The following is a 41501-nucleotide window of genomic DNA, read 5'->3' on the forward strand; positions in this document are numbered from 1 at the left end:
TTGGTAGAGCAAAGGACTGACATTGTCTATTATTAGTGTCCGCTAAACTTTTTTATATAGAAGCAATATATCATAGTAAAGTATCAGTACGCGAAAAAATCTACCATATCTCCCAGTATTGCCGTAACTTACACATTACGAGCATGTTAAAGACTGGCAGATGTACTTCTGAGAGCTATATCTGCCAGCCTATCTACCAGGCATCTACCATTCTATCCGTTGTCTAATCTGCCACGCCGTTCTCATTAGTCTGCTACCACAACATCATTACCCTGCTGTGGCAACATTGTTGTCCTGCTGCGGCAACATTGTTGTTCTGCTGCGGCAATATTGTTGTTCTGCTGCGGCAATATGTGAAAGGCATGAAGCAATATAAGGGAGTTGAATTGTTTACTGGACAGCAATAAAAAAATCCTGATTTCCAAACGAAACCAGGATTTTTATTTTATGAAGGAGCGCAAAGGCTATTTGAAGCAATATTCTTGTTCAAAAAAAGCGTTCCATCCTTTAAGACGGTTAGCGAACGAAGAGGAGCTCGCGATATTTCGGGAGTGTCCAAAGTTCATCGGCAACGATGAGTTCGAGTTTGTCGATGTGATAGCGTATCTCCTCCATCTTCGGAGCCACGGTGTCGTGGTAGGCGATTGCCTTAAGATGCTCGTCCTCGATGCGGTTGGCAACGCGGCGAGCCTCAACGAGCTCTTCTACTCCATTCTCAATAATTTGTGTGCGCTCGGCTATCTCCTCGATGATTTTCTTGTTGCGCGAGGTGAGTTTCTCGGCAGTCTCGTGTGGGAAGATGTCGAACATGCTCTGCACGTTCTTAGCCAGACGACTCTGATAGTGGGTGCAGACGGGGATGATGTGGTTCATAGAAAGGTCGCCGAAGACGCGTGCCTCAATCTGTATCTTCTTGGTGTAGGTCTCCCATTTCACCTCGTTGCGTGCCTCGAGTTCTTTGCGTGTCATTACGTTCTGACCCTCGAACATGCGTATTGTAGACTCGTCGAGGTAGCGTTCGAAGACCTTCGGACATGATGTTTCACAATCCAAGCCGCGGCGCTTAGCCTCCTCTACCCACTCCTCTGAGTAGCCGTTGCCCTCGAAGCGGATTGGTTCGCAGGTGTGTATGTCCTCGCGAACCACCTCAAGGATAGCACTTATCTTGTCCTCGCCCTTAGCGATGAGGACATCGACACGCTGCTTGAACGACTGAAGAGCCTCAGCCACAGCGGTGTTGATAACAATCATTGCCGAAGCGCAGTTTGCCTCTGAGCCCACGGCGCGGAACTCGAAGCGATTTCCGGTGAAGGCGAATGGTGATGTGCGGTTGCGGTCGGTGTTATCGATGAGCAGTTCAGGAATCTCTGGGATGTCGAGTTTCAAGCCCAACTTGCCTGCAACGTCGAAGAGTTCGTCCTTATCGGAAGTTGCTATATGGTCGAGAATTTCTGTAAGCTGGCGTCCGAGGAACGATGACACGATAGCAGGAGGAGCCTCGTTTCCACCGAGTCGGTGGGCGTTCGTGGCACTCATGATGGAAGCCTTGAGCAGTCCGTTGTGCTTATATACAGCCATGAGTGTCTCTACGATGAAGACGATGAAGCGGAGGTTATCCTCTGGTGTTTTGCCTGGTCCGTGGAGCAGCACGCCGGTGTCGGTAGCGAGACTCCAGTTCTCGTGCTTGCCCGAACCGTTGATGCCTGCGAACGGCTTCTCATGGAGCAACACGCGGAAGCCATGACGGCGTGCCACCTTCTTCATGAGCGACATGAGGAGCATGTTATGGTCGATGGCGATGTTGGTCTCCTCGAAGATTGGCGCCAACTCGAACTGGTTGGGTGCCACCTCGTTGTGACGGGTCTTGCAAGGGATGCCAAGCTCCAGCGCCTGAATCTCAAGATCCTTCATGAACGCCTGCACGCGCTCGGGGATAGCACCGAAGTAGTGGTCGTCCATCTGCTGGTTCTTTGCAGAGTCGTGACCCATGAGTGTGCGGCCGGTGAGCATAAGGTCGGGACGTGCCGAGTAGAGTCCCTCGTCGACGAGGAAGTACTCCTGCTCCCAACCGAGGTTGGAGATGACCTTCTTGACCTCTGGATAGAAGTAGTGACAGACAGCCGTTGCCGCCTCGTTCACAGCGTGAAGCGAGCGCAGGAGCGGTGCTTTATAGTCGAGTGCTTCGCCCGTGTATGAGATGAAGATGGTAGGAATACAGAGCGTGTCGTCGATGATGAACACCGGCGATGTCGGGTCCCAAGCCGAGTAGCCGCGTGCCTCGAAGGTATTGCGGATACCTCCGTTAGGGAACGAGCTGGCATCAGGCTCTTGCTGCACGAGCAGTTTGCCCGAGAACTCCTCGATCATTCCGCCTTTGCCGTCGTGCTCGATGAAGGCATCGTGCTTCTCGGCTGTGCCCTCGGTGAGCGGCTGAAACCAGTGTGTGTAGTGTGTGACGCCATTCTCGTCAGCCCATTGTTTCATGCCTTTAGCCACGGCATCAGCCATGGAACGGTCGAGACGTGCTCCGTTGTCGATAACGTCGATGAGTTTTTCGTACACCTCGCGTGGCAGATACTTATACATCTTCGCACGGTTGAACACGTTCTTGCCGAAGAACTCCGACGGACGTTCTACGGGTGTGATCACTTCAACTGCTTTCTTATTGAAAGCATCGGCTACAACCTCAAATCGTAAATTTGCCATTGTCTGTTGGGTATTTAGTCGTTATATTGTTTTTATTCTTATCTTGTTATATAAATTTAGTGAGTGGAACGTATCCACTCCCCTATCCTGCGCATCGCCTCCTCACAATCTTCACGCTTTCCGAAGGCTGTGAGACGCACATAGCCCTCACCACTTGGTCCGAAGCCCACGCCTGGCGTGCAGACCACACCAACAGCATAGAGCATCTGCTCGAAGAAGCGCCACGAGTCGATGCCGTGCGGTGTCTTCACCCATAGATATGGAGCGTTTCTTCCGCCGAACACCTCGAAGCCCATCTGCGTGAGCGACTCGCGCAGCAGCTCGGCGTTTTGCATATAATAGGCTATCGTGTCACGCACCTGACGCTTGCCCTCGGGCGTATATATTGCGGCAGCGGCGCGTTGCGATATGTAGCTTGTGCCGTTAAACTTGGTCGACTGGCGGCGCTCCCACAGATGGTTGAGCGGCACGCGCTGCTTGCCATCGAGCGTGACGGCGGTGAGTTCCTTCGGTATGACGGTATAACCGCAGCGCACGCCGGTGAAGCCGGCTGTCTTCGAATAGCTGCGAAACTCAATGGCGCATTGCTTTGCGCCGCGTATCTCGTATATAGAGTGCGGTATGTCGGCATCTTGGATGTATGCCTCGTAGGCTGCATCGTAGAGAATGAGTGTGTCGTTAGCCAGCGCATACTTCACCCATTTCTTCAGTTCGGCTTTCGAGAGCACCGTTCCCGTGGGGTTATTCGGATAGCAGAGGTAAATCATATCAACACGATGGTCGGGAATCTGCGGCACGAAGCCGTTCTCAGCCGTGCATGGCAGGTAGTTGACATTGCTCCAACGACCGTTTTCAAGCACTCCGGCGCGTCCGCACATCACGTTCGAGTCGATATACACTGGATATATCGGGTCGGTGACACCGATAGAGTTGTCCCAGCGCACAATCTCGCCGATGTTGCCCGTGTCGCTCTTTGCTCCGTCGTTGACGAACACTTCGCTCGGGTCGAGATGTATGCCACGCGGTGCGAAGTCGTTCTTGATTATCGCCTCGCGCAGGAAGTCATAACCATGCTCCGGTCCGTAGCCATGGAACGTGTCAGCCGATGCCATCTCGTCTACTGCCTTATGCATTGCATCCACTACGGCGGGGCACAACGGCTGCGTTACGTCGCCGATGCCAAGACTGATAACACGCATCTGCGGATGCGACACTTTGAAGGCATTCACCTTCCGAGCTATGTCTGCGAACAGATAGCTGTCCGAGAGTTTCAAGAAATGTTCGTTAACCAAAGCCATACTCTCTAAGTTTTTATATCATGATTGCTAAATGCAGAACATTGTACGCTGAACACAGAACCATGCAATCCTGAATTATGATTTAAATCTCTATTTCTCCATCAAAAACGAAAGCCGCCGGTCCTGTCATATAGACATGTCCGTCGGCTTCATTCCATTCGATATGTAAGGTACCACCATCCATGGCGATGATGCTACGACGCAAGGCTCTACCCGTAACCGCCGCTGCCACAGCTGTTGCACAAGCACCTGTGCCGCACGCCATGGTGATACCACTGCCACGCTCCCACACTCGTGTGCGGATGTTGCCATCTGACTTCAGTTCTGCAAACTCAATGTTGCAACGCTCTGGGAACGCCGTAGCATACTCCATGGCAGAGCCGTAGCGAGCCACATCGAGTGTATCGATATCGTCAACAAAGCATACAAAATGGGGGTTGCCCATCGACACGAACGTGCCGTGGAACGTGCGCGAACCGACGGTGAGCACTCCGCCAACCGTCTCGTCATACTGCTCGGGCACGCGAAACGAAGGTGCAAGCATATCCACCGTTACGCTCTCCACCTTGGTTTCCGGGGTTTCGTTGCCAACAAGATGCAGCTTCAGAATCTTCACGCCCGAGAGTGTCTGCAGACGTATCGTTGTCTTGTCGGTGAGCCGGCGCTCGTAGAGATACTTTCCGATGCAACGCGAAGCATTGCCGCACATCTTCGCTTCCGAACCATCAGCGTTAAAGATGCGCATGGAGAAGTCGGCATCAACACCACCATAAGGTTTGCCGATAAGCACAAGTCCGTCGCTACCGATGCCTGTGTGGCGGTTGCTCCATGCGATGGCAGCCGCAGACGGGTCGGACACGTCGTACTTCTGCGCGTCAACGTAGATGTAGTCGTTGCCTGCTCCATGCATCTTTGTAAATCTTACCGACTTTGTCATTTTGCTTATCCTTTTACCTTAAAGCGGAGCCTTGATAGCCCCATGATTATTACGACTGCAAAATTACAACTATTTACGCAAATACGAATAAATTAGCAAGGCATTTTCGTAATAATTAGCACAAAGTTTCAAATTGAAAGCACTTCTGTCAAAAATGCTTTCAATTTGAGAGAAAAAAGCACCGTACGGGCTTTTCCACTTACAATCTATTACAGCAGCGCTTTGATTTCTGCCTCTATATCCTTTATCTGCGCATCGCGCTTCACGACGTTGCAGTTGCGGTCGAGCAGGAAGAACGTAGGCACCTGCTGCACGTTGTAGAGACGGAGTACTTGTTGCGAATCGTCGTCCATACGTGTGCTCACCCATGGCAGTGCGGAGGTCTGTGTCTTCCAGAAGTGCTCGTCTTCGTCGAGGCTCACCTGATAGATTTCAAATCCCTGAGCATGATACTTGTTATACAGTTCGCGCAACATCATGATACGCTTCATCGACTCGCCAGTGGCAAAGACATGGAAGTCGAGCATCACCACCTTGCCCTTGAGCGACGAGAGGCTGCGCTGTGCACCACGATTGTCGGTGAGCGTGAAGTCGAGCATACCAGAAGTGTTAACCTTCGCTGGGTCGATAGATGCCTCAGCCTTGCTGCGCAACATACGCACCTCTTTCATACCTTCAATAGCTATATTGTGGAGGTTCTTACCACGCTCGGCGTTGGGGTAGAACGCATCCCAGCTGGTAGCCACAGCAGCGAACACACGCACATCCTGCTCCGAGGTGCGCGGGTTGAAGATGAGCACGGGCTGACCGCCTGCATATAGCGTCTGAAAGAGGGCAAAGTAGGAAGATGCCTTCATCGGCTGCTTGAAGATATAGCGTGTCTTCACGTCGGTCTTGTATGCCTCCAGCACCTTCTGTACACTATCCGCAACGGCATCAACACCGAGTTGTGGGTTGCGAGCGATGTTGTTGATGCGCTGCTGAAGCTGCATCTGCATTAGTGCGAGTTCCTTGATGCGCGAGCAGTCGTCCGATCCGCTCACCTCATAGTCGGAAGCCATGGCGGGATACTTCGCCTTTACGGTGATGGTCTCGGTAGAATCGATCGACACGTTTATGATTTGTCCAGCGATACGCAGGCGGTAGAACTCGGGGGCTGTGGCAGCCTTGCCATCGAACGAGAACGCGCCATCGGCAGAGAGTTTCACCGAGTCGACGGTCTGTACACCATTCAGACCCATATTCTCGAAGTAGAGAACGGAGTCGGCAGCATTCTCGATGTTGCCTTCCACGTGGAATTTGCGCTCGTTGCATGATGTGAAGCCGAGCGCAGTAAGTGCTGCAAAAGCAAATGCAGCAACCTTTTTTGTCATAATATTCATCGTTGTATTGCTTGTTTGCTTGTTTTAATATGCAAACTTACGCATTATTTTCGGAAAATAAGCAGAATGACTTCGTTTATTGACAATATTTAGAAGCTTTGTAACCACGCTTTCAGATCGAGCAGCATCTCGATGTGATAGCGGAAGCTGGTGCGCAAGCCGTAGCCATGTCCGCCACCAGGATACACATGTAGCGACGCCGGAACGTCGTGACGATAAAGCTCAGCGTAGTAGTTGACGCCATTCATCGGTTGCACCACATGATCATCGTCGGAGAGGGCGATGAAAGCGCGCGGTGTGAGGCGTGTCACCTGAAGGTCGGTGCAGTATTTCTGCTCATCCTTCTTGCGTGGACGCTCGCCGAGCAGGTTCTTACGCGAGCCTTGATGACAATAGCCATCGAGCATCGTAATCACCGGATAGAAGAGTATCTGGAAGTTGGGCTTAGCTTCGTCCTTAGAGAGTGTGGCTACCGTAGAGGCGAGGTGTCCGCCTGCCGAAAATCCCATCACGCCCACGTTGTCCTTATCAATATGCCATGCCTCGGCATTGGCACGCACCAAACGCAGTGCCTCCTCAGCATCACTAACGGGCACCTTCGGATTGCCTGCAGGCATACGATAGTGAAGCACGATGGCTGCTATGCCTTGATCGTTGAAGAACGGAGCCCAGTCGGTGCCTTCGTGCCCCATCGACAGACTCTCGTAGCCTCCACCAGGGCAGATGACAACTGCGCGCCCCGTAGCACGCTTCTCCTCCGGAAGGAACACTTTCACGTATGCGGTATCGCCCAAGGCGTTGCTGTTTGGTGCTTTCTTCTGCCAAAGTTGCACGTCGAACGCGCGCTGTGCGAGAGCAGGCGCAGCGAGAATAAGGCAAAACACTGAGAGAAGTATGGTCTTGAGCGCAAGCATAGAACCGCGCATCGGGTATGCGAAGTATTTCATTTCTGTTACAAAAGTTGGTTTTTAGAATATTTATTTGCAAAGGTAGCACTTTTTTTGTAATATTGCAGTACATAAAAGTGCTTTTGTAATCATTAATTAATAGTAACAGAAATGCATCCATTAGAGAAGTTCGAGTACTGTCCACGTTGTGGCAGCCATCATTTTGTAGAGAATGGTGTGAGAAGTAAGAAATGTGAGAATTGCGGATTCGAGTATTTTATGAATCCCAGTGCAGCCAACGTAGCAATCATCAAGAACAGCGAGGGCGAAATACTCGTCACTCTGCGCAAGCAGGAGCCTGCAAAGGGTACACTCGATCTCCCTGGCGGATTTACCGAAATTGGTGAGACATCGGAGGAGGGCGTGAAGCGCGAGGTGATGGAGGAGACCGGACTAAATGTCACTGCCGTGCACTACCTCTTCTCGCTGCCCAACGTCTATCGTTATAGTGGCATCGAACTGCCTACGCTCGACATGTTCTACGAGTGTGACATCGAGGATGAGACGGTGCTCACCGCCAACGACGATGCTGCAGAGTGTATGTGGATTAAGCCGGAGGACATTCACACCGAGCAGTTTGGACTGCGCTCTGTGCGTTGGGGACTGGTGAAGTTTCTTGAAAAGAACTTCTAAGCCAACTTAGGAGGGTATGGCATCCCTGCCATACCCACGCCGCAACCTATACTACCACTCTTTATACGGGTGTACGAGCAGTTGTGAGTTGTAATAGCGGCGGTCGCCCGTCACCTCCTCACCGATGAAGCTGGGCTTTGCAAAGGGTTCATCCTCCGAGGCGAGTTCCACCTCTGCAACCACAAGTCCGGCGTTGTCGCCAAAGAACTCGTCTACCTCGAACGTGTGGCGCCCGTCGGGCGACTTCACGAGCCAGCGACACTTGTCTATCACTCCGCCACGACAGAGCTCGAAGAGATGCTCCGCCTCATCGTTCGTTATCTCCTTCTCAAACTCGTAGCGCGAGAGTCCAGCCCTGTCGCTATGGCTTTTTATCGTCAGCCATGAGCGGTCGTCGCGGGTGCGAACGCGCACTGTAGCCGTCTGGCAGGGCATATATCCCTGCTTGATATGGCTATGAGAAAAGGCAGCCGACTTGAAGTCGCTGCCTTTACGTATGAGGAACTTACGTTCAATTTCTAATCCACTCATATTTTGTGTTCTATTATACCTGGGTTAACGACCAAACAATGAACGCTGCGGTAAGCACAACAAGCGTCCAAATGATGCCCTTGATAACCTTCTTTGCTTTCTTCTCTTGCTCTGCCGCATACTTTGCGCGACGAATATTACTTTTCTGGCTCATAGTTATTTTGATTTTTAATTGATTGTTTTTTTTATAGAATATCTAGAACTTCTAGAATATCTAGAGTTTTCTATAATATCTACAGCACACCTCTCTTATTCCTCCTCGCTCACAGGGAACTCCATGAGATACGCCTTGATGAAGCCGTCTATCTTGCCATCCATCACACCATCAACATCAGTGGTTTGGAAGTTGGTGCGGTGGTCCTTCACGCGGCGGTCGTCGAAGACGTAGCTGCGTATCTGACTGCCCCACTCTATCTTCTTCTTGCCTGCCTCTATTTTAGCTTGCGCCTCAAGACGTTTCTTCATGGCGCGGTCGTAGAGCTGCGACTTGAGGAGGCGCATAGCGTTGTTGCGGTTCTCGAGCTGTTTGCGGCTTTCGGTGTTCTCGATGAGGATTTCTTCTTCCTCACCGGTATCGGGGTCGGTGTACTGGTAGCGCAGGCGTACACCCGTCTCTACCTTGTTCACGTTCTGACCGCCTGCACCGCCTGAGCGGAAGAGGTCCCAACTAACCTTCGACGGATCGACATATACTTCTATGGTGTCGTCGACAAGTGGTGACACGAACACCGAAGCGAACGATGTCATGCGCTTGCCCTGCGCGTTGAACGGCGACACACGCACGAGGCGGTGCACTCCGTTCTCGCTCTTGAGGAAACCGTAGGCGTACTCGCCGCCCTCTATCTCCATCGTAACGCTCTTGATACCTGCCTCATCGCCCTCTTGAAGGTTGCTGATTGTCACCTTATGTCCGTGAGCCTCAGCCCAGCGCATATACATACGCATGAGCATCTGCGCCCAATCCTGACTTTCCGTGCCACCTGCACCTGAATTAATCTTCATCACGCAGTCCATAGGGTCTTCCTTCTGGCGCAGCATGTTCATCAGTTCGAGGTCTTCGATGGCAGCGATGGCTTTGGCATAATCGTCGTCTACCTCCTCTTCGGTTACGAGTTCGTCTTTATGGAAGTCGAAGGCGAGCTGCAGCTCATCGGCAAGCTGACGCACGTGAGCGTAGCCTTTTATCCAACGCTCCAGCGTCTTCACCTTCTTCATCTGTTCCTCAGCACGCTTCGGGTCTTCCCAAAAGTCGGGAGCCTGCGTGCGGAGCTGTTCTTCTTCGTATTCTACTTTCTTCTGGTCTATATTAAGATAGTGCTTGAGGGCATCGGTGCGCTCAAGCACATCTTTCAGTTGGTCGGAAGTGATCATTATTCTTCGTACATTTTTTCTATTTCCTGCTTGTAGTTCTTGTACACCACAGGGCGGCGTATCTTTAGCGTATTGGTGAGCTCGCCCGACTCCAACGAGAAGTGGTGCGGGATGAGTGTGATGCGCTTCACCTGCTCGTAGTGTGCGAGCTGCTGCTGCAAGGTCTGTATGCGTGCGAGTATCATCTTGTTGACACGCTCGTTGGCACAGAGGTCTTCGCGTGAGCTAAACTCGATACCGCGCTCCTTTGCCCACTCCTCTACGAGTCGGAATTCTGGCACGATGAGTGCCGATACGAACTTGCGCTCGTTGGCAACCACTGCCACCTGGTCGATATACTTGTCGACGAGTATGAGCGACTCCACGAGTTGTGGTGCTACATACTTGCCGTTGGATGTCTTGAAGAGGTCCTTGATGCGGTCGGTGAGGAAGAGCTCTCCGTCCTTTATGTATCCAGCGTCGCCTGTGCGGAAATAACCGTCCTCGGTGAATGCCTCCTTATTGGCTGCGTCGCGGTGATAGTAACCCTTAGTGATGGTCGGACCCTTGAGGAGCACCTCGTCGTTGTCGCCTATCTTCACGTCGATGCCCGGAATCGGATAGCCTACGCCGCCGATTGTGTATGGCTTGTCGCTGCGGTCGCACGACACGGTGGCAAGACTCTCTGTGAGGCCGTAGCCCACAACCATGTTGATGCCTACGGAGTGAACGAAGCGTTCTACTTCCGGTGCCACACGTGCACCTGCTGTTGGGAATATATTACTGTTCTCCAAGCCGAGCTGCTTGCGAACGAGTCGCAGAATTGTCTTGTCAACGAGTTTGTACTCCATAGCAAGCCATGGCGACGGACACTTGCGGCGGCTCTTGCAGTCGACGTTGTAGCGACGTCCCACCTCAAGCGCATGGCGGAAGAGTTTCTGCTGCAGCGGACCTGCACTTTCTATCTTCTCCAGCACTGCCTGATACACTTTCTCCCAGAAGCGTGGCACTGCCGACATACACGTCGGATGTGTCTCGCGCATCGCCTGCTGTACCTCGTGTGGGTCGGTATTAATGATAATGTGTGCTCCGACCGAGAAGCTGAGGTATGTGAAGCCACGCTCGAAGATGTGCGTGACTGGCAGGAACTGCATTGTGCGGTCTTTATCGCTGATGTCTACCACAGCGGCATTAGCTGTGAGTGCTGCATCGTACTGACCGTATGTGAGCATGACACCCTTTGAATCGCCAGTTGTACCAGATGTGTAGAGGATGTTACAGAGGTCGTCCATCGATGCCTCGTTATACAACTGCTCCACTTCCGACTGGCGCGGCAAGCCTTCGCCGTGCTTCAGGAAGTCGTCGAAGTAGAGTGCTGCGGGGTCGTGTGTAGAGATGCGCACAGAGCGGTCGAAGATGATGATGCGCTCCAGCGTATGGCAGAGTGCGAATATGCGGTGTGCCTTGTCGTACTGCTCCTGCTCGCCGACAAAGATGAAGCGCACCTGCGCATCGTTAATCATATATTGTATCTGCTGCTCAGAGGCTGTTGCATAGAACGGGATAGAGACAAGCTTCACGCCATAGGCACCGAAGTCGGTAATGAGGTACTGCAGACAGTTCTGCGAGAACACAGCAATCTTGTCATGCGGCTTCGCACCAAGGTTGAGCAGAGCGTTGCTCGCTTGCTTTACCAACTGTGAGAAGCGGTTGTAACTGGTCTTCTTCCAAACAGAAGAGCCAAAGCTTTTATAGGTGAACGCGGGACGTTCGCCGTATTTTTCCGCCAACTTGTGGGCGATTACCGAAAGGTGACATCTTGTTTGCATAAGCATTGTATTTAGTAAGACTGCTGCGTGCAGCCTATATGATTATGCAAAAATACGCTAAAAATAGGAAAGAACAAAAAAAACGATAATATATTTTTTCAAAAGGAGACTTAACAATATGGAAATACAGAAGAATGTAGTGGAAGAATAGAAGAACAAGCAAGCAACAAGACTGATTAACAAAAAAGCAAATGCTTAACCAGCGTTTTGCCGGTTAAGCATTTGCTTTATATACAATGTGAACTAAACTTTTTACTTCACAACCTTCTCGCCATTAACGATGTAGAGTCCCTTACCGAGCTTTGACACGTCGTTGCCAAGATAGCGTCCGTCAAGCGAGTAGACACCGCGTACAGCAGGTGTGGTGTTACCACTTGTCACTACACTCTCAATACCGGTCCAGCTACTGTCGCTATCCAACTCAAGCGACTCTATCTCACGGTTTTCATTGATAACCAAGATATAGCTATTATGGTCTACCTCATGGCTACGAATTGGCTGCCATGTCTCTTCTTCGTCGTCCTTAGCAGCAAGGAACACGCGATATTCGCCAGCAGGGAGTGCTGCTACAGAACCAGTAATGTCATCTATCCAGAATCCCTTACTTGTATCCTGGCCATCCAGTCGCTGTCCTTTCTTTAGGAGATAAGCTTTACCTGTTTTGATATTGATAGCTCTAAGCTGAATATAGCCCGAGAATGGATCAATATCGGTATTAATCAAATAACCATCCAAGCTTGCGGTGATAGTCTTCTCATCATAGGTCATATCCAGTTTTCCACTCATGCAAATGAGCGAGCGTACAGAGCCCTGATAACGTGTATCAGTTGCAGTGCGCATCTCTACCATCTGCTGTCCATCGCTAAAACCGTTGAGACCTGCGATATCGAAATATCCATTCTGGTCACCATTCCATCCCCAGTTGACATGCACTTCACCATCCTCATTGTAACCATCAAGAATGAAACAGTGACCACCAGTAGTATTACTCTGACCACCATAAAGCACTGGACACTTGTCGTTGAGCTCGCGATAAACAATATTCATCCACTCTTCTACATTGAAGAACGAACGATTATAGCACTTTATGTGCTTATTAAAGCCGAAATACTTGCGTAGCGCACGGCACGACTCATAGATGAAAGCACCCGAACCGCTGATTGTGTACTGCATACTCACGGCATAACCACAGTGCTTCATGATAGTAGCTACAGCATTAGCCTGCTCTTCGGTATAAGAGCCATCCTTGTATTCGTTGAGCATCTTATCCCACTGATATGTAGTATTGCTAAAGTCAGCCTCAAGAGTCTGTGACGGTTCACCTGAACCAGGTGCAAAGTCGTAACGAACATCGCCCTCACCATGCACCGGATACTTGAAATAGTGCAAAATCATAGACATCGCGGTAGACACACATCCCGTAACATAATGCTTCTTTTTGCCCGTCTTCTTGTCGGTGTAGAGCGGAGTCATATTGTTGTATGGAGTATCCTGTCCCCAACGTGTGGTAAGCAATTCGCCTACGCTTGCTGCGTATTCAGGCGACGGTTTGGCTTCTTCCAGTTTACGTCCCTGCTGCTTTGCACGTTCGAGCGAAGCGTTCAGCGTTGTCATATACCAATCGAAGCCAGGGTTATTGTTTGTTGTAAACTGTGTCTCAGAGTAGCCAAACACGGGTTTAAACTGATCGTCATTAGCAACTATGGCAAAGCCACCATTTTCGTAGCCAACAACTGTGAGTTGGGTGTTCTTTGCAAGTATGCGCAAAGGCTGAGCCGAGCGCACCTTGTGCATTGCAGAAGGCATCTTCGCAAGCGCAGCAGCGGCTGCCTGACGTATCTGAGCCTCCAAGCGCTCTGCAGCCGAAACTTGCAGTGCGGCTGAAGCAAGGAGAGCAATTGCGATAAATTTCTTTGTCATATCTTTGAATTGATTTAAAAAAAACACGAAGCGGATTGACGGAGTCATTAAAACCCCGACAATCCGCCCTATGAGTTTATGTTATGTGTAAATCACAATAACGAGTTTAAGTCTTATTTTCTCTGAAGCTTGAGGTTAACATAGGGAATGGACATGCCCGAAGCAGAGATATAGAGTACATCGTTAGGATTGAATGTTATCTCCTTCGAAACAGCGTTGTTCTCATCAACAGTGAACTTACCCTTAATCTCACCATCAGCCAACTTGTTATTCTTTACTACCTGCCAAGAGAACTCGTAGCCCTGGATTGAGTAAACAGTTTCCTCAGATGTACAGTTGAAATTCAGCTGACCGTTCTTTGTTGCCTCATCATACAAGTAGTTGAAGCTCCATGACAACGGCACTTCACTTCCTGTCAAAGCGAAATTGAACTTAGACGTATAAGCAAGCACCTGCTTACCGCGAAGTGGTGAATCATCATCAGCAATTACAGACAATGTAACGTCTGCCGTGTAATCCTTCACAACCGGAGTTCCGTCTTCATTCATCAACGGATTGCCTTCTTTGTCAAACTGCACCTCAGAGTAGCTCATCAACCAATCACCAGCAATGAGGTCATAAATTGTACGCTCATCGTTCTCGATTTTCACGTCAAGAGTATTCTTAGCACCCAACTTAGCACCTTCAACGCTGAGTGTGAAGCGCACCTTGCGGTCGCTATTCATAATCTTATCATCAATCACCTTCATCTCGAAGTTCATAACCTCACTTGTAATAGTGTCGGTCTTCACAACAAGCGTTTTGGTTGTGATTGAATAGTCGCCCTCAGAGCCATTAACACTCTCCTTAGCTGCTGCTTCGCTGCCACCATCAACGCCCTCTGCCTTGATGGTGAGACGAATCATACCATTACGCTTTCCGGTAATCTTAACAGGGAGCTTAATCAGTCCCTCGTTCTCCATTACTGTCATTGTAGTTTTTTCAAACTCCACGGCAGTAGTTGCATCTGTGTTGTAGGTTTCTTCATCACTACAAGCAGTGAAGAGTATGGCTGCAACCATCAGCATGAACAATTTTATATATTTCATATTTGTTCTGTTTTAAAATGTTACGTATTCGTTTTATGAATTAGTAGCCAGGGTTCTGCTTCAACTTCTTATTTACCTCAACCTCGTCCTTCGGGATTGGCCAAAGCATACGATAGTCTGTTGCAGCAATGTTGAGATCGGTTGTGTTAGAACCAGGGTTGCTACAGAGGTCGCGCTGCTGTGGTACGCCACGCTTTACGCCCATGCCGTAACGCTTGAGATCCTTGAAGCGGAAGCCCTCACCTACGAACTCGCGTGCGCGTTCATCCTTTACATCAGAAAGAAGAGTTGCAGCATCTGTATATGTAACAGCCTTGAAGCCTGAGATACGCTTCTTGCGGAAGTCGTTCAGATACTTGGCAGCCTTTGTCAGGTCATGTGTAGGAGCGAGTGCATAAGCTTCAGCTGCGATGAGATACATCTCAGGCAAGCGGAACACCTTCGGCATGTGAGAGAATTCTGCCGACTCGTCCTTACTTGTCATGAGCCAAAGGATACCCTCCTTGTTAAACTTATTGAGACACTGTACACGACCAGCAGCACCAGTAGATGTAACCACACTAACCTCTGTAAAGAATACAGAACGGCGGTAGTCCTTTGCATCGTAGAGGTTCAACAAATCCTTTGTCGGGATATAGTCCGGTGTCGAGCCAATCTGCTTCGGGAGATAAACACCACCGGTAGCGCTCGGCAGGTCAGATGTTGAAGATGAGACAAGGGTAAAGAGCGACTCCGAAGTACCATTATACTTCTTGTCATACTGGAACTGCATACCATCATAGTACCACTCGTTGACAAGCTGAGATGCAGAAGAACAAAGTGCATACTTTGCAGTAGTGTTCTTGATAACAAGTTCAGCCTCCTTATATGCCGTCACGTAATCCTTCTTATTCAGAGCTACACGTGCACGAAGAGCGTGGATACAGTCGAGAGTTACATACTCAGAGCGGTATATACCAGTTGTTGTAACATACTGCATAGCCTTGTCGAGGTCATCGTTAACCTGCTTGTACGACTCTTCAAGTGTGTTACGTCCAGGATATGATGCAGGGTTAAAGTTCTCGCTAAAATGCAAATTGTATGACGCGCCAAGGTCTGGCTGTGTTGCATTTGTTTCGCTATATGCGGGACTATAGTACTCCAAAAGACCGAAGATAGCATAAGCACGCATGAAGTAAGCATCGCCTAACGCTGCATGTGCAATCTTAAGACCTTCAGTGCCTTTCACGTTGTCACCGTTAGGGAAAAGGTCGGGCTTTTCCTCTGGCTTAGCCTTTGCATAACCATCGATGATGAAGTTAGCCTGCGAAATGAGCCCCTGATAGCCTCCATACACACTTGAGAACGATCCTGTCTGTGTTGTAAAATCCCAACGATACATGTCACCGAGCGTGTTTGAGAAACCAGCCATAGCATTGAACTGGTCAGACTGCACATCGGTAGAGTTGATGAAGCTATTACCGCTTACGCAGCCCTTGAGTGCTGCATAAAGTGTGGCACGCGCAGCGTTGAAGCTGGAAGGAGTCTCAAGTGCCGAATCGGTAGGCAGGTAGCCTACTGGTTCGATGTCGAGCTCGCAAGAAGTAGTCATAAGACCAACTGCAAGTGCCAATGTCAAATATATTTTTTTCATATACTTTATCTCCTTATTATATGTGATATATTAGAATGTTAACTGTGCACCGAATGAGAACTGACGTGTGTTAGGATAGTTACCTACAGACAAGAATCCGTCAACCTCAGGATCGTAGCCACTATAGTTAGTGATGGTGAACAAGTTACGTGAAGCGAAGTAAACAGTAACACCCTTGAGGATGTGTGTAGCGTTCATCCACTGCTGTGGCAACTTGTAAGAGAGCTGCAAGAACTTCAGACGAAGGAAGTTTGCGTTCTCGAGCAAGTGGGTATCCATATGGCGCTGTGCGTTAGCTGCAGCGATTGTTGTAACATCGCCTGGCTTCTGCCACATATCGAACATCTTTGTGCTCTGGTTCCACTGTGTTGCGAAACTTGGGTTCTCGATAAAGTAACGCTCCTGGTTGATCATTGAGCGACCGAACACGCCAGCAAACTGCAACTCGAGTGTCAAGCCCTTCCAAGATGTGGTAGAGTTAAGACCGAACTGCCAAGGTGCGGAAACGTTCTTGCCTGTAAACACGCGGTTGTTCTCATCGTAAACCTTTGTCTCGTTGCCGTACTTGTCGAGCCATACGTTCTGACCGTCAGCTGGGTCTACGTGGCTCCAACGTACCATATAGAACTCACCGTACGGGTGACCTACCTTCAGCTTGGTATAGTCGCTCATAGCGTACTCGTCCTGACCGTTGAAGAGCTTCGTAATCTCGTTCTTTGTGTAGCTTACGTTTGCACTTACGTTCCAGTACAAATCCTTTGTGCTGAAGATATCGCATCCTACTGTAGCCTCGAAACCACGGTTGAAGAGCGAACCTACGTTAGCATAACGAGAGCCGAAACCTGTTGTATAAGATACCGGCACAGCAAGAATCATATCAACAGTCTTCTTGTCGAAGAACTCGAAGTTGTATGTAAATCTCTTGAACATGCGTCCAGAGAGTGCGAGGTTGAGGGTCTTAACCTTCTCCCAAGAGAGCTCTGAGTTGCGCGGATTAACAACGCCAAGACCTGCGACACCATTATAGTTGCCACTAACACCTGCAAGAGCTAATGCGAGGTTTGAAGAGATATTGGCATTACCGGTAACACCGTAAGAAGCCTTAACCTGCAACTCGTCAAGCCACTTCTTTGACGACTGCATAAACTTCTCACCCGTTACGTTCCACATAATGGCAGCAGCACCGAATGTAGCCCACTGATGACCTTCTGCGAAGAGCGAAGAGCCGTCGCGACGACCTGAGAGGTCGAGGAAGTAGCGGTTGCCGTAAGCGTAGTTAGCCATTGCGAACCAAGAGTTGCGAGCCTCTTTTGTCTCAGAGTCGCCAGGAACACTGGCATAAGCCTGCACACCGCGCGACATAAGGAGGAGGCGGTTATCTGTAAGACCTGCCATACCTGCGCTGAATGCGGTAGTCTTGTCATTCATTGACTCCTGACCCAGGAGCACCGTAAAGTCGTGTACACGAGCAACATTAAACTTGTACTCAGCAGTGTTGGTAACCGTCCAACGATAGAAACGTGACATCGACTTGTTCACCTGACCAGTCGGGAAGATGTTATAGTCCTCGCCCTGAGTGCTGAGCTGCTTATAGAATGTGCGGTAGTCGTTGCAGTCGAGACCCAAAGACGAACGGATGTTCAATCCCTTAATCGGGCTGAGGTTAACGAACACGTTCTCGTTGATACGGATACGGTCGTTGTATGAAGGCTGCAACTCCGAGAGCCACTCCGGAGAGTAGACACCACTCATATCATCATACTTGTGGAGTTTCTTACCATAGCCAGAGAATGTACCTTTCTCCATATCCACATCAAGCATTTCGTATGGGCTCTGTGTTGGCAGATACATACGTGCAGCAAAAATCTTGTTGTACAAGCTGGTGCCCTGGCTGCCAAATGCTGTTGTATTGTTCTTTGTATAAGCAAGGTTGGTGTTAGAACCAAGCTTCAACCAATCGTTCACCTTGATTTCTACGTTAGCACGAACAGTCTCACGGCGCAAGCTTGAGTCGTCCATGATACCGTCTGCTTTGTAGTGACCGTATGAGATAAGATAGTTGGCGTTAGATGTACCACCACGTACCGAAGCGTTGATGTTCACAGTAGGAGCTGAGCTACCGAAGAAGTAGTCGCGCCAGTTGGTAGAAACACCTGTCTTCTTGTAGAAGTTCTTCTTTGCAAGGTAACCAGCGTTGGTTGCGAGACTCGGGTTGACAATCTGCTGGAAGTCCAGCCACTGGTTAGCGTCCATCACCTCAGTCTTGTCACCTGCAAGCTGTGACATAGAGTAAGATGCAGAGATTGACACCTCAGGAGCCTGACCATACTTACCCTTCTTTGTTGTGATTACGATAACGCCATTGGCAGCGAGTGAACCGTAAACAGCTGTAGAAGAAGCGTCCTTGAGAACTGTAACATTCTCGATATCGTTAGGGTTAAGTGAGAGATATGTATTCTGAGATACCATTGAGCCATCAAGAATGTAGAGAGGTTCTGTGGCTGCATTGATAGAAGTAATACCACGAATACGCATTGAAGCGGTAGCTGAAGGATCACCCGAAGAGGTCATAACCTGCAAACCTGCCACCTGACCCTGAAGAGCGTCGGCAACGTTAGCAACCGGGCGATTTGAAAGCTTTTCCGAATTAACAGTAGATACTGAACCTGCAATGGTACCAAGCTTACGAGCAGAACCATAACCCATTACAACCACCTCACCAAGCGCCTCGCTATCCGTATAGAGAGTCACCTTCATGCCGTCTTTTGCAGGCATTGTGGCTGTCTGCATACCAATATATGTAATGACGAGCTGTGTGCCCGGCTTTACATCGATTTTGAACTCACCATCGAGGTTGGTGACAGCTCCCTTGTCTGTCTTGTCACCCTTGACCTTAACGGTGGCACCAATCACAGGTTCGCCGTCCTCACTTGAGACTACGAAACCCTTGACTGTGGTCTGTGCCAATGCCATTCCTATACTGAGGAAGAGGCAGGCAAGCATCATTGTCAGTCTTTTTTTCATATTAATTCTCTCTCTTTAAATTAATTAATTATTTATTATTTGATTTTATTCTTATCTGGTACGTCCTCGTATTCGTTAAGATAACATTATTCTACAAATACAAAACACATACAAAACACTATGCGCTTAATGAAATTTTAAAACTCATTTGCAAATTTAATTAATAATTGTTTCCCAACCAAATATTTTAACTCAAAAAGCTATGTTTTAACACAAAAACGCTCCATTTCACATAAAAACGTGATATTTTTCTTAATATTTATAAGTTTTTGCGAACTTAAAAAATCAAAATGACGCAATTATTCCGTTTGCCCAAACAATATTATTATGATGTTTAGTTCGCGCACACACAAAACAATTTGACAATGCAGACACAAACAAGTGTCAAGACGACGTTTGAGTTTTCCGATATTTTGTCAACCGAAATATGGGGTTTTCAAACTCTAATGTGCTGCCCACGTCGTTTGATTGTAATGAGTATGTCATCGGACAGCGGACGGAATCCGATTGGGTGGCGGACGGAATCTGATCGGGCGGCGGACGGAAACCGATTGGGTGGCGGACGGAAACCGATAGAGAAAACGCTGAGTAATAGAAACAATATAGCCGCCGGACATGCGGTTATGTCCAACGGCTACACATTATTATATATAAGGTCTTCAAGGGGGTGCACTTGTCTCAAGTGCACCAACAAAACTGTTAAGGTGCCAATATCCTTTCTGTAGTTAACATTCTTGCTCTGTTGGTGCACTTGAGACAAGTGCACCCCCTTAATTTACTTTACGATCTTCTTGCCTCCAACGACGTAGATACCCTTGCCAAGTGCTGAGGCATCGGTGCCGAGGTAGCGACCGTCGATGCTGTAGATGCGGTTGTCTGCCGTCTTCTTGGCTACAGTAACGCCGTTGATGCCGTCAACGACACCGTTGAATGTGTTGTCGATGACATTGTTGGCATCGCCACCGCAAACCAAGAACGAGATAGAACCCTTCGAACGCTTTATCTGAGTGATAGGAATACCGAGCGCGTAGGAGTTGTCAGAATTCTTGGTGTAGAGCTTTGCAGCCGGTTCCGACTCGTCGGTGAACTCGTCGTTCATCGTCACGCCCTTCACCTCATACGGATAGAGGTCGCCCTGTAGCGAGTATTGAGTGTTCTCGCGCGAGCCGTCGGCGTTTACAACCGTGCAGCACTGTATCTTCTCGGCGCTCGAGTTGACGCTGTTGTTAGCCCAACGCGACGGAACATAGTTGACGTGCACGATGAGCAGACCGTTGCTTCCATAGAGTCCCTTATCCCAACCGGTGTTCTGACGGTTCTCCATGAGGAAGTACTCGTTGGTGTTCTTGTAGTTGTACATGATGAATGGGCGTCCGTAGTCGGATACCGACTTCATGTCCTTCACCGTTGCCGGATCAATAAGCTCTATCGCCTCCACCCAACCGGCGTAGATACGCTCGAAGGCGGTGTAGTTGCAGGGCACGAAGCCGTTGCCGTTGTATGAGCCCTGATCCATCACGTCGAAGACTGACATACCATAACCGCCACCGCCGGTTGTGTCGTACATATCGGCAAAGCCGAGACAGTGGGAGAACTCGTGGCAGATGGTACCGATGCCTGCGGAGATATATCTGCTTGAGCCCTGCGTTTCTGGCTGCAGCTCGTTGGCGCAGGCGTATGTGTTTATCTTACCTGTAGAATAAGAGAGCACACCGCAGGGCCAGTAGCGCAACTCCGACTCGTGCGGCCAGACAGTGCCGGCAGAGCCGCCCGATGCCTGGCCTAAGCCTGCATAGAGGAAGAACACCTGGTCGGCTTCGCCGTCACCGTCCCAGTCGTAGTCCTTCAGGTTCACCTTATCCTGGATGCCGTCGCAAGCCTCCTTAATCATCTCGTAGACCTTCTCGTCCTTCTGATATGCTCCGTCATTACCATAGTAGCCATAGTTCTTTGACATCGTGACAGGACCTACCACGTCGAAGTCGAGCTCGAACTGTCCATTTGACTGTGCGAGGAAGTAGTCGCGCACGCTGCCTACGTAGCCTTCTTCTTCGTCGGAGAAGTCTTTACCGTTGATTACATTCTTATAGTACTCGAGGTCGTGTCCGTCGGCGAACTTCTTGTTCTTGAAGTCGACGAGCACCACAAGACCTTTCTTCACACCTTTGTATGTAATATGGTCGCCACCGAGTCCGCGCATCTTGTCGTCGGCACCCTTCAGCGAGTTCTTCACACGTGCGAGGCGTGCCACACGTCCCTGCTCTGCTCTTGCACGACGTGCGGCAGCGGCAGGTTTCTGCGCTTCGAGGTCGAACGCCTCGAACACATTCTCGTCAGCAGTAGCACGATAAGCCGTTCCGTCGGTGCCTTCCCACCAACTCAGGTACTCGTCACCACGCAGCTCCACCGACACCTGTGTGCCATTGGTGAGCGTGATAACCTTCTGCAGCTTCTTTGCCGGTACGGCATTGGCTGCGGCGCCGAATGCGAAGAGCATTGACAGCATCAAGTAAAGTTTCTTCATTTTAGATATTTTGATTGTTGTTTATTGCAATATGCAGAACACTATTCGCAGCAAAATTACTCAAATTGTTGCAAAATGACAAACATAGCGGTTTATTATTTCAATATTTGCTACATTTTTAACAATAAAAGACTCCCACATGTTTCGCAGACCAGCACAGATGCTTTGTATTCGAAAGTTCTGTGTAAATCTGCGGAATCTGTGGGAGTCATTATCCTAATTCCGTGAATTCTGTGGGAGATTGTTTTTCCCACGGAACATACGGAATTCACAGAACATTCTGATCGTCGTTTCTGTGAATTCCGTGGGAGTATATCTCAGCAGAAAGTTCTGTGAATTCTGCGAGTTCTGTGGGAGATTGTTTTTTCCCACGGAACACACGGAATTCACAGAACATTCTGATCGTCGTTTCTGTGAATTCCGTGGGAGTATATCTCAGCAGAAAGTTCTGTGAATTCTGCGAGTTCTGTGGGAGATTACGGGTTATAGCGCACGAATGCTTCCATTGCCTCGTAGCAAGCCAAGCCGAGACTATGATAGAGTTCGGCAGTGGCGTGGTTGCGGTCTTCGGCACGCTGCCAGAAGAGTCGCTCGTCGTTGCCGAGGAATGGTGCACTCTCCATCTGCGATGAGTGTTTGAGGATGCAGTTGCGTTTGCCGCGAAGCTCCTCCGGCGACATCGGCACGCACATCTCGATGTTCTCGATTTCCCACTCTGCCCATGCACCACGGTACATCCAGATGCGGCAGTCGTCGAGCCACTTCGCACCAGCCTCCTTCTCGAGGTCGATGGCAGCCATGACAGCATCGGTACACTTGCGGTGAGTGCCGTGTGGGTCGGCGAGGTCGCCGGCTACGTATATCTGGTGAGGTTTAACCTGCTGAAGCAGTTCGCGAACGATGTTCACATCCGCCTCGCCCATCGGCAGCTTCTCAATCTTGCCCGACTCATAGAACGGCAGGTCGAGGAAGTGGACGTGGTCGAGCGGTATACCGTTGTATGTGCAGGCGGTGCGTGCCTCACCACGGCGTATGAGTCCCTTGATGGTGCGCACCTCCGGGGTGTCCATATCGCTCGGCTTCTTCTGTGCGAAGAACTCCTTGATGTCGCCGTACATCTTCTTTATCACCTCGTCCTTGTTGTCGCAGAAGAGCTGGTTGTAGCCGTTGACGAAGTGCATGAAGCGTGTCACCTCCTCGTCGCCGACAGCGATGTTGCCCGATGTCTGATAAGCCACATGCACGTCGTGGTTCTGCTGAACGAGTCGACGGATTGTGCCACCCATCGAGATTACGTCGTCGTCGGGGTGCGGCGAGAATACTATCACGCGCTTCTGTGCCGGCAGTGCACGCTCCGGGCGGTTGGTGTCGTCGGCGTTCGGTTTGCCGCCAGGCCAGCCGGTGATGGTGTGCTGCAGGTCGTTGAATATCTTTATGTTGCAGTTGTAAGCCGAGCCAAAGAGGGCGAGCAGGTCAGAGAGTCCGTTCTCGTTATAGTCCTTGTTGGTGAGCTTGAGGATTGGCTTCTGCACGAGCTGGCAGAGCCAAACCACTGCGGCGCGTATCGTCTTGTCGGTCCACTCGCAGTTGGTCACGAGCCACGGGTGAACGATGCGTGTGAGCTTGCTGGCTGCTGCGAGGTCGATAACGAACTTAGCGTCGTTGTGTGTCTGTACGAACGATGCTGGCACGGTGTCGGTGATGCCACCCTCTACTATCTTCTGCACCACCTCCGACTTCTCCTCGCCCCATGCAGTGAGGAACATCTTGTGAGCGGAGAGCAGGGTGTGGATACCCATTGTGATAGAGCACGGCGGCACCTGGTCGAGTGTGCCGAAGCTGTTGCTCATCTCCTCGCGTGCGGTCTGATCGATGAGGATGATGCGGCTCTGCGAGGCGAGACTTGAGCCTGGCTCGTTGGCAGCGATGTTACCCATGCGTCCGATGCCGAGCAGAGCGATGTCGATGCCGCCCTCTGCAGCGATGAGCTGCTCGTAGGCGCGACAGTGTTCGAACACGTCGTCCTGTGCGATTGAGCCGTCGGGGGTGTGGATGTTCTCTGCCTTCACGTCTACATGATCGAGGAAGCGATGACGCAACTGGTTGATGGCACTCTGTGCGCAGTTCTTATCGAGTGGGAAGTACTCGTATGCGTTGAACACGACCACGTTGTCGAAACTCAAGCCTGCCTCGTGGCGATGTATGAGTTCCTCGTAGATGGGGTTCAACGACAGACCGGTGCCAAGGGCGAGCACGCACTTCTTGCCGGCAGCCTTTGCACGTTTGATTTCTGACTCTACAACGTCTGCGATTACCTTTGCACCCTCCTCTACCTTCGGGTAGATATCGGTGAAGAGTTTCTCACAACGTGTCATTTCGGAGCGCTCAACTGCCGTGCGAGGGCGATAGTACTGCTCCGGTACCTTATTTAATACAATCTGCGAACTTAAATTAAGTTTCATAATGATTATTTTTTTAGTTGAAAAAGTTTAATTATTGGTGAGATGGTGGTGTGATGTTGAGATGTTGAGATGTTGATATATGTAATGTAATGTAATGTCACCACCTCAACATCTCACCACAACAACATTCTACACTCACCACATCAACATCTCAACACAACAACATTCTTATGGACGGCACGCAGGAGCCGCGCCCCACTTCGACGGTTTCGGTCCCATTACGAGTTCGAGTGTTCCGCCGTGGCGAATGTCGTTGAATTCGATGTACGAGTTCTTCAGAGCTTTGCCATTGAGACGTGCGCTCTGCACGTAGATGTTTCGGTCGGAGTTGTTCTTCGCCACGACGGTGAAGGTCTTGCCTCCGCCCACGTTCACGGTCGCCTTGTCGAAGAGCGGCGAGCCGATTACGAAGCGTCCGCCGACGGGGTCTACCTGATAGAGGCCCACCGACGAGAGGATGTACCAAGCCGACATCTGACCCACATCCTCGTTGCCAGAGAGTCCGTCGGGCTGGTCGAGATACATCTCGTTGAGCATCTTACGGAGCAGCGGTGCCGCCTTGTCGGGACGACCGGCGTAGTTGTACATATATATGACGTGGTGGCTTGGTTCGTTGCCGTGCGCGTACTGTCCGGTCATGCCCGACATATCGGGCGAAGCGTTGTCGCCTGCCCATCCCTCAACGAAGAAGAGCGAGTCGAGCTTCGACATGAACGCCTTGTCAGACCCGAAGAGATTGATGAGTCCCTTCACGTCGTGCGGCACGAGGAAGGTGTACTGCCATGCGTTGCCCTCGGTGTAGTCGTTGGTGCGGTGCTCGGCGAAGAACGGATTGAACGGCAGACGGAACTTGCCGTCGGTGCCTACGGCACGCATGAAGCGTGTCTCCGGGTCGTAGTATTTCTTGTACGAGCGCGAGCGGTTGAAGAAGTAGTTGTAGTCGTCTGACTTGCCCAACAGCTTAGCCACCTTCGCCACGCCGTCGTCAGCAGCGCAGTATTCGAGTGCCTTTGCCACGGTCTCGTTCTCGGGTTCGAGGTTCCAGGGTATGTATCCGTGCTCCTTGAGCAAGCCAAGCGAGCGGATATCCTTCATCTGTGTAGCCTTCAGTGCCTCCAAAGCCAGCTCCTTGTCCTCCACAAAGCCCTTCATGGTGAGGTCGGCAAGCACGATGGCACCGGGGTTGCCCACCATGCAGTCGGTCTCGGAGCCCATCAGATGCCACACGGGCAGACGGCCCTGCTGCTTGTAGATGTTAAGGAACGTCTGGGCGAAGTCGCGCTGCATCTCGGGGAAGGCGACAGTCATCAGCGGATGAGCGGCGCGGTATGTGTCCCAGAGCGAGAGCGTGGTGTAGTTGGTGAAGTCTGCCTTATGCACCTTGCCGTCGGCGCCACGATACTCGCGGTCTACGTCGTTGAACTTAGAGCAAGAGGTCATCAGATGGTACATCGCGGTGTAGAACACGCGCTTCTTTGTCTGGTCGTTGGTCTGGATCTGTATGCGTGCGAGCTCGCGGTTCCAAGCGTCGTCGGCTGCCTTCACCGTTGCGTCGAAGTCCCAGCCTGCCATCTCTGCCTGCATGTTCAGCTTCGCCTTGTCAATGCTCACGGGCGAAAGTGCCACCTTCACGAGCAGCGGTTTGGTGTTGTCAGCCACCGACACCACTACGCGTTCCATCGAGTCGAGACGGTGCACGGTGACGGGCTGCGAGAAGTCGATAGAGAAATAGATGCGGCGGTCGGCTGCCCAACCGTTTGAACGGCGGAAGCCGGTGAGGCGTGTGGTGCTCTCCTGGGTGAGCAGACAGTCGTTGAGCTTGTCCCAGCCGATGCACTGCGAGAGGTCGAGGGCGAGCTGTGCCTTCGCGCCGTCCTTGAATGTATAGCGATGGAATCCACAACGCTCTGTGGCTGTAAGCTCCACGAGCACGTTAGGGTCGGTGAGCTGCAGCGAGTAATAGCCGGGGTGTACCTTCTCTGCCTCGTGCTTGAAGCGTGTAGAAGTCTGCTTAAAGTCCTTCACGGGCAGGAATGCCACGTCGCCCAAGCAGCCGATGCCGGTGCCCGAGAGGTGCATGTGTCCGAAGCCGATAAGCTCATCGTCGTCGTAGTAGTAGCCCGAGCACCAGTCCCAACCGCGTGTGGGCTCTGTCGGACCGAGCTGAACGAGTCCGAACGGCACGTTTGCACCCATGAACGTGTGTCCATGACCGCCAGTTCCTACGTACTGATTGACGTATTGTGTAAGATTCTGCACAGTAGCTGCAACGGTTGTAGCACTAAAGCACACTACAAGGGCTGCAACTGACAAGAGTCGTGATAAATAGTTTGTTCTCATAAATTTAGTATTTTACAATTGCAAAAATACTGATTTTAAAATTTGTAGGCGAAATAATGTAGTTAGAAAATACTTACGTAACATACAAAAGATGTTAAATCAAAAACACTCATCACAATTATTATATATATAGAGGTGAAAAAAAAAGCTATTTGCGTACTTTTGCACACGAATTAATAAATAAGATCATGAAGAAACAGACAATTGCAATCGACACCCCCTTTCAGAAGAGCGATGCTTACGGCGCACTGAGTATGCCGGTGTATCATACGCTGGCTTACGAGTTTGCTGATGCCGACGTGATGTCGGACGCTTTCTGCGGACGCATCGAGGAGCCCGACTACTCGCGCGTGATGAACCCCACGGTGAACTACCTGGAGCTGAAGATAAAGGCACTGACCGGTGCCGACCGCGTGACGGCTATGTCGTCGGGCATGGCTGCCATCTCGGGAACACTCATCTCGCTCGCTGAGCAGGGAAAGAACGTGGTGGCATCGCGCCACATGTTCGGCAACACCTACTCGCTGCTGACAAAGACGCTGCCACGCTTCGGCGTGACGACGCATCTGTGCGACCTTACGAACCTCGACGAAGTGCGCCGAGCTGTGGATGCTGACACGTGCTGCATCTTTCTCGAAATAATAACAAACCCGCAGCTGGAGGTGGCAGATCTCACGGCTCTGGCTGAGATAGCGCACGCGCACAACATTCCGCTTGTGGCTGACACGACGGCGATACCGTTCACGGAGTTCTGTGCGCATGAGCTGGGTGTGGACATCGAAGTGGTGTCTACGACGAAGTATCTATCGGGGGGCGCAACATCGCTCGGCGGAATGGTCATCGACTACGGTGGATTTCCTGAGTTCGCACGTCGTCTGCACGACGAGATGCTCTTCAACCTCGGTGCTTATATGACACCGCACGTTGCCTACATGCAGAACCTCGGTCTGGAGAACCTGCGTGCACGCTACGACTTGCAGGTGCGCAACACGGTGTATCTCGTGAACGCCTTGCGACAGATGGAGGGCATCAAGAGCGTGAACTACGTGGGACTGCCCGACAACCCGTACTATGAACTGGCGCAACGTCAGTTCGGCAAGACGGCGGGCTGTATGTTCACCATCGACTTAGAGTCGAAAGAGGCTTGCTTCCGCTTCATCAATAATCTGAAGCTGGTGCATCGCGCCACTAACCTCTTCGATAACCGCACACTCGCCATACATCCTGCCAGCACCATCTTCGGCCCGTTCAGCGACGAGCAGCGTGCTGCAATGGACGTGCTCGACACCACAATACGCATCTCTGTGGGTCTGGAGGACATGGACGACATTATTGAGGACTTCCGCCAAGCATTATTATGAAATACGATTTTGACAAAATCATTGACCGCTCGGGCTCGGGCGACCTCAAGCACGAGGTGCTCGCCGAGCGATATGGCAGGGGCGACCTGCTGCCACTATGGGTGGCTGACATGGACTTCGAGACACCACAGTTTATAACCGACGCGCTGCGCAAACGACTCGAGCACTCGCTCTACGGCTACACGATAGTGCCACGCAATTATTGGCAGACGATTGCGAAATGGATTGAAGACCACCACCAGTGGCACGTCGAGGAACAGTGGATGCGCTTCATACCGGGCATCGTGAAGGGCATCGGCTTCGTCATCAACGTGTTCGTGAAGGAGGACGAGAAGGTAATCATACAACCGCCAGTTTACCACCCGTTCCGACTGACACCGGAGGGCAATCGTCGTCAGGTGGTGTACAATCCGCTACGCGAGAACGCCGACGGCTCTTACTCTATGGACTTCGACAACTTAGCAGAGGTGGCGGACGAGAAGTGTCGCCTGCTAATCCTCTCCAATCCGCATAACCCGGCAGGCATCACGTGGGACGCGGAGACGCTGCGCCGACTCGCCGCCTTCTGCACTGAGCACAACATCATCGTCATCAGCGACGAGATCCACTCCGACATGGCTATCTTCGGCAACAAACACGTGCCGTTCGCGTCGGTATCTGACGCAGCAGCCGAGTGTAGTATCACGTTCGGTGCTCCGTCGAAGACGTTCAACATAGCGGGCATCGTCAGCTCGTGGTGCATTGTGCCGAACGAGAAGCTGCGCCGACCGTTGTTCGACTGGATGGCGGCGAACGAACTGGACGAGCCGCATCTCTTCGCACCGATCGCTACGATGGCTGCATTCAACGAGGGCGAGGAGTGGCGACAGCAGATGCTGGCATACGTGGAGCAGAACATCCTGTTCGTGGAGGACTTCCTCAGAAAGCACCTGCCGCAGATTAAGGCGGTGCGACCGCAGGCATCGTTCCTCGTATGGCTCGACTGTCGCGGACTGCACCTTGACCACGATGCGCTCATCGACCTCTTCGTCAACCGCGCACGACTCGCCCTCAACGACGGCGAGATGTTCGGAAAGGAAGGCAAGGGATTCATGCGCATGAATGTGGCTACACCTCGCAGCGTGCTGAAGGAAGCACTCGAAAGACTTGTTTTAGCTGAGAGTTGAGAATTGAGAGTTGAGAGTTATGATTGATCTTGTCATTTTATTAGCAACTATCTAATCTGTTGTAGACATACATATCATAACTCTCCATTTTCAACTTTTGACAAATTGAAGCATTATACCTTAATGCTTCAATTTACCTATATTTTGGTATTGCACAAAGCACCAAATCACAATAACTTTGCATTTCTCAATCAACAACTTATTTTGTATAATTGACAAATTGTCAAGAAATGAGGAAGGCAATAACATTACTATTATTTTTGATAATATCGGCAGCAGCAATAGCCGACAACATACGTTTTAAGGTGTCGGGACATGTGCTCGACAATCGCACTATGCAGCCCATACAATATGCCATTGTCAAAGTGTCGAATCTTGAATTGTGGGCAGCAACCGATGCCAACGGCATGTTTATAATCGAGAATGTGCCACAAGGAGCTGTCTCAATTGAGGTGAGCACCTTGGGGTATGTCCCTCGCACCGTACAATTTAACATCCGCCACAACACCGACCTAAAGAATATCCGACTGAAGGAGGCTAACCTTAGCATTCCGGGCGTGGAGGTAACAGCACGCAAGAGGTCGACCATGGGTACCACGACATATTCTATCGACCGTACCACACTCGACCACTCTCAGGCTCTGTCGCTTAACGATATTATGGCCCTGCTGCCCGGCGGCCAGACCGTCAATTCTACTCTGACAGACGATTCTCGCCTGGCACTACGTTCCACAACAGGTGAGAAAGGCAATGCGTCATTCGGCACTGCCATTGAGATAGATGGAATGCGACTGAACAACAATGCAAGTATGAGCGAGACGCAGTCGGCTTCAACACGCAACATTTCAACTTCCAACATTGAGAGCATTGAGGTAATAGCTGGAATACCAGGCGTTGAATATGGCGACATAAGCAACGGCATGGTGAAGGTGAATACCCGTCGCGGACACACTCCATGGATTGTGGAGGCTTCCATGAATCCGTACACCCGACAGGTAGCACTAACCAAGGGCTTTGCATTGGCACACAATGCCGGAACGCTTAATTTCTCTATAGAACATGCACAATCGTTCACCGACATTACATCGCCACATACCGCTTATAGCCGCAACATACTATCGACTACTTACAATAAGGTATTCCGCATGAAGGGTTCAAGCCTCAATCTGACAGCTGGACTTACGGGCAACATTGGCGGATATAATTCGGAGGCAGACCCCGATGCCTTTCGCGACACCTATCAGCGTCAACGCGACAATCAGCTACGTGCTAACATGATGCTTGACTGGCTCTACAACAGCAGGAGTTCAGGAGTGTTCAACATAACATTGCAGGCAGCCTTCTCTACAGCCGATCGACGCTCGGACAACAACACCAACACATCGTCGTCATCCACACAAGCCAGTCTGCACACCACTACCAACGGCTATGCTATAGCCCAGGACTATGCCGATGGCATGGGCACGGGCAGCATCATACTTAGTCCGACGGGATACTGGTATGTGCGTTCGTTCAACGACCAGAAGCTACAGAGTCTACAACTCAAACTAAAGGGTGAGTGGACACGACGCATACTCAGCGCGGTGAACAAACTTACTGTAGGCACCGAACTAAACTCTACACGCAACAATGGTCACGGCACATATTACGACGACATGCGTTTGGCTCCCACATGGCGACCATACGACTATAGTCTCCTGCCAACAATGCATAGCCTGGCAATGTTTATAGAGGAACGGCTAACCATGGGCAGACTGATGCTTGTAGGCGGACTGCGCAACGATATCACCATAATCAGCGGTTCAGAATATGGCACCGCAGCCAGCCTCTCACCACGATTCAATGCTCGCTATAATATAATAAAAGGTAGGAACGTCTCGCTCACACTACATGCCGGCTATGGCAAAAGCGTCAAACTGCCATCGTTTCAAGTGCTTTATCCTGCCGACACCTATACTGACCGACTCGTGTTCACCCCTGGTTCTACTGCCGACGGCAAAGCATACTATGCCTACTACACCAATGTGCAGCGTGCTATATATAACAGCAATCTGAAATGGCAGCACTCCAATCAAATGGAGGCAGGATTGGAAGCAATGGTCGGTAAGGCACGACTGAGCCTGTCGGCATATTGGAACCGCACGTACAATCCGTATCAGACACTGAATGTATACTCTCCATTTGCCTACAACCAGACATCGCAGTCGGCTCTTGAAGGATGTAGCATTGCCGCTGCCGACCGCATATATAGTGTCGATCCATCGACTGGTGTGATAAGCGTAACATCTGCAACCAACGGCAACACCGTAAACTTACCCTACTCTATCCGCCGCACATACACTGCCAACCGTCAGTATGTGAATGGTTCTCCCGTGACACGCTACGGACTGGAATGGGTGGCAGAGATGCCTATCATCAACAACCACCATACTCTGGGACTGTCGCTGCGCATTGACGGCAAGTACTATCACTATCGTGGCACAGACAATACACTCATAGCCGGATGTCCCAATGGCATCGGCGACCAAGCCGAAGGTTCGGGCACACAACCGCTTATAGGCTATTACGTAGGCAGCAACGTCGCATCAGCCTCAACGACAAGCACCCCTACGGTGAGCAACGGCATGATGAACAAGGGATGCAGCCTCAACACCACGCTGACGGCACGCATACCACGACTGAGACTCATCATGACAATGCGACTTGAAGCAACCATGCTCAACTACCGACGCAACCTGTCAAGCAATCGCACAACGATAGCATTAAATGAGGCTGGCGACGTGACTGGAACTAAATACGTGGGGCAGACTGACCATTATGTGGCTGTGTATCCTAAATATTACTCAACATGGGATAACCCTTCGGAGCGTATTCCATACGCTGAGGCTCTTCTGGCTGCCAAAGACAACAACCCCACACTCTACCGGCAATTGTGCGATCTAATAGTAAGAAGCAACACCGCCTACTACTTCAATCCGCAGAATATATCGGCATATTACTCAGCCAACTTCTCCGTGACGAAGGAGATAGGCAGATGGGTGAGCCTATCGTTCTACGCCAACAACTTCTTCAACAATCTGGCATCCGTCCGAAATAAGCAAACAGGACTGAAGACATCGCTGTTTGATAGCGGATACATACCAAAATTCTACTATGGAGCATCCGTCAGAGTGAAACTATAGACAATAGACGAGTTGACAAGAAACAAGTAAAACAAGGAGATATGAATAATATAATAAAACACTCATTCTTCATACTGCTTACGATGCTGACCATGCTGGTGGCATCGTGCAGCTACGACGAACAAATTAACACCTACAATGTCGAGGTGAGGCTGAATCATAACGTAGACGGTGTTGCCGTAAAGATGACAAACAGCATAGGTAGCACCTTCGAAGCAGCTACCGATGCCAACGGTATAGCTCGCTTCACGCTACCCACCGGAATATACAGTGTCAGCGCATCAAAGGTGAGCGACGACGAATATTTCCGTCATGTATACAACGGAGCATTGTCTGACGTAGCAATAGGCAGCAACAACACTACAATAGAGCTGCCCGTAAGCATCACAACTATGCAGACTACCAACCCTATCCTCATAAAGGAACTGTATAATGGAGGCTGTCAGAAGGACGATGGTTCGGGAAAGTTCGCCATAGACAAATGTATAATCCTGTACAACAACTCATCAGAGACGGTGTCGCTCGACAACGTAGGTTTCGGCATTATCGAACCATACAATGCAGAAGCCAACACCCACTCGTTTCTCAACGGTGGTAAACTCGATTATGCTGACAAAGACTGGATTCCAGCACTCAACGGCATCTGGTTTTTCCAGCAGGGCAATACAATAGCACCCTACTCAGAACTCGTAGTAAACGTGCATGGCGCCATTGACAACACTCCAACCTACAGCAACTCCATCAACTATGCCAACACTGCCTACTATTGTATGTACGACATGGAGGCAACAAGCAGCGACGGAGGCAAGTACAACAATACTCGGTATTATCCCTCGCCTGCCGATGTTATCGCCACAAACCACTATCTGAAGGCTGTGAAATACGGCAAAAGCAATGCTTGGCCTATGAGCCAGACTTCGCCAGCCGTGATACTGTTCCGCACAGAAGATATTACACCAAAGCAATTCGGCGAGAACCCAGACAACATAATATACCCAACGGGTAATGAAGGCAACATAGTGTATGCCTGCCTGAAAATGCCACGCAGGTGGGTGATTGATGCCATGGAAGTATACAACGCCACAGCTATTGCCAAATGCAAGAAACGCCTCACGCCAGACCTCGACAACGGCTATGCAACTCTGACCGGAGGTTACGGCCACTCTCTAATAAGAAAGGTGGAGAAGACTGTAGACGGACATGCCATATATCAAGACACCAATAATTCAACGAATGATTTCTATGAAGCTGACAATTGTTCTCTACGCTAATCTGCTGTGCCTACCAGCCATGGCACAACGCGACTTCCAGCTAACCCAACAGCGCAATCCATGGCTCACAGCAAACAATGCCGCCGCACTGACCACCTATGCAGACAGCACCATAGCCCACGCCACCCTATCTTATCGTCACGACGGAGGTAAGCTGCACACCATGTCAGAAGGAAAGCGGCAGGAAGCTTATGATGCCGATGTGCAGTCATACTACAGGCTCTCGTCTGACATTGTGGCTTACGGCAGAGCCACGTACAGCCGACGCAATATCTCAGAAGCAGCAGGCAGTATGCTTATGCCTACAATGAAGTTAATGCCGTTCGACCTTGTCGAGGCGGATAACAATGCTGGTGACAAGAGCATGGAGACATTCAGCATCAACGGAGCCATCGGGTGGAAGGTATGGCGAAGTCTTGCCATTGGCGCACAACTCAACTATACAGCTGGCACATATGCCAAGCAGCGCGACCTACGCCACAGTAACACGCTGATGGATATAAACGCTGGTCTTGACGCACATTTTTTGTTACCACACAACAGTGGCATTGGCATAGGGATGGTGTACAGCCGCCGCACGGAGGCGATGCAGTTCAAGACCTATGGTACAACTGACCAAATATACTACACACTCATCGACTATGCCAACCATCATGGCGAACGCGAAGCATTCGGCACCGAAGGATTCACCGATAGTAAAAACCGTTTACCACTACTGTCTGAATACATTGGTGTGACGGTTCAAAGCAAATACAATCGCCTCTTTGCCGACATCGTATACAGTCATCGTAATGGCTACTATGGACGCAAGTCGCAATACAGTGCATCACACGAGCAGCACCATGGCGATAACTTCGCATTGCATCTGCGCTACGACATAACACAAAGGGCTGAGCGGCTTGTATGGGTTGACTTGAGAATGGCAACCGAGCGGCTTACGTCTGAACGCGAGAACTATCGCCGCACCATAGCCACCAACGGCACATCAGCCATATACTACGAATACTTCGAACCAACAAAAATGGCAGACAAGGTACAGACATACGGTACAGCTGCCCTCAACGCCTACTGGGAACCATCTGGCAATATATACCTATGGCACATAACGGGAGGTGTCAAGTACTGGACTCGCCAACAGACTGCCTACGTATATCCCGATATATACACCGCCTCACACCACATCATAACCCCGTTTGTCAGTGCACGACGCAGTGTACTCACACGAGGAGGATATTTATGGTCGGCAGAGGCAGGAGGCTCTGCCTCAATGGGCAGCTACAGACAATGGGCAGCCCACGCTGCCATTGCCTACGAGATGCCCTTAAAAGGCACGTCCATACGACCTGCCATTTCCCTGAGGTACAACCTCCGCCAAGCCACCAATAGCAACACTAAAGGACAAACACGCAATACGCTCATCATCACAGCAGAAGCAACATTTTAAACACAACTTTAAAAAACATAATATGAAAAAAATCTTTACACTCATCTTCGCTTGCATAGCAACGATGACAGTTATGGCACAGAGCGATGGCTCTACAGTATCTAACAGCTGGGGACTTAAAGGTTCGGGTACACAAGGCGACCCTTACCTCATCAGCACAGCAGCCGATTTCGAAGCAATGGCTAAGAATTGCAACGCCGATCACAAAGGAACTGGCGAGTACTTCAAGATGACTAACGACATCGACTTCGGCGGTTCGGCAGAAAATCCCGTTCAGCTGCCCGCAATAGGCAAGGACGGCAACGCCAAAATTACCCAGATAGCCTATGGCTTCGATGGCACTTTCGACGGCTACAACCATACCATCAGAGGCATCTACCACACCGAAAGCAACAACAATGCAGCAGGAAAGTACAACGCCCTGTTTGGTTGTATCGACAAGAATGGTGTCGTTAGAAACATCGTCTTCGACAAGAACAACCACATCACAAGCTACAACTATGTTGGTACTATTGCCTCGATCAACATGGGCACTATACAGGGATGTGTCAACAATGCCGACATCACTGCTACCAACTTTGCCGCTGGCGGTATATGCGGATTTATGGTCAATGGTTGTGGCACAATAAAAGACTGTGAAAACTACGGTGACATCAAGGCCATGACCTATGCATCGGGCATCTGCGGTGGTTCGCAGTCGGGCAAGAGCATCACCACTTACAACTATCTTATAGAAGACTGCCTCAACAGCGGCAAGCTGTCTACAACCAATGGCGTAGGATCGGCTGGTATTGCCGGCTCTTACTCGGGCGCCATAAAGAATTGCAACAACAACGGCAATGTAGACGACACCCAGGGTACAGCCAAGTCGAAGCTGTACACAGCAGGCATAGTAAGCTGCGCCAGCTTTGCAGTAGACATCGAAGGCTGTTACAACAGAGGCGCGATAAGCGGCGTAAAGAATGTCGGTGGCATCGTTGGCAACGTGATGAAGGGCGACGAGGCTGCCACTGTTATAAAGAATTGTCGCAACGATGGCTCGATTAGCGGACAAGACATGTACATTGCCGGCATCGCAGCCAACTCAGCACGTAACGAGGGAGTGGTGTCTGTAGTATCATGCACCAACAATGGCGAGGTTACATCAACTGGCACTACCGAGTTTATTGGCAACCTTCGCGGCAACACCACCATCGCTCTTGGCGAAGGCAACATTATTGGTGCCGGTCTTAAGGCTCTGCCACTCGACCCTGCCACAGAAACAGGCATCGACAACACGAATGTCAACACCGGCAAAACTGCCAACGGCGTATTCTTGAGAAACGGACAGATTGTTATCGTCAAGAACAACAAGAAGTACACTATCAGCGGCATTGAGATTGCCGAGTAATAAATAACAGTTGAGACATAAATATCAGTTCCCAACTTTAACACTTAATCTCTTTATATGAAACAAAGACGAATCTTCTCTCTTCTGATGTGCCTGGGCTGCAGTATGGCTATGTCGGCGCAGACGTTGCCTCTCGACAGTTGTATACGCAAAGGTAAGCTCGCCAACGGGCTTACCTACTACATACGCCACAACGACCAAACTCCGGGGCAAGCAGACTTCTACATTGCACAGCGTGTAGGCTCTATACTCGAGCAACCCGAGCAGCGCGGACTGGCTCACTTCCTTGAGCACATGGCGTTCAACGGCACACGCAACTTTCCTGACGGCAATGGAGGCAAACACTCTGTACGCAACTGGTGCGAACGCAACGGCATCAAGTTCGGGGCCGACCTTAATGCCTACACATCCATCGATCAGACCGTGTACAACATATCCAATGCTCCTGTGAGCAAGGCTGGCGTAACCGACACCTGTCTCACCATACTGCACGACTGGGCAGGCTCACTACTGCTTAAAGACAACGAGATTGACCAAGAACGTGGCGTGATACGAGAAGAGTGGCGCACACGACGTTCGCGCATGGCAGCGCAGCGTATGATGGAGAATGCTATGCCCGTGATATACGCTGGGTCGAAATATGCCGACTGCCTACCAATAGGACACATCGAAGTGGTGGACACATTCCACTACGACACACTGCGCGACTATTACCAAAAATGGTATCGTCCCGACCTGCAGGGCATCATCGTAGTGGGCGACATCGATGTAGACCAGATAGAAGCCAAGATACGAAAGCTCTTCAGTGATAATCCCATGCCCATTGGTGCTCCGCAGCGCACATACTATACAGTACCCGACAACAAAGAGATGATTGTTTACACACAGGCAGACAACGAGCAGCCAACACTCAATTTCTCACTCTACATGAAGCACGATGCCGAGCAACGCCAGTCGAGAGCCACACGCGAGGCATTCCTTAGCAGCTACAAGTCACGACTCGCCATGTTCATACTGCGCCAGCGTCTGGCAAAGCTGTCACACGAGGCACAACCCCGAGTGATGTCGGCAAACTGTCGCGTAGGCAACTTCTACGTCACCACTGAAAAGGATGCTTTCGCCCTCAACCTCGGACTCATGCCCAACAATCCGCAGGTTGGTATAGATGCTGCCATCGAGATAGTGGAGAAGGCAAGACGCTACGGCTTTACCGCCGCCGAGCTTGAGCATGCCAAGGTGCAGCACACCGTAAACATCGAACACCGTTTGGACAACAAAAACAAGACACGCAATGCCGAATATGCAAAGAATATTGTGTCCAACTTCTGCAACAACGAGCCTTGCATGAACATCGAATACGAGGCTGCACTGGAGGCAGAATTCTCAGCTACCGTTACACTCGACGACATCAACAAAACGATGGCGGAGATAGTGGACAACCAAAATCAAGTGTGCATCGTCTTCGGACCCACCAAGTACGACGGCAAGCCATATACCATGCCCACATCCGACCAGCTCAAGACGTGGATAGAAAGCGCGCAACAGCGTGAATACACCAACGACAACACAGCGCAGCAGGTAGACCCCGTATTCATGAAGAAGCTGCCAAAAAAGGGTAAGATACTCTCAAAGCAAGCAACCGACAATGGTTACACCGAATACGTCCTTTCGAACGGCATAAAGGTAAGTGCCAGACATTCAGACATCGAGCCCAACCGCCTCACCATCAACATGTTCCGTCTCGGCGGCCGCTCGTTATACCCCGACACAGATGCTCCTACACTACAATTCCTTAACAGCGTAGTTAAAGAGAGCGGAGCAGCTGACTTCGATTTTCTCACTCTCGAGAAGAAGCGCCGTGGCAAGGCACTGCGTGTAGTTCCATACATCGATGCCGAGGAAGAGGGCGTAAAGGGAGTATGTGTAGCCTCCGACCTTAAGACATGGTTACAGATAATGTATCTCTATCTCACCAATCCACGCAAGGACAAGGCGATATTTCAGAATATGATAGCCAAACAGCAGTCAATGCTGCGAAATCGCAACGCAAGCCCTAATGTCACCTATAACGACTCGCTGCGCGTAGCCGTATACGGTAAACGCAAGCGCACTCAACCGCTCACGGCGGAACGTATGAACGAGGTAAACTTCGACCGCATCTACCAGATTTACAATGAGCGTTTCAGTAATCTTGCAGGCATGCACCTCATCGTTACGGGCGACATACGTCAGGACGATTTCGACGATTTACTCTGCCAATACGTGGCAAGCCTACCAGGAAAGCGCAACAGCAACAACGACTGCAAGCCAGGACAATACACACTCAACATACAGAAGGGACAGGTGACAAAGGTGTTCCACAAACAGATGATAACACCCTCGGCACAGACCAACATCGTATACTCAGCCCCAATAGCCTATACCGCCGACACCGACCTCAAGCTCGATGTGTTGTCGCAGATAATGCGCGGTGTATACACCGAAAAGGTGCGCGAGGAACGTGGCGGCACATACGGAGTGAGCGTAGAGGGCCAGTTCTGGAAATATCCTACAGACGGATGTTCCATGACCGTAAGTTTTCGTTGCGACCCCGACAAATACGACGAACTGTTGCCACTCATCGACCTCAATCTGCAGCGCATAGCCACCGAAGGTCCCACCATCGAGCAACTGCAGAAGGTGAAGGAGTTTGAGCGCAAGAACTATCAACGTGCCGTGCTCACCAACGGATGGTGGGAATACGTGCGCTATCACCAGCTGCGAGAAGGTATCGACTTCAACCGCAACTATCTGCAGAAGGTAGACAGTCTCACCACCGATGACATACGCCAATTCTGCAGACAGCTCACAGCCCCAGGCAATCGCATTCAGGTAACAATGAAATAATTGAATTCATAAAAAACGACAAACATTATGCTTTCAACACATAAGTGTATAAAACGAGGAGCGGCTACATTATTGCTGCTCCTCGCAGCCTCAAACATCCACTCTGACAACGTAATAACACGCCATACCGATGGCACCACTATCGTGCGCACCACCACTATATGCAACGCCCGCGGATATCGTAAGTCCACGCCCGTAGAAGTACACTTCAAGAACGGCAAGGTGCAGAAAGTGGTAGCACTGAAAAACGAAGAAACTGTACCCTACTTTGCCCGTGTAAAGCAGTTTCTGCTGCCGCTATACAATAACCTCAAAATCTCAAAGGCAAAGAAGCTAACCCAACGCACCGATATAGACGGATGCACCGGAGCTACATTCAGCACCAAGGCTGTACAAAAAAACATAAAGGCAGCTATAGATTATTACGAGAAACAGAAGTAGGAGCGGTAGCTAATATATGTAACTTAAGCAAGCAACAAACAAAAAACCGCCCAGCATCACTGCTCGGCGGTTTTTAAACTCTTTTCTTGATTTATCAAACAATTACAAACTGCTTCTTATTTATTCATTCATTTACATTACTGGCTTTACTAATACTAATTTGTATTAATAACTAAATGTTATCACAACATTACACTGCAAAAGTACAAACTTTCGATAAACTTGCGATTGCAATCGGTAAAAGATATGTGTCATTGTGTAAAAATCGTCGATTTCAACGACTTTTTAATCGTTTGACACGCTATTTTTACCATTTGACGCACGAAACTCTATCGGACTCTTGCCCTCACGCTGCTGGAATGCACGGCGGAAAGTGGACAAAGAGTTGAAGCCCGACTTCGTGGCGATGGTGTCAAGAGTGTCATCGGTGGAGTGAAGAAGCAGCTTGGCATGATGTATGCGATAATCGTTGACAAAGTCGTAGAACGTGGTATCGCAACACTGGTTGATGTATTGCGATAGGTATGTGCGATTGGTGCCCAGAAGAGCAGCCAGCTCCGTGAGTCGCAAACGCGGATCGAGGTACACATGATCGCGCTCAAAGAGTAGGTGCATACGCTCAGCGAAGGCTGCTTCCTGCTGCACGCTCTGCTCGTCAGTGGGGATACCCGACAAGTCTGTACCTGTATCGATGCCGGTCTCCTGCGAGGTAACAACGGATGCCAAAGCCTCATCATCTGCCTCCAAAGGTGCTACTACCGATTGGGAGTCGGCAGACTCGTATGCCTTAACAATGCTTATCACGCGAGCCTGACGATAGAAGAAGAAACAAGCCACCGCCCACACCACGAGCGAACCAATAAGGTAGATGGCATCATTCTCGCAACTGGGGTGCACACTGTCGTATATCCACAGCAGAAGGATGCAGAAGAACGACACGATAATGCCACGCAACCAGTTGAAGTTGATGTATTTCTCGTAGGAGAACTCCTCCATCAGCGCACGCTCGAAGCGGGGCACTTCGTGCAGCGACCAACTCAAGAGCAAAACGCCATAAACAAACGAGGAGATGTGTATCACGTCGAACACTAACGGCTCGGGGTAAACTAACGACACGGTCATAAACGATAAGAACGGGATATACAACAACGACGCACGCCACCAGTTGAGCCATCCTGGGCGACATGCTTCGATAAGAACGATGGCATAAAGCGGCATAGTGAACAGGTCTATGCTCGAAGAGAACAATGATTCGAGCGCACTGTCATAATAACCGTCTCCTATAAGCGCAAGGTTCTTAACGTATAGTGCTACGGTGACGAGCATAAGCGTGCTGACATAGATGTTCAGCGAAGCGCGACGCTTGTAACTGAACAACAATGCCATCATCAGATGGAACATAATGCTCGCTCCATATAAGAAGTATAACAAGTTGCAACCGGTCATAGTCCTTGCTTAGAAATCCTATATATGTTTGTAAATGTAATTGTATAAATCGCTGCTACGTATGACTAAAAAGCTCGCAATCGATACTTTTCTATTGTTTTGACAATGCAAAGTTAGGAATAAAATGCTTGCAACGCAAACATTATCTGTAGTTTTTGTTGGTATTCAGGAGGGTATAGCATCCCTGCCATAGCCTCCTAATATGAGAAATATACGCAAAGAGGGCATGGTTTTTCGCCATGCCCTCTTATGCTTTTGCTTGGTTGGTGCACATTAGGGGAGGGCGTGTCAAAACTCCCAATATAAATAA

At 50.3% G+C, this 41501-nt stretch carries 26 protein-coding genes; 9 read left to right on the forward strand and 17 right to left on the reverse strand.

Going from position 1 to position 41501, the window contains the following annotated elements; translation table 11 throughout:
• Positions 1–516: 516 nt before the first annotated feature.
• The 5 genes from HMPREF0673_RS05935 to HMPREF0673_RS05955 form a co-directional block, all read right to left on the reverse strand.
• On the reverse strand, positions 517–2706 hold the full coding sequence (locus tag HMPREF0673_RS05935; protein ID WP_007899424.1) for a glutamine synthetase III family protein: 2190 nt from the start codon (positions 2704–2706) through the stop codon (positions 517–519).
• A gap of 56 nt (positions 2707–2762) precedes the next feature.
• The gene (locus HMPREF0673_RS05940; protein ID WP_007899426.1) at positions 2763–4004 is read right to left on the reverse strand and encodes an LL-diaminopimelate aminotransferase; all 1242 of its coding nucleotides are present in this window, start codon (positions 4002–4004) and stop codon (positions 2763–2765) included.
• 82 nt (positions 4005–4086) lie between these two features.
• Positions 4087–4941: a diaminopimelate epimerase gene (gene dapF / locus HMPREF0673_RS05945; protein ID WP_007899428.1), complete on the reverse strand. Its 855-nt coding sequence runs from the start codon at positions 4939–4941 to the stop codon at positions 4087–4089.
• Positions 4942–5150: 209 nt separating this feature from the next.
• Positions 5151–6323 (reverse strand): TlpA disulfide reductase family protein, encoded by a 1173-nt coding sequence (locus HMPREF0673_RS05950; RefSeq protein WP_007899429.1) that lies wholly within the window; start codon positions 6321–6323, stop codon positions 5151–5153.
• A gap of 89 nt (positions 6324–6412) precedes the next feature.
• Positions 6413–7270 carry an alpha/beta hydrolase gene (locus HMPREF0673_RS05955; protein ID WP_007899430.1) on the reverse strand — a complete coding sequence of 286 codons (858 nt, stop codon included), beginning with the start codon at positions 7268–7270 and terminating at the stop codon, positions 6413–6415.
• A 111-nt stretch (positions 7271–7381) separates the two neighbouring features.
• Here HMPREF0673_RS05955 and HMPREF0673_RS05960 point away from each other — a divergent pair, with 111 nt between their 5' ends.
• Positions 7382–7903: an NUDIX domain-containing protein gene (locus tag HMPREF0673_RS05960; RefSeq protein WP_040596533.1), complete on the forward strand. Its 522-nt coding sequence runs from the start codon at positions 7382–7384 to the stop codon at positions 7901–7903.
• Positions 7904–7954: 51 nt separating this feature from the next.
• Here the strand turns inward: HMPREF0673_RS05960 and HMPREF0673_RS05965 are convergent, their stop codons facing one another.
• The 11 genes from HMPREF0673_RS05965 to HMPREF0673_RS06010 all read right to left on the reverse strand — a co-directional run bounded on the left by HMPREF0673_RS05965 (position 7955) and on the right by HMPREF0673_RS06010 (position 26604).
• Positions 7955–8434, reverse strand: a complete 480-nt coding sequence (locus HMPREF0673_RS05965) for a CYTH domain-containing protein (RefSeq protein WP_007899432.1) — start codon at positions 8432–8434, stop codon at positions 7955–7957.
• Positions 8435–8447: 13 nt separating this feature from the next.
• Positions 8448–8588, reverse strand: a complete 141-nt coding sequence (locus tag HMPREF0673_RS14205; protein WP_007899433.1) for a hypothetical protein — start codon at positions 8586–8588, stop codon at positions 8448–8450.
• A 95-nt stretch (positions 8589–8683) separates the two neighbouring features.
• Positions 8684–9805: a peptide chain release factor 2 gene (prfB, locus tag HMPREF0673_RS05970; RefSeq protein ID WP_007899435.1), complete on the reverse strand. Its 1122-nt coding sequence runs from the start codon at positions 9803–9805 to the stop codon at positions 8684–8686.
• Positions 9805–11613 carry an AMP-dependent synthetase/ligase gene (locus HMPREF0673_RS05975; protein WP_040596542.1) on the reverse strand — a complete coding sequence of 603 codons (1809 nt, stop codon included), beginning with the start codon at positions 11611–11613 and terminating at the stop codon, positions 9805–9807. Before HMPREF0673_RS05975 ends, prfB begins: the two co-directional genes overlap by 1 nt.
• Positions 11614–11865: 252 nt before the next feature.
• Positions 11866–13533 (reverse strand): C10 family peptidase, encoded by a 1668-nt coding sequence (locus HMPREF0673_RS13350; protein WP_050804953.1) that lies wholly within the window; start codon positions 13531–13533, stop codon positions 11866–11868.
• 113 nt (positions 13534–13646) lie between these two features.
• The gene (locus tag HMPREF0673_RS05985; RefSeq protein ID WP_007899440.1) at positions 13647–14621 is read right to left on the reverse strand and encodes a Calx-beta domain-containing protein; all 975 of its coding nucleotides are present in this window, start codon (positions 14619–14621) and stop codon (positions 13647–13649) included.
• A 40-nt stretch (positions 14622–14661) separates the two neighbouring features.
• A complete protein-coding gene (locus HMPREF0673_RS05990; protein ID WP_007899441.1) occupies positions 14662–16254 on the reverse strand; it encodes a RagB/SusD family nutrient uptake outer membrane protein in 1593 nt (530 codons plus the stop codon).
• 30 nt (positions 16255–16284) lie between these two features.
• A complete protein-coding gene (locus tag HMPREF0673_RS05995) occupies positions 16285–19278 on the reverse strand; it encodes a SusC/RagA family TonB-linked outer membrane protein (protein WP_007899443.1) in 2994 nt (997 codons plus the stop codon).
• Between the two features lie 775 nt (positions 19279–20053).
• Positions 20054–21802, reverse strand: a complete 1749-nt coding sequence (locus tag HMPREF0673_RS13355) for a M6 family metalloprotease domain-containing protein (RefSeq protein WP_007899447.1) — start codon at positions 21800–21802, stop codon at positions 20054–20056.
• A 476-nt stretch (positions 21803–22278) separates the two neighbouring features.
• Positions 22279–24264 carry a glucosamine-6-phosphate deaminase gene (locus HMPREF0673_RS06005; protein ID WP_007899454.1) on the reverse strand — a complete coding sequence of 662 codons (1986 nt, stop codon included), beginning with the start codon at positions 24262–24264 and terminating at the stop codon, positions 22279–22281.
• A 168-nt stretch (positions 24265–24432) separates the two neighbouring features.
• Complete coding sequence (locus HMPREF0673_RS06010; protein WP_040596535.1) at positions 24433–26604, reverse strand: GH92 family glycosyl hydrolase; 2172 nt, start codon at positions 26602–26604, stop codon at positions 24433–24435.
• A gap of 188 nt (positions 26605–26792) precedes the next feature.
• On the opposite strand from HMPREF0673_RS06010, the gene HMPREF0673_RS06015 reads away from it, so the two are divergent.
• The 8 genes from HMPREF0673_RS06015 to HMPREF0673_RS06050 all read left to right on the forward strand — a co-directional run bounded on the left by HMPREF0673_RS06015 (position 26793) and on the right by HMPREF0673_RS06050 (position 39745).
• On the forward strand, positions 26793–27965 hold the full coding sequence (locus HMPREF0673_RS06015) for a PLP-dependent transferase (protein WP_007899458.1): 1173 nt from the start codon (positions 26793–26795) through the stop codon (positions 27963–27965).
• Complete coding sequence (locus HMPREF0673_RS06020) at positions 27962–29131, forward strand: MalY/PatB family protein (protein ID WP_007899460.1); 1170 nt, start codon at positions 27962–27964, stop codon at positions 29129–29131. Before HMPREF0673_RS06015 ends, HMPREF0673_RS06020 begins: the two co-directional genes overlap by 4 nt.
• A gap of 230 nt (positions 29132–29361) precedes the next feature.
• Positions 29362–32313 (forward strand): TonB-dependent receptor, encoded by a 2952-nt coding sequence (locus HMPREF0673_RS06025; RefSeq protein ID WP_007899462.1) that lies wholly within the window; start codon positions 29362–29364, stop codon positions 32311–32313.
• 41 nt (positions 32314–32354) lie between these two features.
• Positions 32355–33584 carry a DUF4876 domain-containing protein gene (locus HMPREF0673_RS06030; RefSeq protein WP_007899463.1) on the forward strand — a complete coding sequence of 410 codons (1230 nt, stop codon included), beginning with the start codon at positions 32355–32357 and terminating at the stop codon, positions 33582–33584.
• Entirely contained in the window at positions 33556–35028 is a 1473-nt protein-coding gene (locus tag HMPREF0673_RS06035) for a DUF6850 family outer membrane beta-barrel protein (protein ID WP_007899465.1), read from the forward strand. The genes HMPREF0673_RS06030 and HMPREF0673_RS06035 overlap by 29 nt, the downstream gene beginning before the upstream one ends.
• Positions 35029–35050: 22 nt before the next feature.
• On the forward strand, positions 35051–36418 hold the full coding sequence (locus HMPREF0673_RS06040; RefSeq protein WP_007899467.1) for a hypothetical protein: 1368 nt from the start codon (positions 35051–35053) through the stop codon (positions 36416–36418).
• A 57-nt stretch (positions 36419–36475) separates the two neighbouring features.
• Positions 36476–39304, forward strand: coding sequence for a M16 family metallopeptidase (locus HMPREF0673_RS06045; protein WP_040596538.1), 2829 nt, complete (start codon positions 36476–36478; stop codon positions 39302–39304).
• A gap of 27 nt (positions 39305–39331) precedes the next feature.
• On the forward strand, positions 39332–39745 hold the full coding sequence (locus HMPREF0673_RS06050) for an FMN-binding protein (protein ID WP_007899474.1): 414 nt from the start codon (positions 39332–39334) through the stop codon (positions 39743–39745).
• A 285-nt stretch (positions 39746–40030) separates the two neighbouring features.
• Here the strand turns inward: HMPREF0673_RS06050 and HMPREF0673_RS13360 are convergent, their stop codons facing one another.
• Complete coding sequence (locus tag HMPREF0673_RS13360) at positions 40031–41191, reverse strand: helix-turn-helix domain-containing protein (protein ID WP_007899475.1); 1161 nt, start codon at positions 41189–41191, stop codon at positions 40031–40033.
• Positions 41192–41501: the final 310 nt, after the last annotated feature.

This window comes from Leyella stercorea DSM 18206 (assembly GCF_000235885.1).
GTDB lineage: Bacteria > Bacteroidota > Bacteroidia > Bacteroidales > Bacteroidaceae > Prevotella > Prevotella stercorea.

Coding starts and splice junctions, on each gene's coding strand:
- HMPREF0673_RS05955 (WP_007899430.1), bottom strand. CDS start 7,270: ATGAAATACTTCGCATACCCGATGCGCGGTTCTATGCTTGCGCTCAAG.
- prfB (WP_007899435.1), bottom strand. CDS start 9,805: ATGATCACTTCCGACCAACTGAAAGATGTGCTTGAGCGCACCGATGCC.
- HMPREF0673_RS06045 (WP_040596538.1), top strand. CDS start 36,476: ATGAAACAAAGACGAATCTTCTCTCTTCTGATGTGCCTGGGCTGCAGT.
- HMPREF0673_RS06005 (WP_007899454.1), bottom strand. CDS start 24,264: ATGAAACTTAATTTAAGTTCGCAGATTGTATTAAATAAGGTACCGGAG.
- HMPREF0673_RS06040 (WP_007899467.1), top strand. CDS start 35,051: ATGAAAAAAATCTTTACACTCATCTTCGCTTGCATAGCAACGATGACA.
- HMPREF0673_RS06050 (WP_007899474.1), top strand. CDS start 39,332: ATGCTTTCAACACATAAGTGTATAAAACGAGGAGCGGCTACATTATTG.
- dapF (WP_007899428.1), bottom strand. CDS start 4,941: ATGACAAAGTCGGTAAGATTTACAAAGATGCATGGAGCAGGCAACGAC.
- HMPREF0673_RS05985 (WP_007899440.1), bottom strand. CDS start 14,621: ATGAAATATATAAAATTGTTCATGCTGATGGTTGCAGCCATACTCTTC.
- HMPREF0673_RS06010 (WP_040596535.1), bottom strand. CDS start 26,604: ATGAGAACAAACTATTTATCACGACTCTTGTCAGTTGCAGCCCTTGTA.
- HMPREF0673_RS05975 (WP_040596542.1), bottom strand. CDS start 11,613: ATGCAAACAAGATGTCACCTTTCGGTAATCGCCCACAAGTTGGCGGAA.
- HMPREF0673_RS13355 (WP_007899447.1), bottom strand. CDS start 21,802: ATGAAGAAACTTTACTTGATGCTGTCAATGCTCTTCGCATTCGGCGCC.
- HMPREF0673_RS13350 (WP_050804953.1), bottom strand. CDS start 13,533: ATGACAAAGAAATTTATCGCAATTGCTCTCCTTGCTTCAGCCGCACTG.
- HMPREF0673_RS05965 (WP_007899432.1), bottom strand. CDS start 8,434: ATGAGTGGATTAGAAATTGAACGTAAGTTCCTCATACGTAAAGGCAGC.
- HMPREF0673_RS05995 (WP_007899443.1), bottom strand. CDS start 19,278: ATGAAAAAAAGACTGACAATGATGCTTGCCTGCCTCTTCCTCAGTATA.
- HMPREF0673_RS06025 (WP_007899462.1), top strand. CDS start 29,362: ATGAGGAAGGCAATAACATTACTATTATTTTTGATAATATCGGCAGCA.
- HMPREF0673_RS06015 (WP_007899458.1), top strand. CDS start 26,793: ATGAAGAAACAGACAATTGCAATCGACACCCCCTTTCAGAAGAGCGAT.
- HMPREF0673_RS06030 (WP_007899463.1), top strand. CDS start 32,355: ATGAATAATATAATAAAACACTCATTCTTCATACTGCTTACGATGCTG.
- HMPREF0673_RS14205 (WP_007899433.1), bottom strand. CDS start 8,588: ATGAGCCAGAAAAGTAATATTCGTCGCGCAAAGTATGCGGCAGAGCAA.
- HMPREF0673_RS13360 (WP_007899475.1), bottom strand. CDS start 41,191: ATGACCGGTTGCAACTTGTTATACTTCTTATATGGAGCGAGCATTATG.
- HMPREF0673_RS05935 (WP_007899424.1), bottom strand. CDS start 2,706: ATGGCAAATTTACGATTTGAGGTTGTAGCCGATGCTTTCAATAAGAAA.
- HMPREF0673_RS05950 (WP_007899429.1), bottom strand. CDS start 6,323: ATGAATATTATGACAAAAAAGGTTGCTGCATTTGCTTTTGCAGCACTT.
- HMPREF0673_RS05960 (WP_040596533.1), top strand. CDS start 7,382: ATGCATCCATTAGAGAAGTTCGAGTACTGTCCACGTTGTGGCAGCCAT.
- HMPREF0673_RS06035 (WP_007899465.1), top strand. CDS start 33,556: ATGAAGCTGACAATTGTTCTCTACGCTAATCTGCTGTGCCTACCAGCC.
- HMPREF0673_RS05990 (WP_007899441.1), bottom strand. CDS start 16,254: ATGAAAAAAATATATTTGACATTGGCACTTGCAGTTGGTCTTATGACT.
- HMPREF0673_RS05940 (WP_007899426.1), bottom strand. CDS start 4,004: ATGGCTTTGGTTAACGAACATTTCTTGAAACTCTCGGACAGCTATCTG.
- HMPREF0673_RS06020 (WP_007899460.1), top strand. CDS start 27,962: ATGAAATACGATTTTGACAAAATCATTGACCGCTCGGGCTCGGGCGAC.